General features: G+C 62.2%; 53 protein-coding genes and 1 tRNA gene (2 of these 54 cut by a window edge). 24 read left to right on the top strand and 30 right to left on the bottom strand.

Annotated elements, in window-relative coordinates; all coding sequences use genetic code 11:
• From rpoD to AB688_RS04270, 3 genes are all read left to right on the top strand, one after another.
• Positions 1-1,611: the 3' portion of an RNA polymerase sigma factor RpoD gene (gene rpoD, locus AB688_RS04280; protein WP_063542404.1), read on the top strand. 243 nt of this gene lie to the left of the window's left edge; the window shows 1,611 of its 1,854 coding nt (coding positions 244-1,854); its start codon lies off the left edge, out of view; it ends in the stop codon at positions 1,609-1,611.
• Positions 1,612-1,742: 131 nt separating this feature from the next.
• Complete coding sequence (locus tag AB688_RS04275; RefSeq protein ID WP_063542402.1) at positions 1,743-5,486, top strand: bifunctional diguanylate cyclase/phosphodiesterase; 3,744 nt, start codon at positions 1,743-1,745, stop codon at positions 5,484-5,486.
• Positions 5,487-5,501: 15 nt separating this feature from the next.
• Positions 5,502-5,578: transfer RNA gene (locus AB688_RS04270), tRNA-Ile, on the top strand.
• 186 nt (positions 5,579-5,764) lie between these two features.
• Here AB688_RS04270 and AB688_RS04265 read toward each other — a convergent pair.
• Positions 5,765-5,983: a hypothetical protein gene (locus tag AB688_RS04265; protein WP_063542400.1), complete on the bottom strand. Its 219-nt coding sequence runs from the start codon at positions 5,981-5,983 to the stop codon at positions 5,765-5,767.
• Positions 5,984-6,209: 226 nt separating this feature from the next.
• Between AB688_RS04265 and AB688_RS26065 the strand changes: the two genes are divergently transcribed.
• Positions 6,210-6,881, top strand: coding sequence for a hypothetical protein (locus AB688_RS26065; protein WP_081255190.1), 672 nt, complete (start codon positions 6,210-6,212; stop codon positions 6,879-6,881).
• 44 nt (positions 6,882-6,925) lie between these two features.
• Positions 6,926-7,729, top strand: a complete 804-nt coding sequence (locus AB688_RS04260) for a hypothetical protein (protein ID WP_155738185.1) — start codon at positions 6,926-6,928, stop codon at positions 7,727-7,729.
• Positions 7,730-7,817: 88 nt separating this feature from the next.
• On the opposite strand, the gene AB688_RS04255 is transcribed toward AB688_RS04260, so the two are convergent.
• The 13 genes from AB688_RS04255 to AB688_RS04200 all read right to left on the bottom strand — a co-directional run bounded on the left by AB688_RS04255 (position 7,818) and on the right by AB688_RS04200 (position 18,864).
• Positions 7,818-8,417, bottom strand: a complete 600-nt coding sequence (locus AB688_RS04255; protein WP_063542396.1) for a tail assembly protein — start codon at positions 8,415-8,417, stop codon at positions 7,818-7,820.
• Positions 8,417-8,779, bottom strand: coding sequence for a hypothetical protein (locus AB688_RS04250; protein ID WP_063542394.1), 363 nt, complete (start codon positions 8,777-8,779; stop codon positions 8,417-8,419). The genes AB688_RS04255 and AB688_RS04250 overlap by 1 nt, the downstream gene beginning before the upstream one ends.
• Before the next feature lie 254 nt (positions 8,780-9,033).
• Positions 9,034-9,231, bottom strand: coding sequence for a hypothetical protein (locus AB688_RS04245; RefSeq protein ID WP_063542392.1), 198 nt, complete (start codon positions 9,229-9,231; stop codon positions 9,034-9,036).
• A gap of 131 nt (positions 9,232-9,362) precedes the next feature.
• Positions 9,363-10,550, bottom strand: coding sequence for a phage major capsid protein (locus AB688_RS04240; protein WP_063542390.1), 1,188 nt, complete (start codon positions 10,548-10,550; stop codon positions 9,363-9,365).
• An 81-nt stretch (positions 10,551-10,631) separates the two neighbouring features.
• Positions 10,632-10,862, bottom strand: coding sequence for a DNA-binding protein (locus tag AB688_RS26060; protein WP_081255189.1), 231 nt, complete (start codon positions 10,860-10,862; stop codon positions 10,632-10,634).
• Between the two features lie 3 nt (positions 10,863-10,865).
• Positions 10,866-12,161: a tyrosine-type recombinase/integrase gene (locus tag AB688_RS04235; RefSeq protein ID WP_063542388.1), complete on the bottom strand. Its 1,296-nt coding sequence runs from the start codon at positions 12,159-12,161 to the stop codon at positions 10,866-10,868.
• Positions 12,162-12,411: 250 nt separating this feature from the next.
• On the bottom strand, positions 12,412-12,705 hold the full coding sequence (locus tag AB688_RS04230) for a hypothetical protein (protein ID WP_063542386.1): 294 nt from the start codon (positions 12,703-12,705) through the stop codon (positions 12,412-12,414).
• On the bottom strand, positions 12,705-14,240 hold the full coding sequence (locus AB688_RS04225; RefSeq protein ID WP_063542384.1) for a DUF3631 domain-containing protein: 1,536 nt from the start codon (positions 14,238-14,240) through the stop codon (positions 12,705-12,707). The genes AB688_RS04230 and AB688_RS04225 overlap by 1 nt, the downstream gene beginning before the upstream one ends.
• Positions 14,233-15,063 (bottom strand): toprim domain-containing protein, encoded by an 831-nt coding sequence (locus tag AB688_RS04220; protein ID WP_231100291.1) that lies wholly within the window; start codon positions 15,061-15,063, stop codon positions 14,233-14,235. Before AB688_RS04220 ends, AB688_RS04225 begins: the two co-directional genes overlap by 8 nt.
• 204 nt (positions 15,064-15,267) lie before the next feature.
• Complete coding sequence (locus AB688_RS04215) at positions 15,268-15,558, bottom strand: hypothetical protein (RefSeq protein ID WP_063542380.1); 291 nt, start codon at positions 15,556-15,558, stop codon at positions 15,268-15,270.
• Entirely contained in the window at positions 15,555-15,734 is a 180-nt protein-coding gene (locus AB688_RS04210; RefSeq protein ID WP_063542378.1) for a hypothetical protein, read from the bottom strand. The genes AB688_RS04215 and AB688_RS04210 overlap by 4 nt, the downstream gene beginning before the upstream one ends.
• 337 nt (positions 15,735-16,071) lie before the next feature.
• A complete protein-coding gene (locus AB688_RS04205; RefSeq protein WP_063542376.1) occupies positions 16,072-16,290 on the bottom strand; it encodes a helix-turn-helix transcriptional regulator in 219 nt (72 codons plus the stop codon).
• Positions 16,291-17,442: 1,152 nt separating this feature from the next.
• Positions 17,443-18,864, bottom strand: coding sequence for a tyrosine-type recombinase/integrase (locus AB688_RS04200; protein ID WP_063542374.1), 1,422 nt, complete (start codon positions 18,862-18,864; stop codon positions 17,443-17,445).
• 700 nt (positions 18,865-19,564) lie between these two features.
• On the opposite strand from AB688_RS04200, the gene AB688_RS04195 reads away from it, so the two are divergent.
• Entirely contained in the window at positions 19,565-19,825 is a 261-nt protein-coding gene (locus tag AB688_RS04195) for a helix-turn-helix transcriptional regulator (RefSeq protein WP_063542372.1), read from the top strand.
• A 273-nt stretch (positions 19,826-20,098) separates the two neighbouring features.
• On the opposite strand, the gene AB688_RS04190 is transcribed toward AB688_RS04195, so the two are convergent.
• Positions 20,099-20,659, bottom strand: coding sequence for a TetR/AcrR family transcriptional regulator (locus AB688_RS04190; protein WP_063542370.1), 561 nt, complete (start codon positions 20,657-20,659; stop codon positions 20,099-20,101).
• An 87-nt stretch (positions 20,660-20,746) separates the two neighbouring features.
• Here AB688_RS04190 and AB688_RS04185 point away from each other — a divergent pair, with 87 nt between their 5' ends.
• Positions 20,747-21,967 carry an MFS transporter gene (locus AB688_RS04185; RefSeq protein ID WP_231100289.1) on the top strand — a complete coding sequence of 407 codons (1,221 nt, stop codon included), beginning with the start codon at positions 20,747-20,749 and terminating at the stop codon, positions 21,965-21,967.
• Positions 21,968-21,982: 15 nt separating this feature from the next.
• On the opposite strand, the gene AB688_RS04180 is transcribed toward AB688_RS04185, so the two are convergent.
• Positions 21,983-22,531, bottom strand: a complete 549-nt coding sequence (locus AB688_RS04180; RefSeq protein WP_063542366.1) for a serine acetyltransferase — start codon at positions 22,529-22,531, stop codon at positions 21,983-21,985.
• Positions 22,532-22,551: 20 nt separating this feature from the next.
• The gene (locus tag AB688_RS04175) at positions 22,552-23,202 is read right to left on the bottom strand and encodes a hypothetical protein (protein ID WP_231100287.1); all 651 of its coding nucleotides are present in this window, start codon (positions 23,200-23,202) and stop codon (positions 22,552-22,554) included.
• Between the two features lie 210 nt (positions 23,203-23,412).
• On the opposite strand from AB688_RS04175, the gene AB688_RS04170 reads away from it, so the two are divergent.
• From AB688_RS04170 to AB688_RS04130, 10 genes are all read left to right on the top strand, one after another.
• Positions 23,413-23,874 (top strand): Lrp/AsnC family transcriptional regulator, encoded by a 462-nt coding sequence (locus tag AB688_RS04170; protein ID WP_063542364.1) that lies wholly within the window; start codon positions 23,413-23,415, stop codon positions 23,872-23,874.
• A gap of 165 nt (positions 23,875-24,039) precedes the next feature.
• The gene (locus AB688_RS04165; RefSeq protein WP_054892203.1) at positions 24,040-25,722 is read left to right on the top strand and encodes a flavin monoamine oxidase family protein; all 1,683 of its coding nucleotides are present in this window, start codon (positions 24,040-24,042) and stop codon (positions 25,720-25,722) included.
• Between the two features lie 15 nt (positions 25,723-25,737).
• Positions 25,738-26,532, top strand: a complete 795-nt coding sequence (locus tag AB688_RS04160; protein ID WP_054892202.1) for a carbon-nitrogen hydrolase family protein — start codon at positions 25,738-25,740, stop codon at positions 26,530-26,532.
• A gap of 91 nt (positions 26,533-26,623) precedes the next feature.
• On the top strand, positions 26,624-28,957 hold the full coding sequence (gene pqqF / locus AB688_RS04155) for a pyrroloquinoline quinone biosynthesis protein PqqF (protein WP_063542362.1): 2,334 nt from the start codon (positions 26,624-26,626) through the stop codon (positions 28,955-28,957).
• A gap of 167 nt (positions 28,958-29,124) precedes the next feature.
• A complete protein-coding gene (gene pqqA / locus AB688_RS26055; protein ID WP_081255326.1) occupies positions 29,125-29,202 on the top strand; it encodes a pyrroloquinoline quinone precursor peptide PqqA in 78 nt (25 codons plus the stop codon).
• Positions 29,203-29,274: 72 nt separating this feature from the next.
• The gene (pqqB, locus tag AB688_RS04150) at positions 29,275-30,186 is read left to right on the top strand and encodes a pyrroloquinoline quinone biosynthesis protein PqqB (protein WP_063542360.1); all 912 of its coding nucleotides are present in this window, start codon (positions 29,275-29,277) and stop codon (positions 30,184-30,186) included.
• 9 nt (positions 30,187-30,195) lie between these two features.
• Positions 30,196-30,951, top strand: a complete 756-nt coding sequence (pqqC, locus tag AB688_RS04145) for a pyrroloquinoline-quinone synthase PqqC (RefSeq protein ID WP_054892199.1) — start codon at positions 30,196-30,198, stop codon at positions 30,949-30,951.
• A complete protein-coding gene (gene pqqD, locus AB688_RS04140) occupies positions 30,948-31,223 on the top strand; it encodes a pyrroloquinoline quinone biosynthesis peptide chaperone PqqD (protein WP_063542358.1) in 276 nt (91 codons plus the stop codon). The genes pqqC and pqqD overlap by 4 nt, the downstream gene beginning before the upstream one ends.
• Positions 31,195-32,343, top strand: a complete 1,149-nt coding sequence (gene pqqE, locus AB688_RS04135) for a pyrroloquinoline quinone biosynthesis protein PqqE (protein WP_054892197.1) — start codon at positions 31,195-31,197, stop codon at positions 32,341-32,343. Before pqqD ends, pqqE begins: the two co-directional genes overlap by 29 nt.
• Entirely contained in the window at positions 32,309-34,132 is a 1,824-nt protein-coding gene (locus AB688_RS04130; protein ID WP_063542356.1) for an alpha/beta hydrolase family protein, read from the top strand. The genes pqqE and AB688_RS04130 overlap by 35 nt, the downstream gene beginning before the upstream one ends.
• A 27-nt stretch (positions 34,133-34,159) precedes the next feature.
• Here the strand turns inward: AB688_RS04130 and AB688_RS26050 are convergent, their stop codons facing one another.
• Positions 34,160-34,318: a YqaE/Pmp3 family membrane protein gene (locus AB688_RS26050; RefSeq protein WP_003177654.1), complete on the bottom strand. Its 159-nt coding sequence runs from the start codon at positions 34,316-34,318 to the stop codon at positions 34,160-34,162.
• 154 nt (positions 34,319-34,472) lie between these two features.
• Positions 34,473-35,750 (bottom strand): aminotransferase class III-fold pyridoxal phosphate-dependent enzyme, encoded by a 1,278-nt coding sequence (locus AB688_RS04125; protein ID WP_063542354.1) that lies wholly within the window; start codon positions 35,748-35,750, stop codon positions 34,473-34,475.
• Positions 35,751-35,959: 209 nt separating this feature from the next.
• Here AB688_RS04125 and AB688_RS04120 point away from each other — a divergent pair, with 209 nt between their 5' ends.
• On the top strand, positions 35,960-36,886 hold the full coding sequence (locus tag AB688_RS04120) for a LysR family transcriptional regulator (RefSeq protein ID WP_054892194.1): 927 nt from the start codon (positions 35,960-35,962) through the stop codon (positions 36,884-36,886).
• 265 nt (positions 36,887-37,151) lie between these two features.
• Here AB688_RS04120 and AB688_RS04115 read toward each other — a convergent pair whose 3' ends face one another.
• The 9 genes from AB688_RS04115 to bioB all read right to left on the bottom strand — a co-directional run bounded on the left by AB688_RS04115 (position 37,152) and on the right by bioB (position 47,519).
• Positions 37,152-38,921 (bottom strand): acyl-CoA dehydrogenase C-terminal domain-containing protein, encoded by a 1,770-nt coding sequence (locus tag AB688_RS04115; RefSeq protein WP_063542352.1) that lies wholly within the window; start codon positions 38,919-38,921, stop codon positions 37,152-37,154.
• Positions 38,922-39,044: 123 nt separating this feature from the next.
• Entirely contained in the window at positions 39,045-40,328 is a 1,284-nt protein-coding gene (locus AB688_RS04110; RefSeq protein WP_063542350.1) for a sensor domain-containing diguanylate cyclase, read from the bottom strand.
• 203 nt (positions 40,329-40,531) lie between these two features.
• The gene (locus AB688_RS04105; RefSeq protein ID WP_054892191.1) at positions 40,532-42,337 is read right to left on the bottom strand and encodes a phenylacyl-CoA dehydrogenase; all 1,806 of its coding nucleotides are present in this window, start codon (positions 42,335-42,337) and stop codon (positions 40,532-40,534) included.
• 292 nt (positions 42,338-42,629) lie between these two features.
• Complete coding sequence (locus AB688_RS04100) at positions 42,630-42,926, bottom strand: hypothetical protein (protein WP_063542348.1); 297 nt, start codon at positions 42,924-42,926, stop codon at positions 42,630-42,632.
• A 142-nt stretch (positions 42,927-43,068) separates the two neighbouring features.
• Positions 43,069-43,749 carry a dethiobiotin synthase gene (gene bioD, locus AB688_RS04095; RefSeq protein WP_063542346.1) on the bottom strand — a complete coding sequence of 227 codons (681 nt, stop codon included), beginning with the start codon at positions 43,747-43,749 and terminating at the stop codon, positions 43,069-43,071.
• A gap of 1 nt (position 43,750) precedes the next feature.
• On the bottom strand, positions 43,751-44,569 hold the full coding sequence (gene bioC / locus AB688_RS04090) for a malonyl-ACP O-methyltransferase BioC (RefSeq protein ID WP_063542344.1): 819 nt from the start codon (positions 44,567-44,569) through the stop codon (positions 43,751-43,753).
• Positions 44,562-45,293: an alpha/beta fold hydrolase gene (locus AB688_RS04085; RefSeq protein WP_054892187.1), complete on the bottom strand. Its 732-nt coding sequence runs from the start codon at positions 45,291-45,293 to the stop codon at positions 44,562-44,564. Before AB688_RS04085 ends, bioC begins: the two co-directional genes overlap by 8 nt.
• Entirely contained in the window at positions 45,286-46,458 is a 1,173-nt protein-coding gene (gene bioF / locus AB688_RS04080) for an 8-amino-7-oxononanoate synthase (protein ID WP_063542342.1), read from the bottom strand. Before bioF ends, AB688_RS04085 begins: the two co-directional genes overlap by 8 nt.
• A gap of 2 nt (positions 46,459-46,460) precedes the next feature.
• Positions 46,461-47,519, bottom strand: a complete 1,059-nt coding sequence (gene bioB, locus AB688_RS04075; protein WP_063542340.1) for a biotin synthase BioB — start codon at positions 47,517-47,519, stop codon at positions 46,461-46,463.
• Positions 47,520-47,607: 88 nt separating this feature from the next.
• Here bioB and AB688_RS04070 point away from each other — a divergent pair, with 88 nt between their 5' ends.
• From AB688_RS04070 to rarD, 4 genes are all read left to right on the top strand, one after another.
• Positions 47,608-48,345, top strand: coding sequence for a ComF family protein (locus AB688_RS04070; RefSeq protein WP_063542338.1), 738 nt, complete (start codon positions 47,608-47,610; stop codon positions 48,343-48,345).
• 55 nt (positions 48,346-48,400) lie between these two features.
• Positions 48,401-49,165, top strand: coding sequence for a TOBE domain-containing protein (locus AB688_RS04065; RefSeq protein ID WP_063542336.1), 765 nt, complete (start codon positions 48,401-48,403; stop codon positions 49,163-49,165).
• A 219-nt stretch (positions 49,166-49,384) separates the two neighbouring features.
• The gene (locus AB688_RS04060) at positions 49,385-50,359 is read left to right on the top strand and encodes a serine/threonine protein kinase (RefSeq protein ID WP_063542334.1); all 975 of its coding nucleotides are present in this window, start codon (positions 49,385-49,387) and stop codon (positions 50,357-50,359) included.
• A gap of 63 nt (positions 50,360-50,422) precedes the next feature.
• Positions 50,423-51,310, top strand: coding sequence for an EamA family transporter RarD (gene rarD / locus AB688_RS04055; RefSeq protein ID WP_054892181.1), 888 nt, complete (start codon positions 50,423-50,425; stop codon positions 51,308-51,310).
• 215 nt (positions 51,311-51,525) lie between these two features.
• On the opposite strand, the gene AB688_RS04050 is transcribed toward rarD, so the two are convergent.
• The gene (locus tag AB688_RS04050; RefSeq protein WP_063542332.1) at positions 51,526-52,044 is read right to left on the bottom strand and encodes a glycine cleavage system protein R; all 519 of its coding nucleotides are present in this window, start codon (positions 52,042-52,044) and stop codon (positions 51,526-51,528) included.
• A 435-nt stretch (positions 52,045-52,479) separates the two neighbouring features.
• Here AB688_RS04050 and AB688_RS04045 point away from each other — a divergent pair, with 435 nt between their 5' ends.
• On the top strand, positions 52,480-54,657 hold the full coding sequence (locus tag AB688_RS04045) for a malate synthase G (RefSeq protein ID WP_063542330.1): 2,178 nt from the start codon (positions 52,480-52,482) through the stop codon (positions 54,655-54,657).
• A 146-nt stretch (positions 54,658-54,803) separates the two neighbouring features.
• On the opposite strand, the gene AB688_RS04040 is transcribed toward AB688_RS04045, so the two are convergent.
• Positions 54,804-55,247 carry a response regulator gene (locus tag AB688_RS04040; RefSeq protein ID WP_063546616.1) on the bottom strand — a complete coding sequence of 148 codons (444 nt, stop codon included), beginning with the start codon at positions 55,245-55,247 and terminating at the stop codon, positions 54,804-54,806.
• Positions 55,248-55,463: 216 nt separating this feature from the next.
• Here AB688_RS04040 and AB688_RS04035 point away from each other — a divergent pair, with 216 nt between their 5' ends.
• Positions 55,464-56,866 carry the 5' portion of a putative nucleotidyltransferase substrate binding domain-containing protein gene (locus tag AB688_RS04035; RefSeq protein WP_063542328.1) on the top strand. Its footprint extends 535 nt past the window's final position, so 1,403 of the gene's 1,938 nt are visible here — the first part of the coding sequence; the start codon lies at positions 55,464-55,466; its stop codon lies beyond the right edge, outside the window.

The raw sequence follows: 56,866 nt of genomic DNA, 5'->3' as shown, positions 1-56,866 counted from the left end.
GCCGCCGCAGCGTTGGCGGCCGTTGAAACCGATATCGGCCGCACGACCGACCCGGTACGCATGTACATGCGTGAAATGGGTACCGTCGAGCTCCTGACCCGCGAAGGCGAGATCGAAATCGCCAAGCGTATCGAGGAAGGTATCCGCGAAGTCATGGGCGCCATCGCTCACTTCCCGGGCACCGTCGATCACATTCTCGGCGAGTACGACCGTGTAACGACCGAAGGCGGCCGCCTGTCGGATGTTCTCAGCGGTTACATCGACCCTGACGACAACATCGCCGCGCCTACCGAGGAAGTACCGATCCCAGGCGCCAAGGCTGCAGCGGCGAAGGAAGAGTCGGAAGACGAAGAAGAAGGTGACGAAAACAGCGACGACAGCGAGGAAGAGGGCGAAAGCGGCCCCGATCCAGAAGTTGCGCGTCAGCGTTTCGGTGCCGTCTCCGACCAGCTCCAGGCCACCAACAAGGTCCTGAAGAAACATGGTCGCAGTGGCAAGGAAAGCGTTGCGGCGCTCCAGGCCCTGGCCGATCTGTTCATGCCGATCAAGCTGGTGCCCAAGCAGTTCGACGTACTCGTCGAGCGTGTGCGCGGTGCCCTTGACCGCCTGCGTCAGCAGGAGCGTGCGATCATGCAACTGTGCGTACGTGATGCCCGCATGCCGCGTGCCGACTTCCTGCGCCTGTTCCCGAGCAACGAGACCGACCAGACCTGGAGCGGTGACCTCGCCAAGCGCAGCACCAAGTGGGCCGCTGCCCTGGGTGAGAAGGACGCCGCGATCGTCGCCTGCCAGCAGAAGCTGATCGACCTCGAGACCGAGACCGGCCTGACCGTCGCAGAAATCAAAGAGATCAACCGTCGCATGTCGATCGGCGAGGCGAAAGCCCGTCGCGCCAAGAAGGAAATGGTCGAGGCGAACTTGCGTCTGGTGATCTCCATCGCCAAGAAGTACACCAACCGCGGCCTGCAGTTCCTCGACCTGATCCAGGAAGGCAACATCGGCCTGATGAAGGCGGTGGACAAGTTCGAATACCGTCGTGGCTACAAGTTCTCGACCTACGCCACCTGGTGGATTCGCCAGGCGATCACCCGTTCGATCGCCGACCAGGCGCGCACCATCCGGATTCCGGTGCACATGATCGAGACGATCAACAAGCTCAACCGTATTTCCCGGCAGATGCTGCAGGAAATGGGTCGTGAACCGACCCCGGAAGAGCTGGGTGAGCGCATGGAAATGCCTGAGGACAAGATCCGCAAGGTATTGAAGATCGCCAAAGAGCCGATCTCCATGGAAACCCCGATCGGTGACGACGAGGATTCGCATCTGGGCGACTTCATCGAGGACTCCACCATGCAGTCCCCGATCGACGTGGCCACGGTCGAAAGCCTCAAGGAAGCCACTCGCGACGTGCTCTCGGGCCTGACCGCACGCGAAGCCAAGGTGCTGCGCATGCGTTTCGGTATCGACATGAACACCGACCACACACTTGAAGAAGTCGGCAAGCAGTTCGACGTGACCCGCGAGCGGATCCGTCAGATCGAAGCCAAGGCGTTGCGCAAGCTGCGCCACCCGACGCGAAGCGAGCATCTGCGCTCCTTCCTCGACGAGTGATGACGAACCCCGGCCCAGGCCGGGGTTTTTCATGGGCGACAAAAAGCTGCAGGCAATCTGCCGCATTCACCGGCACTCTTCATCCGCGTCCGTCTACACTCGAATCAGCCCCCTGATAGAGAGAGGTCGCCATGCCCTTGATGCCGGCACTTCTGCTGCTGCTCTTGATGATCTGGAACACAGCGGCCGGCGCCCTGACCCTGACGGACGAAGAACAAGCCTGGCTCAACGCCCATCCGCAACTGCGCCTGGGCGTGGATGCGTCTTGGCCGCCATTCGAATTTCGCGACCAGGAAGGTCGCTATCAGGGATTGGCCGCCGACTACATTGCCCTGATCCAGCAACGCCTGGGCGTTTCGCTGCAGCCGATCGAGCCCAGCAATTGGTCGCAGGTACTCGAGCAGGCACGACAGAACCGCATCGACCTGCTTCCAGGCATCATGTCGACGCCCGAACGCCAGTCCTACCTGGCCTTCACCCGCCCCTACCTCGACTTCCCCATCGTCATCCTTGCCCACGAAGGCGGCCCTCAGCCACGCACCCTCAAAGACCTGTACGGCCTGAAAATCGCGGTCGTGGAAAACTACGCTCCCCATGAGTTACTGCGCACCCACCACCCGGATCTCAATCTGGTGGCCTTGCCCAATGTGAGTTCAGCCCTGCAGGCGTTGGCTACCGACGAAGTGGATGCGGTGGTTGGCGACCTTGCATCGAGCATCTGGAGCCTGCGCCAGCTCAAGCTCGATGGCCTGTACGTCAGTGGCGAGACGCCCTACCGCTATCAGTTGGCCATGGCCGCCCCACGGGAACAGAAAATCCTCATCGGCATTCTCGACAAAGTCATGGCCGACCTGAGCAGCGTCGAAATCAGTGACATTCAGCAGCGCTGGGTCGGCAACGTCGTCGATCAACGGAGCCTATGGCGCGATCTGCTGGTCTATGGCCTGCCGACACTGGCCATGGTGTTGCTGATCCTCGCCGCCATGCTGCGCATCAACCGCCGTCTCAGCTCGGAGATTTCGCGGCGGATCGCCCTGGAGCAAGAGCTGCGCAGCAGCGAATACCACTACCGCAGCCTGATCGAAAGCCTTTCGGCCATCGCCTGGGAAGCCGACGCCAACGATTTCACCTACAGCTACGTCTCCCCGCACGCCGAGGGCCTGCTTGGCTATCCGCTGAGGGAATGGCTCAGACCTGGTTTCTGGCGCGGTATCCTGCACCCCGAGGACGCCCTCTGGGCCCAGGCCTACTGCGACGCCGAAACCGCTGCCGGGCGCGACCACAGCCTCGACTATCGCGTGATACGTGCCGACGGGCACATCCTCTGGGTGCGCAATATCGTCAGCATGATCGAGCACGGCCACAAGCCGCTGATGCGCGGCCTGATGATCGACATCAGCGAAACCAAACGCACCGAGGATGCCCTTCGCCTATCCGAACAGAAGTTCGCCTCGGTGTTTGAGCAATGCCCCGACATCCTGCTCATCGCCCGTCACAGCGACGGATGCCTGCTGGAAGTCAACAAAGCATTCGAGGAGCAGATCGGCCTGAGCCCGGCCCAGGTCATAGGCCGCACCGCCACAGAACTGGACCTGTGGGGCGTTGCGGGCTCCGGCCCGACGATCCTTGAGCGCATGCAACTGGGCGGCATCCGCAACCTGGAAATGAGCTTCCGGCGCAGCAACGGCGAGTTATTCACAGGCCTCACCTCCGCTGAAAGCTTCGACCTGGATGGCACACCGGCGCTGGTGGTTGCCGTGCGCGACATCAGCCAGCTCAAGGAAACCCAGCAACAGTTGCAGACTTCCGAAGAGAAGTTCGCCAAGGCCTTCCACGCATCGCCCGACGGCTTGCTGCTGTCGCGCCAGAGCGATGGCCTGCTGCTGGAAGCCAACGAAGGTTTCTGCCGCCTGACCGGCTACGACATCAACCCAAGCCTTGGCCACAACAGCCTTGATCTGGGCATCTGGGCCGACCTCAACGAACGTGATCGGCTGATCGAACTGCTCAAGCGCGATGGTTTTGCGCGCGATTTCAGTTGCCATATCCGCCGTAGCGACGGCCAGATCCGCCTGTGCGAAATGTCCGCTCGGCCGCTGCCAATCGGCGGCATCGACTGCATGCTGACCATCACCCGCGACATCACCGAGCGCCACATGATGCAGGAAAAACTGCAACTGGCCGCCACGGTCTTCGAGAACACCGCCGAGGGCGTGCTGATCACCGACACCGAGCAGCGCATCAGTGCGGTCAATCGCGCCTTCAGCGAGATCACCGGCTACAGCGAGCTCGAAGCCCTCGGCCAGACCCCGCGTCTGCTCGCCTCCGGCCAACACGACAGCGCCTTCTACGTCGCCATGTGGCATCAGCTCACCGCCGAAGGCCATTGGCAGGGCGAGATCTGCAACCGGCGCAAGAACGGCGAGTTCTACCCCAGTTGGCTGACCATCAGCGCCGTACGCAACAGCGAACACGAGACCACCCATTTCGTCGCCGTGTTCGCCGACATCTCCAGCCTCAAGCACGCCCAGGCCAAGCTCGACTACCAGGCCCACCACGACCCGCTCACCGGCCTGCCCAACCGCACCCTGTTCGAGAGCCGCCTGCAGGCTGCCCTCACCTGCGTCCAGGCTTCCAGCCGCCAGGGCGCCGTGCTGTTCCTCGACCTCGACCGCTTCAAGCACATCAACGACAGCCTCGGCCACCCGGTCGGCGACCTCTTGCTTAAAGGCATCGCTCAACGCCTGAAAGAGCAGGTGCGCGATGTCGACACCGTCGCCCGCCTGGGCGGCGACGAATTCATCATCCTCTTGCCCGGCCTGCATCGCCCAAGCGACGCCAGCGCCATCGCCAACAAGCTGCTGGCGTGTTTCCACGCCCCGGTTCAGGCCGGCGAGCACGAGTTCTTCACCAGTGCCAGCATCGGTATCAGCCTGTACCCGCAAGACGGCACCGACGTCGCCACATTGATCCGCAACGCCGACGCCGCCATGTACCGCTCCAAGGCCAAGGGCCGCAACCGCGTCGAAAGCTACACCCTCGACCTCACTGCCCAGGCCAGCGAACGTATTTTTCTCGAACATGAGCTGCGCCGCGCCATCGAACGCAACGAACTGAGCCTGTACTACCAACCCAAGTTCAGCCTCAAGACCCAGGGATTGGTCGGTGCCGAGGCGCTGATCCGCTGGAACCACCCGACCTTCGGGGAAGTACCACCGGAGCAGTTCATTCACCTGGCCGAAGAGAACGGCAGCATCCTCCAGCTCGGCGACTGGGTGCTGGAGCAGGCCTGCCGGCAGATGCACACCTGGAAGCGCACCTATCAAGCATTCGGCCCACTGTCGATCAACCTCGCGGGCGCTCAATTACGCCAGCCCAGCCTGACCCGACGTATCGAACACCTGCTCAAGACCTTCCACCTCAAGGCCGGCGACCTGCAGCTCGAAATCACCGAGAACTTCATCATGAGCCAGGCCGAGGAAGCCCTGGCCATCCTGCATCAGCTCAAGCACCTGGGTGTGCAACTGGCGATCGACGATTTCGGCACCGGCTACTCCTCGCTGAGCTACCTGAAGCGCCTGCCGCTGGACATCCTCAAGATCGACCAGTCGTTCATCCGCGGCCTGCCCGACGATCCCCACGACGCCGCCATCGCCCGCGCCATCATTGCCCTGGGCCGCAGCATGCAGTTGACCATCATCGCCGAAGGCGTGGAGAACCAGGCCCAACAACGCTTCCTGGCCGCTGAGGGGTGCGAACAGATCCAGGGCTACATCGTCAGCCTGCCCCTACCCGCCGACGAGTTCGCCGCCACCTTTCTTCGTATAGCACTATCGGATCTTTCAGATGGCACCCTTAGCAAACCCTCGTTATAATCCGGCCGACCTCTGGGGCCTATAGCTCAGTTGGTTAGAGCAGAGGACTCATAATCCTTTGGTCCACGGTTCGAGTCCGTGTGGGCCCACCAAATAAATCAAAGGCTTACGACCATAGTTCGCAAGCCTTTGTCGTCTGTACCAGGATATTTTCCCCGTTCGTTCCCCGTATCCTAAATTGGGGGGACGCTCATGACTCAAGGCGACTTTCACCACCACAAAGGCACAGGGCTGTGCTGGGACGTTGAGTGAATAGTCCGGTTGGGAGGGATTAGGTCTCAGCGACGCTTATCCTTACCGTGTTCCTCCATGAGCTCCGCGAAATCAGCCCAGGTCATCTTCTTACGGTTCACGTGGTTTCCGCTTGGTACCCACTCGATGCTTCCCTTACTCAAGTGAATCTCCCCTAGCTTCCCATCATCCCCAGTGACCTTTACGACCACGTCCTTGTGCATAACTTCCCACTCTGGCTGCTTGAGAAGGATTTTGTGGGCCATTTGTACTTCGCTCCGTCCATTAGTGTTGAAGCTCATCGTGCATCCACGCTGAGGCTACGGGAATCGTATGTTAGATAGAATCAAAATCCCACTAGCTAAGATGGCGTTGCGCCATTAAATTGCTCTTATAGAAAATCGGACCTGATCTAGGCCATGGACGCGACAGGACCGGCTTGAGCGGATCACCCTTGATGCAGATGCTTTTGCAAAACAACGGAGGTTAGGAATGCCAGATCTAGAGCCTTGGCAGAGCTTGTTGCTGGGTGTAGGTGGGCTGCTGGGAACAATTGCCACAGCGGTAGCTACATTTTTTCTCTGGCGCGTCACCCTAGTACTGGCACGGGAAACTACTCGTATGGCTGAGGCGTCCGCCCAACCTCACGTAGTCGTAACGCTGAGCCCCAATCGTTGGTCATCGCGGCATTTTGATGTTCTCATCGACAATACTGGTAATGCTACTGCGTACGACATTAGGGTGAACATTGATCCACCATTGCAAAACGGAGAAGCAAGGAGACCCGACACAACAATCCCTTTTCAGTCGGTGAGTGTCTTAAAAGCTGGCGCAGGGCTTCGTAGCTATCTTTCCGACTACGCGCCACTTAAGGGAAAGGTTTTCAATATTTCTGTGTCTTGGCTTAGAAGCCATTCCAACCCAGCGCGGGAGGAAAATACTTACACCTTAAGCATGGCGGACTACGAAGGCGTTAGCACATTGGGAAGCGATCCCCATATCGATATGGTTCGACATGTTAAAGGTATAGAACAAAACCTTTCCGATATCACACGCAAGCAATTGAAAGTTGATATATACAGCGCGCTGGACAGAGCACATCAAAAGCGAATTGATGCAAGAGAACGGCGCCGCTGGAAGCGTTCTCAGACGCCAGACGTTTAGTCATATTGCGGAACTCATATCTATTAGGTGGCAATATGCGAATAATGGTGATAGACACCAACTACCTCGACAACCCTCTCCTGGCCGATTACCTATCAAAGCAATCTGATAACTTTATCGCCATTACAGACTACACGGCTATGGAGATGTACAAATCCTCAAATATAGAGGGCCTTCACAAAAGACTAAAGATTGTCGAGAATTATCTTCCGCAAGTTTTGGTGATGAAGAACACCTACCACGTTTGCGCCGACAATGGACGCTGTTCGGGTCTGAAACGCAGATTGATAGATATGAAGCAGACAAAAGCCTTTCCGGGCTTTGTCGACGCGGTTCAAGAGGGAGTGCGCGGAGATCTTCGCAAGCGCCTGAGTTACTCTGAGCATGTCAGTGCGGCAGAAGTTGAGATGCGAAAGATGCTAGCCGGATCAGAGAATGTTATTTCTGGCATGGTGGAGCTTTATAGAACGATGTCTAGATCTGAGTTGGGTCAACTTCGATCCGAGGCTCCTCTGAGCCTCGCTTTTTCAGAAAAAATCCTGAACCACATCATTAATCTAACTTTGGATTTTTATGCGTCACACCCGAATGTGCGAAAGTTACCGAAACCTGAAAACCTACCTCATACATTTCTGTTTAGAGTTGCGCTAACAGTCCATTGCTACATGCTCGACCGCTTTAAACATGGGGTGTCGCAAAGCATTTCGGCTGAAAATGTAAGAAACGATATGATTGACATCTATGTTGTGGCTTACAGCACTTTATTTGATGGGGTTCTAACGACAGACAAACGAGCGAAACGCGTTTCATCGTTAACGAGGCAATGGCTTGCACGCTACAATGCCTAGGATTTTCTAAGTCACTAGGGGCTCCTCAAATTTGAGGAGCCCCTAAACACTAGGATTCCAGGTATTTGAAAAGTGATCCAGGCTCACTTTAAGCCTTGTCCTCGGCGTAGATCGATGCCGAAATGATCGCCCCGCCCCAGCGGCGCTTGCCAATGCAGATCGGTACTGGATTGCCGCTGGCCGTGGTGTTCTTGGCTGAGCCAAAAGCGTAGGACGGCAGGTTCTCAGGCGCTCCGCTCATGGCTAGCCCTTTGGCTTGTGGACTCAGCATCTGGATAACGCCACCTGCCACGTTCGCGAGCCCTCCCACTAGAAGGGCTGGCTGTGTGCCAGGCGCCACGAAGAACGAGGCGACGATCAGAGCGGCGCCAAGGATCGTTTGAAACAGGCCACCCCGCTTGCTACCGGTGACGATCGGCATGAACGTCAGTTCACGCGCTCCGCCCAGGTCGAGATCACGCTCACCGATATTCTTTCCGTTCTTGAACACGGCGAACCGTAGTCCACGGCTCTCCGCTTCAGCCAGGTCTCTTGCGAACCCGGGGAAATTCACGTCGAGCGCTCTCGTGGCTTCTCTGGCGTCCCCTCGATCGAGCACCAGGTAATGCACCTTGCCATAGCGCTTGCCTAGAAAGCTGCCCAGTCGGACCTTGGTGCGCGGGGTGTAGCTGATCGCGGACGTAGCCATTACACGGCCTCCTGGGGCATCGGCAGGTGCACTCCAAGCCGACGGGCCAGCATCTCACGACACTGCAGCGCTTCCAGGCGAATGCTGGCCTCCCGGCGCGGGTCAGGGTTCCAGTTCGGGGCATAAACGCTCATATAGGCTCGGGTTCCGCCAAGCGTGCCTTTGAGCAAGTCGGCAGAGATGCGAGCCTCTTCCTCAGTGAAGAACACACCGTCCACTTTCATGTGCTGGCCCTGCTTGACGTGTTGCACGTCCCATAGGCAGTAGCAGGGCCCGTCTTGATGCAAGGTGAATTCAGTCACCTGGCAGGCGACGCGGAATCGATCCTGAAAGGAGGTTTGGGTGGGGGCTTTGCTGGTCATCCGTTGGCTCTCCAGATGTTAACGCTGATGTTAAAGCTTTAACTTTTTGGGCGCGGAGCTTTAACTTTTTTAACACCCCATATCCCTGCCGTTTCGGCCTGTAGACCACGGCTGGCTTGGCCTTCGTGGTCATGCAAGAGCGGCATGGGTGTTAAAGCAGCTTTAACATTTTCTGTAAAAGGGGAAAAAATCTGTACGTGGGGTCCCAGGCGGTCTAGGTCTGCGGACCTTCCAGACTTTCGACCCGCCCCCCCTCAGTAGTCCGGCGCTTTGTACGGCGGCGCCGACCGAATCTGCTCCAGCGCTTCTGCTGCGCTCATGCCGCTGGCCAACAGCCGATCGATTTGTTTGCTCAACCGCTCGCGCTCCTCCATCTGGCGCAGCAAGGCGCGACTGTGGGCGATCTGATTCAGTGCTCGTTGCACTGGCTTGGGTAGATGGGTATGGCTCATGGCGTTCTCCAGATTGAAAGAAAAGGCCCGCGTGAGCGGGCCAATGCCGGATCACCCTCGAAAGGATAAGTAGGGCTCCGACAGCTGCGGTTACTGGGTTCGTGGCACTCACAGCTGACCCACGCCAAGTGCTACTTGGATGCCTTGCCCGCGGTGCTGGCAGCGGTGCCCAGCGTGACCAGGCGCGTGGCGGTAGGCGCGAAGACGGCCAGGCCGGCGCGCAGCTCCGCCAAGATGGTCACCAGGTTGCGACGGAAGTTGTCGCCATCGTGACGACTGGCCTCCACCGTCACTTCCTGACGATCGAGCAGCGCGGCCACGGTAGTGTCGAGGATCAGCGTTTCACCTTGCGGCATGCCGTTGGTGACCACTACCGGCGTGCCCCACAGACTGGGCGGAGCCGGGTCGCGTGGAGTGCCGATGACGTACTGACCATCGCCGCCCTCGGCGCCGTCGGCGCGCTCGCTCTCGATGGCGAACCAGTCACGCGGGTTCATCACGATGACGTTTGGGTTCCAGCCCTCGGCCTTCAGGTCGGTCAGGGCGGCGCCGATGCGATCGGCTGGCTTGCCGCTGGTGATGCCTGCGGCGGTGGCCTGTTTCCTGAAACCGAGGATCTCGCCCGCCCCACCTTCGCCGTTGATCAGCTCAGCCTCCAGCTTCTGGCGAACACCCACGCTCATCAGGGTGTTGATCTGCCCCTCGAGCTGGTCGTTGTCTTGCAGGACTTGGAGGCTCGCCGGAATCCAGGTGGCGATGGTGGCAATCTCTGCGCGCTCCATCTTGGTCGGCATTGATCCCTCGGCCTTCTCGTCACCCTCTTCCTTCTGGTACGCCGCGCCGTTGATGTAGCCGTCCAGGCGCACGAACTCATAAGTGGCGCTGGTGACAGGCACGATGGGTAGCACGTCCAGTAGGCTCAGGCGCGGCTGAGCAATGCCGCGAATACCGTTGCCATCACGTTGGGGGGCGGTGGGGTAGCTGGTGGAGCCAGTAACGCCTTGGTTGGGGTTGGTGATCGCGGCACGTACACCGACCTTGCAGTTGATCTGGCCCGTGGACTTCATCGAGCCAGCCCTGAAACCGGTGATGCCGTCAGCAGCCACCACCTGGGCCGTCACGGCATTGGCGTCGGCGGAGTCGTCATTGGCGCCGCGGCGAACACCGACGTTCACCATTTTCTGTTCCATTTCGAGGAGGCGAGCACCGAACTCGGTCTGCTTCTGTTCCGAGGATGATTTGAAGTCGGTGATCTGAGTGCCGATGGCTGTGAGCGTTGCGCTCATTTGCTGAATGTCTTGCTGATACGGGTCTGGCATGGGTGTCTCCGGGGTGTCTAGGTGATGCCGTCTACCCTATGCGCGCACGCACACCCCGGTCAGCGGTTAACTTCGACGCCCTCAGTCGGTATCCGTCGCAAAGCGCACTATGTCGGCTATTTTGTAGAACCGCCGATTGCCCCGGCGTACGAATGGCAGCGGTGAACGACCCTCGGCAGCCAGGCGGCGCAGGTAACTGGGGGCATATCCCAGCAGGTCAGCTGTCGCTGGCTCAGGCACCAGGCCTCCAATCAATGGCGTGATGCCGGCCTGGGCTAGCCGCTCGGCAACATCTTTTTCAACGTCCACCATGATTTACATGCTCCCCTGTGATGCATCCGTGATTTGGCTACGTGCCTTGTCATCCGTGGCCTGTAGCGAATTTCGCGAAATTTCGTGTCTCGTCCCTGTCTCGCCTGTCAGCACGTTCAACCCGAGTCGGTCTAACTGGTCGTGCCAGCGTTCCAGTGCTTCGCGCTTCAGGGCCTCTGCAGTGGTGTGGATGTAGGTGGCGTCCATGTTGCGCAGGGCGTGGTTCACCAGCATCTCGCCCACCAGGTAATCCACGCCCAGGTCCATCCAAGCAGTGCGCACGACCTTGCGGATATCGTGGCTGGTCCACTGACGTCCGCTCAGCTCCGCAAATACCTGACTCGCTGCCGTGGCGCTCAGTGGTCCGCGCCGATTGGACGGGAACAGGTAGGCACCGTGATAACCCAGCGCGGCCAACTGGGCCTGATAGCGGCTCAGCAGCGCGCAGGCCTGGCGGGTCAGCGGCAAGGTGTGATCCTGCTTGGTCTTGGTGTCGTCAGCGGGGATGAACCACTGGCCGGCCTGTAGATCGACATTGCGCCACAGCGCGCTGCGCGTCTCCCCGAGGCGTGTACCGTGACACAGCATCATCAGCGCCAGCATGGCGTCACCGGGGCGCGTCTCGTTCCAGTCCCAAGTGGCCAGCTTGGCCAGCAGATCGGGCAAGTCCTTCTCGCGCAGCCGTGACGACTTGGGCTTAATCCGCGTAGACACAAAGTCACCAAAGCGCAGCGACGCCATGGGGTTCTGCTCGAGCAGGCCCAGCCGGTGTGCCTTGCGCATGGCCACAGCCAGCACGTTGTAGACCAGGCGCACGAAGGACAGCGCATAGCGCTCCTGTAGCGGCCACATCAGGTGCTGGTCAAGCGTGGCCTTATTCACGTCTGCCAGTGGCAGGTTGGCCAGACGCGGCACGAGGTGGCACTTGAGGGCCGACTTTGCCCCGGCCTTGCGCTTGTCCGACAGGTTGCGATCGCGCAGCATCCGGTCCATGTACCAGTCCAGTAGCTCACCAGTGCGGCGCCAGGTACTGGTCAGTGAATGCGCTTCGGGATCGACGGCACGACGTGCCAGGATGCCCGGCAGCGCCGCCAGCATCGCCTTGGCGCTCAAGCTGGGGAAATTGCCCGCCTTGCCCCACTTGCCAGCGATGACGACATGCCAAGCGCCCCGGCTACGGTCGGTGGTGGAGTAGCGAAAGCGCAGCTCGGGATAGCGCGGGTCACGCAACTGGCGCACCGGCTGACCGGCCTGCCTGCGGATCTCGGCGTCAGTGAATGTGATGTGTTTGGTGGTCATGCTATGTCCTCAAACTGAGGGTGTCGTTTCACCGAACGAGACCAGGTGATCCGAGTCGGCTCATTTGGTCCGATTCGGATCAGGGCGCCACTGTGTGGAAAGCAACACACTGTGGCGTTCCCTACACCTTGGCGAACGTGGTCGGGGCATCCGATACGGAAGGAAAATCCCGTGTTTTGCCAAAGCGGGAATTCCCGCCCACCTCGTCGAGCGCTCGACGATTGGTCGTCTAGGCGTCTGATAGAACTCGTCACGGCCCCACCTCCGCACCTGGCCAGCGCACACGAACGTCTGCTAACGCTTCGTCGCGTGTGATTGGCTCGCTGATCATCGTGAACGGCCGGCATCCAGGCACCAGCACTGTCCAGTTGCAGCGGCGCTCAATGCCATCGTTGGCGGCAAGCTCTGCCAGCAGCGAAAGGCGATGGGCTTTCACGTACCTGCGAATGTCGTCGGTGATCAGCGCTTTGGGACCGATGATCACGCGCATCCCACGCTTGCGGACGGATAGCCCCTGATCCCGGAGGTAGTCGATGGCAGCCATCACACCTCCTCCTCTTCCGGCCCAGCGGCATATTCGTCCTCCACACCCAGCGGGGGGGGTGTTTCATCCGCGACAACGCGACACCCTGCATGGTCCGTGGCTTGCAGCGTTTTTTCATCCGCGACGCGGGGACGACCTGTCGCGGGCGATAAATCGCTGAAAGCCGCATGGCCATTGGGTTGTAGCGCTGTCGCGGATGCGACTAGGGTTTCGGCGGAAAGGTATCTGGTGAACGCTTCCGAAAAATCGGCTCGGTCGTATCCTTTTTTGTTAATGGTGCCGATCCGAATGTCCTTCGACTTAATGCCAAACTCGCCCAATTTCGTTGAGAGCTGACGCGCCGTCATCGGCTTGCCACGGTTCCAGGTAGGCCACGGCGCCTCATCGTCGGCCATAAGATGTTCAAGCAGAGTGGCGCTGAACATCTTGTTCGCCTGCTTGGTGTCGAAGATGGTTTTGATATCGTTAAGCAACTCCACACCGACGCTCGGGCTATCGTCTTCGATCTCATGAAGTGATCGTGCCGCCTGGCGAGCGATGCCAGGCCATTCACCGCCCGCTGCTTCCGCGATCGCCAGAAGGGGCTCCCAGCAGTCATTGGCGCGATCGTTCAGCCCATTGATTGTGGCCGGCCTGGCCTTCCCGATCTGGTCGGCGTTGTCCTGGGCGAAGCGCATCATCCTGGAGCGAAGGTTGGCCCACAGATCCGGGTCGGAGTGACGCAATACCTCCGTGGATTCACCAGGAAGTTTCCGCCGGAGTCGAAGAGGGATGCTCCTGTCTGCCAAGGTGTCGGCAATCTTGCCGATACCACAGAGCGCCTTAGCGCCCCACACCCTGAAAGGCGTGGGCATGTGATCATCACCCACACAGCGAATCACCACGGCGCTGTCACGGGTGAATCCGGCGTTGAGGATGCCTCGCGCCTCCTCATTGTCGCGTAGGAAGGCGTCCACCTCGTCGATCAGCAGGGTGGGCGACCACAGCTCGATGGAACGAAACAACGCTGCCGGCGCGATGTTCGACACCTGCAGCTTGCGGTTAACCAGGTTCCCCAATGCCGTGAGCATTATCGACTTGCCACACCGCTTCTCGGGGGCTGTGATGTTGGCGATCGGGGCGACCTGTACCGAGTCGATCAACCAGGTGAAAGTAGCCCACAACGCCGCCGCCTGGATCGTGGCTGCGTCGGAAATCACGTAACGCTTGATGGCACTTGCGATGTCGTCCAGCAGTTCCGCGCCAGCGACAGGGACTGACCAGGGTTCGACCTCGGGGAAGATGCCGCCGCCAGTGGCAGCCTTCTCCTCGTCGTCCTGAGCCGTGAGACGGTCGAAGTCGACCATGGACAGAACCTTGGTGTCCTTCACCTGCTGCCGGATTCTCGCCCATGCTGACGGCTCTTTGGCTCGGACGCGCTTGAGTTCCATGAGGATGATTGGCTCGTACAGCGCGCCAGCATCGGTGCCGAGGCGCTTGATGGCTTCTTGAACAGGGCTCTTGCTCATCAGCGTGATGACCTTTCCGTCACTCATGGCCGGCACTCCAAACATGCAGGTCGTTGAAGTCGCTCAGCGCCAGCGGGGCGCTGTCCGGCCACTCGGGGAAGCTGACTTCGGCACCCGCCGCCAATGCAGCAGCCATTGCCGCTGTACGACCCGGGTTACCTTCGGTCTCGCGGTCGTCGTCGCCGGCGATTACCAAGAGCGCATCGGGGTACTTCGCCTTCATGGCGAGCGCCACAGGTTTGAGGTTTCCAGCGTTCATCGCAGCCGCCACAGCGCACCCGGTCAGGTCGTGAATGGTGCACGCCGTTGCCCAGCCCTCGGCCACATAGAGACGAGCGCCGCGCACTGGCCTGCCGATGGGGCAATACGCGCCTTTGACCTGGCCGCCAGGAAGGAAACGCTTCTCTCCGTTTGCAGTGATGCGCTGAAGGTTGACCATCAGGCCCTCGGCATAGAGAGGGATCAGCAGATCCTGTCCATGCTGACGGATACCCCGCGGTGCAATTTGCTTGCGCATCAGGTAGGGGTGGCGAACGTCAGCAGCGAATGCCTTGCTCCACATCGTGATTGCTCGCTCGGCAGCCACACCCTGGCGGGCCTGGGCTTGTAGTGCGATGTGCTCTGCCTTCGCAACCGCTTCCTGCGCAGCCCTCTCCAGCCGCTGTTGAAGCTGCGCTGATGGCAGTCCTGGGCGCCCTTCGAGAATCGGAATGTCGAGGCCGAGGCGTCGAGCGATCCATGCGGCGGCATCGCTCTGGGTCATGTGCAGCGCCAGCGCGGCCAAGCTCACCAGGTCGCCGCCCCGATCGCCGCTCGCGAAGTCACTCCAGCAGCCTTCAGTGAGGCTCACTGAGAAACTGCCCGCTTTGCGATCCGCTCGAGCGGGGTTCTTTGCCCACCATTCAGTCCCGCGCTGCCTGCCCCCTGGCAGTAGGTCGGGCACCAGGATGTGGGCGCGACTCTGAGCGAATGCCGCGACTTGGCGGATAGCGTCAACTTTCTTTGGGCAAGCCGATCCCGTCGGCGCCAGTGCACCGTTTTTTGCGGACATGGTTTAGGCCCTCGGCGTGATGGAGGTCAGAGGATCAGTGTCATCTGCTGTGGCTAGACTCGATTCGAGCTGATCCGCATAGCGGTCCAATTTGCTTGACCACTCGGTGAGGTCGGCTATCCCAAGCGTCGCAAGGTCTTTGGCAATGTGAACACCGGACGTTTTGTCGATGATCATCGTGAAGACGGCGTGCGCGTTATCGAACGCTTGCTGCACCTCGCGCAGGTCGTCCAGTGCAGTCCATGCCGCCAGCTCAAGCCGCGTTGCTTTGATGCAGTCTTGTGCGCAGTTCATTGCACACCGCCTTGTGCTTCGAGCACACCGCCTTGTGCTTCGAGCACACGCGCCTGGGCTACGTGGTGGTTGTAGCGCTTCAAACGGACGGACACGGACGAGTTTGCGCGGAGGGCGCTGAGGGCCATCTTGCGATGGGCAAGGGCGCGGATTTTGGGCGGAATGAGGGCGGTCATGGTTGTAGCTCCTTGATTTGAGGAGCTGCCACGGATCGTCGCCAAACGATTTAGGGTGGCAGCTGTACGCAGGTTGGCGAACCGGGAATCAAGGAACCCGGCAGACCCGAAGGTCTCCCGCGCACAGCCGCCATAAAGCCGAATGCTGGGCACAAAAAAAGCGCCAGATTCAGTTAGGGCGCTTATGCGCCTTGATTTGTACGGGTCGCCAAACCCGATCGCTGAATTTGCAGCGATATGCCGACGATACATTCCGAGTACGGATGAAACAAGCGCTTTTTTCAGGCCAGGCGATCCCATGCCCGCGCCAGCGCAGGTGTGATTGGTCATCATGGTGTTACGCCTCCTGGCTGCGCAGGAAGCTTTCGACAGACTCAGGTTCCCAGCGGACGGAGCGACCGAAGCGGATAGGCTCAGGGAAACCAGGGGTCTTGGACCAGCGCCACCAGGTGGAGCGGCTGACTTGATACTTGGCGCAGAGCTGAGCGGCGGTAGCACGAGCGCCTGGGATCGGCAGGCTGGTTACATTGGTGTTACTGATGGCGGTTTGGGCCATGTTCGATTTCTCCTTGCGAGGAAAAACCGAGGGGATCGTTCTGTAGAGCTACCAGCGCCTGCGAACAGGTCGCTGGATGGTAAGTCATCGGAAACATCGCAACTGTATAGGACGCCAGTGTTGCGCATTATTCCCGTAGGTACTACAGTCCGCCCGAGCTTTACCTTTTACGGTAAAACGTAAAAACGTAAGCTCTGAAGCCGTCTCAAGTGCTTCTCCCCTCGGGGTTTGTGTGCTGGCCTGGCTGGTATGCAGAAGACGTTGGTAGCGTCTTTCCCGATCAAGCCTCAGCGTTGGTAGCGCTGGGGCTTTTCTTTTTTCTGCTAACTAGCGATCACCATCCTGGTATCCAGATCATAACTTTCATAGGACCGCAGGATGTTGCAGGCGTGGCCGCATAGTAACGGCTACTTTTGTGATGGCGCAACACCCGTGGAAGGAAATTCCGCAGCTCTTCTGGCTATGTACATGCTCCCAAGCACGCATAACTAGCGAGGTCGAAATGTATTATGGGGGTTCTAGGGTTTTCAAGGGGGCTCCAGCGTACTCATGTATAGTCATAGCGAAGCGAAAAATCATGACCACCGACCTCCACGACCGTTCGTCAGATAAGCTCAAAGCCCCGTAAAACGCGGACTACATGGGCCCCAATGAGGCCCTCATTCGGCCCGCGCTCAAAAAGCATACCGACCAACCATTCACTGATCTGACGCGTCAGTTTTTAGCGGCTAAAAAAGCTGACGCGTCAGTCTTCGCATGTTTCGTCGCCACGACCTGGCAAGACATGGGGCTTCAAACATCACAGTTCGTGAACTCTTCCACTTTAAGTGTAAAAAACAGGAAAACTGTTCAAATGAACAAATCAGCTATTTCGCACATGATTAACAAGTGTTTTAACGAGAGTTTTGGAAGCGAATAAAGCCGCAGCCCTTATAGATGTGGGATTGTTAGACGGTCTGGCCGGCTCTCCAACTAACGCAACTATCCGCGACAGCGTGACACACAAGGGAATTCGCGGCCTCCAGCAATTTTTTCCCGCGACAAGCCTATCCCATGTCACGGATCAAAAAACTCTACAGGCCACGAGATACGCGGGTTGTCGCTTTGTCGCGGATGAAACAGCCCATCTGGGGTGCGGGGTGAGCGGGCGGCTCAGTCAACGGATTTCTTTTTTCGTCGCGACAGCAGCACGACGTTGTCTGCTTCGCCTTCGCCGCTTGCTAGCTTGTCCAGGTAGCGGCCCCATTGCTCCAGCGCAGCACGTTTCTCGGGTAGGTAGCTGTACCGGTCGTAGTGCTTGGCCTGCACACCGCTACGCCCGTGAGAGAGCAGCCAGGCCCGCACCTCTGCGGATACACCCTGATGCGCCAGCAGCGTCTCAGCCGTGACGCGCACGTTCTTCCAACTGAATAGCTGGGTCTTGCCCGATACCGACAACATGCGGCCTGCCTCTACGAACACTCCGCTGAAGGTGTCGGGGCTGGCGGTGCTGCCAGGTGTCAGTGAGAAAGGGCCAGGGCCGACCCGGTCGTCCAGCAGCGGCTGAATGACTTCCCTGATTCGATCAGTGATCGGTAGCAGGTGGTCCCATGCCTGGGCCTTGCGCCCCTTGGCATCGATCAGGCTTATGGTGCTGTCGGTTACAGCCTCCCAGGGCACCGCGCAGAACTGGGTGAGCCGCTGGCCACCAAAGTAGATCAACGCCTTTGCAATGGCCGAGTACCGAATCGGGAGCGTGTCCAAGTAGCGCAGAAGCTCGCCAAGCTCATCAGGCGTTAGCGACTCGGTGTGGCCACCACCGGTGCCTTGGGTGACGGGAATGTCGCGCACCGGGTTGCTGCTGATGGCAAACACCTTGCCGTCCTGCGCCAGCCGCTCGGGCGCCAGGTGGGCCTTGGCCGCGTAGCTGAACGCAGCTCGCAAGTATCGCCGAAGCTTATCGCAGGTGGTCCGCATCCCATTGAATGAGCTGCCTGGCGCCTTGTTGCCGATCCCGCGTCCCTTTGGCTTGCGCCCCAGCACACCAGCAAGAATCAACTGTATGTCTTCTGGCTGAATCTCCGCCGCTGGCCTGGTCACAAGGTCAGGGTGGTAACCCTTCACATGGAGCTGGAACATACGGCCAATCTCCTTTGCGCTCACTCGGCCAGCCTCGATCATGCTGGCGGTGTAGCTGTCCATCAGGTCGGCAAAGGAGCCGCGTCGAGCAGCAACCTCGGCCGCACGCTGCGCACGCTGGTCCGCTTCGGCCTGGGCGGCTTTCTGGCGCTCCGCCTGGGCCAGGTAGCCCGCAATACCGCCAGCGGCCTCGACTTCAATCGACAAGCTCATGGCCCGGTGCCGTAAGTCGCTAAGGGAAAACTCATCCGCCTCCGGTCTAGGGCGCTTAGCCAGGGCACCCAGGGGGAGACGCTGGTCAGTGGTGGGAGTGCGCTCGCGGTAGTAGGCCATCACGACTCCAGACGCCTTTCGCTCAAGCAGCAGCGTGCCCTTTCCACGGGACCCAACCGGCTCAGACCTTCGGGTCTTGACCGCGTGTGCTTCCAGGTCGGTCAGCCGCGTGCGCTTCGCCATGATTTTCCCCGTTCGTTCCCCGTTTCGAGTGCGAACTCAGGGTATCTAGTGAAACGTAGAAAAACAAACAAACCCAACAACCTACTGATATAGCTGGATTTTATGGCAGTTTATGGATACTCATGAAACGTACCGAAAACCCTCGAATCGTCACTCATAATCCTTTGGTCCACGGTTCGAGTCCGTGTGGGCCCACCAGATACGACAAAGCCGCGCATCAGCGCGGCTTTCGTGTTTTTTGGCGGCACCACCTCAGATACCGTCCTATCGCGTTGATAACCTTCTAATTCGATGAAGACTCCGAAATGTCAGAGGCCTGAATCGCCCCCTGGTTTCCTGGATACCGCCAAGCCTAATAATGAGGCCCTAAGAGGTATGGCGCAAAGTGAAACAAGGGCTGCGCCACGTGATGGCCCTCACCATCGAACGCGCCGCCAGGAAAGCCTTTGGCCCAGCGTGCTGACTATGACCCAAGTACCAGGGCCTTAGCGCGCGAAGCTAACAGCACTTCCAGCCGGAAACCGATGCAGATGCTGACTAAAATTTGGAGCTTTGCAGCCTCCGGGCTACAAAATCCTAGCTTCACACGCACTATGTAGCCTATGAGCCACAAAAACAGCACTGGCGATACTTGTTAGAATGTAGCTCAGGGGCTACATTTTTTGGCATTACACCTATTTTTGATGCCCAAGAGATACAAATGACTACTCTCTACGATGTTTCCGAGATGCTGAAACAGGCGCGTGGCGACGCGAAGCTGAGTCAGGAAGCGCTGGCCAGCCGTGCCGGCGTCTCGCGCACGACTGTGGCGCGCATGGAAACACTGGCCAAGGGCGATATGAGTGTTTCAGTGCTGGTTCGGTTGCTGGAAGCGGCCGGCTACGACCTGAAGCTGGTCAAAGCCGGACACCAGCGCAGAGTTGAAGACATCCTCAAAGAGCAACGGTCAGGGGGCGTTTAAGCATGATCCTCAACGTACACGTCAGCTCAAGACGGGTGGCCAAGCTGTATCTTCACGCACCTTCGCTTAAATACGCTCAACACCAGTTACTACGCTGCTTTCAGCTAACTGTACCTGCGCTAAGCCAAGCCCAGTTTCTGGGCTTGACGCGTTGCTAAGCACCTCATGGCCTTTGACCCAGGGTTCGAGTCCGTGTGGGCCCACCAGATACGACAAAGCCGCGCATCAGCGCGGCTTTTTTGCATCTGGCGGCCATGTCCGGCGATTAAACCCTCAGCCGCCAATCCCCTCCAGCGTCACCTCCACCAGAGCCTCCACATACGCCGCTTCCAGCGGCTCACCGGAAAACAGAATCCGGTACACCAGCGGGGCCATCAGTCTATCGACCACGCGATCATTGCTCGGAACCGGCTCACCGCGTGACACTGCGCGTTCGAGAATCGCGCCAAACTGTGCCGTGGCAATCTCCAGGCAGCGTCCGGAGCAGCCGCCGCCAGCCGCCAGCAAGTCGAGCACCGCGGCGCGGCCGGGTACCGATGACGTCTCTTCCATGTACTGGATGCCCCAGGCGAGCAAATCTCCAGCCAGGCTGCCGGTGTCGGTCGGGCCGCTGTCCGGGCGGATGCGCTGCAGCGCAACGTCACCCAGCAGTTCGTTTAGGTCGCCCCAGCGTCGATAGATGGTCGAAGGCGTTACTCCAGCGCGGGCAGCGATCAGCGGCACGGTCAGTTCGCCACGCTCGCGCTCCTCCAGCAGCTGATTGACCGCATTGTGGACCGAGGCCTGGACCCTCGCACTACGCCCGCCTGGACGCACGCCCTGATTGATCGCCATAAGCACCTTAACGCAAAGAGTTTGCTTTTATCTCGAAACAGGTTCATCGTCTGCAAAAGCTAACTCTTAGCCTTTGCGAGAGCAACCATGAGCGATACCTTACCCAAAAGCATGCGCGAACGCCGCAACGGTCTGTCTCGCGCTGCCTCCCTGTGGTTATTGGAGGCGATACTGATCGCCTTCTCGGCTGCGGCCAGCGCGCCGACACCCCTCTACGCCCTCTACCGCGAAACCTGGGGCTTCTCGCCGGCCTTGCTGAGTGTGGTCTTCAGCATCTACGCGGGCGGCTTGCTGCTGACGTTGCTGGTGTGCGGCTCGCTGTCCGATCACATCGGCAGGCGCCCAGTGATAGCAGCCGCCTTGGCACTGGAGGTGTTGGCCATGGCGGTATTCCTGCGTGCAGAATCGGTCGAGGCGTTGATCGTCGCCCGCTTGCTGCAGGGCTGCGCCACAGGGCTTGCTACCAGTGTGCTGGGTGCGGCGTTGCTGGATTTCGACCGTGAGCGCGGGCCGCTGCTCAACAGCGTGACACCGATGCTGGGCCTGGCCCTTGGCGCCTTGGGCAGTAGTGCGTTGATGCAGTTTTCCGGCGAACCGCTGCACCGGGTGTTCCTGGTTCTGTTGGGGATCTTTGCGTTGTTCGCGTTGGTGCTGGCGCGCCTGCCGGAAAGCATCAGCCGTCAGCCCGGTGCATGGGCCTCGCTGCGGCCACGGGTGCGGATTCCGCCGCAGGCCCGGCGGGCCTTCTGGCGGATCGCACCGCTGAATGCGAGTCTCTGGGCATTAGGAGGCTTCTACCTGTCGCTGGGGCCGACGCTCGCGCGCCAGGTCACAGGGCTGCAGGCACCGCTGGTCGGCGGCACCCTGGTCTTTCTCCTCACCAGTTGCGGCGCGCTGGGCATCTTCGTCCTGCGCAACAGCGAGGCCCAGGTGATCCTGCGCCGCGGCAGCCTGGCACTGGTCACCGGCCTGCTGCTGACCCTGATCGGCGTGGACTGCGGCCTGGCCTGGCTGTTCTTCCTCGGTACCGCAGTCGCCGGCCTGGGCTTTGGTGGCGGATTTCTCGGCGCCTTGCGCTCGGTCGTGCCGCTGGCCCACGCTCACGAACGCGGCGGGCTGATGGCCGGGTTCTATGTGCTGAGTTACCTGGCCTTCAGCCTGCCGGCAGTTGCCGCCGGCATCGCCACCCAGCATGTCGGGCTGGTCGTTACCACCAATGCCTATGCTTGTGTGTTGCTGCTGGCGGCAGTCATGGTGCTTTTGTCGGGCAGTCGCGGCAATCGTTCGCCTGCCGCGTCGGTCGGCTGAACCTCACGGCAACCGTCAGCGCTGCAGCAGCGTCGCCTGCCGTGGGTTGTAGAACGTCGTGTCGGCGGGAATGTCGCGGGTGACCAGTGACATCGCACCGATCACCACGTTGTCACCGATGCGCAGGCGGTCGGCGATGATGCAACTGTTGGCGCCCAGGCTGACGTTGTCGCCGATCTCCAGCGCGTAGTGCTCCAGCCCCAAGGTCTTGATACCGATCGTGCAGTTCTGGCGAATGAAGAAATTGCGCCCGATCCGTACATGCCGAGTGATGACAACGCCCGGCAGATGGGCGATGCGCAACCCAGGCGCAATCTGCGCGCCGATGTCGATGTCCAGCGCATACTTCAGATTGAGTCGCTGCTGCATGCCGCGGGCATACCGGCGGGCCAGCCCCCCTTTGCCGTCCAGGTACTGAGCCAGACGGTAGGAAAACAGGAAGCGCAGCTTGTTATCCCTGCGTGACCGACGCAGGACGTTACTCAGCAAACTGACCAATCGCCCCGGCTTCTTTTTGTTGGAGACTTCCAGTCGCCAGCACTCCAGCAGATGTTCGAAGGTCAATGCCGGTTTCCCCTGCGCTATCAAAAGCCCCAGCGTAACAAGGTTTTCCAGAAATACTTCAGCGGCGAGCGCAGGTGGCGCCCCCAGTTCTGCTGCCACTGCGCCTCCTCATGCTGGGCGACACGCGCATCCTGGGAGGCGGCAGTGCTGATGCGGCGGAACAGCATCGGGTAGGCGCAGTGCTGCTTGATCCGTCGCTTGAACAGGCTGTCCAGCGTTCTACCGTCGTAAGGCGCGGCAACCAGCACTCGACAGCCTTCCTGGGAAAGGATGTAGGCATGCGGTGCACTGACCCGCCCACGGGCGATGAATGGAAACCAGGTCAGCCAGGTGCGGCCCATGGTATAGCCCAGGTGCAGGCTCTCGAACGGCCGGGTGGCGATGAAGCGGTTGATCCAGTTGATCGACGTGGCACGCCAGTCGTAGGGCTTGGCATCGTCCTCGAAAATCAGGATGCGCTGCCAGCCGTGCTCCAGGGCCATCAGCGCCAAGGCGCGATGGGACTCGTAGTGGCCCCGAATCGGGTTGATGTCCTTGTCCCTGAGGTGGAAGACCAGTGGATTGCCAATCCTGCTGCCCACTTCCCGCATGAAGCGCTCGCGGCTGTCCTGCCGATCGCGCAAGGAAACACAGAACGCCGCATCGACGTCGAACTTGAACAGGCTGGACACGTGGCACCTACAGCTAGGCAGAGGGGATTTCTGGCGTCAATTCTTTAGCGAGAATGATTATCAAATACCAAGTGCCGCATCATAATACGCACCCGCTCAAGGACAGAAGTGAAATCGATTTAATCATTTTGCCATCATCGTGCGAACGGCTCATCTTGCCGCCCGAGCCCAGGTCTGGCTAGGCTAGCGCACCCATTGCAGAGATTTGTCATGCCGGACTCCCGCGCCATCGCCCTCGACGAAATCGATCGTCAGCTCATTGCCCTGCTGCAGATCAACGCCCGCGAAAACGTCGCTACCCTCGCACGCCAACTGGGCATCGCCCGCACCACCGTCACGTCGCGCCTGGCGCGCCTGGAAAAGCACAAGGTGATCACCGGCTACGGCGTGCGCCTGGGCCAGCGCCTGGTCGGGGGTGGTCTGCAGGCCTATGTCGGCATCACGGTGCAACCACGATCAGGGCGCGAAGTGGTGCGCCGCCTGTCGGCGATGGGGCAGGTACAGCAGCTGTGCGCGGTGAGTGGCGAGTTCGACTACGTTGCCTGGCTGCTCAGTGACTCACCGGAACAGCTGGACCAGTTGCTCGACCAGATTGGCAGCCTGGAAGGGGTGGAAAAGACCACCACCTCGATCATCCTGAGCAGCAAGGTGGATCGCGGGCAGCCTGGATAGGCGTTTGTCATAATGCAAACCCTGATCGTCATATCGACATATCAGCCTGCATATCGACGCCACTATTGCTCTTAATTACGAACGCCACGCTTCATAAAATGACCGCCACGCATTTCCTATACTCAGGCTCCGCTCTCAGCGCAGCCGCTCTGGCAAGGTCATCAGATGAACAAGAAAAACCGCCACCCCGTCGACGGCAAGCCGCCGGTCACCATCTTCGGCCCTGATTTTCCCTTCGCCTTCGATGACTGGCTCGAGCATCCCGCAGGCCTTGGCAGCATTCCCGCGCAAAGGCATGGCGAAGAAGTGGCGATCGTCGGTGCCGGCATCGCTGGGCTGGTGGCGGCCTACGAGCTGATGAAGCTGGGCCTCAAGCCGGTCGTCTACGAAGCCTCGAAGCTCGGCGGGCGCCTGCGCTCGCAAGCCTTCAACGGCACCGACGGTATCGTCGCCGAACTGGGCGGCATGCGCTTCCCGGTATCGTCCACCGCGTTCTACCACTATGTCGACAAGCTCGGCCTGGAAACGAAACCCTTCCCCAACCCGCTGACCCCGGCGTCGGGCAGCACGGTGATCGATCTCGAAGGCCAGACCTACTACGCCGAGAAAGCCGCCGACCTGCCGGCCCTGTTCCACGAGGTGGCCGAAGCCTGGGCCGATGCACTGGAGGACGGCGCACGCTTCGGCGAGATTCAGCAGGCCATCCGCGAGCGCGACGTGCCGCGCCTGAAGGCCCTGTGGGATACCCTGGTGCCGTTGTGGGACGACCGCACCTTCTACGATTTCGTCGCCACCTCCAAAGCCTTCGCCAAGCTGAGCTTCCAACACCGGGAAGTGTTCGGCCAGGTCGGTTTCGGCACCGGCGGCTGGGATTCGGACTTCCCCAACTCGATGCTGGAAATCTTCCGCGTGGTCATGACCAACTGCGACGATCACCAGCACCTGGTGGTCGGAGGTGTGGAGCAAGTGCCGCAGGGCATCTGGCGGCATGTGCCGGACAGCACTGCGCACTGGCCGGCCGGCACCAGTCTTCGCTCGCTGCACGGCGGCGCGCCGCGGGCCGGGGTCAAGCGCATCGCCCGCGCCAGCGATGGCCGCCTGGCGGTTACCGACAACTATGGCGACACCCGCCACTACGCCGCCGTGCTCACCACCTGCCAGAGCTGGCTGCTGACCACCCAGATCGACTGCGAAGAGTCGCTGTTCTCGCAGAAGATGTGGATGGCCCTGGACCGCACCCGCTACATGCAGTCGTCGAAGACCTTCGTCATGGTCGATCGCCCGTTCTGGAAGGACAAGGATCCGCAGACCGGCCGCGACCTGCTGAGCATGACGCTCACCGATCGCCTGACCCGCGGCACCTACCTGTTCGACAACGGCGACGACAAGCCGGGAGTGATCTGCCTGTCGTACGCATGGATGAGCGATGCGCTGAAGATGCTGCCGCATCCGACCGAGAAACGCGTGCAGCTTGCCCTGGATGCGCTGAAGAAGATCTACCCGAAAACCGACATCGCGGGGCACATCATCGGCGACCCGATCACCATCTCCTGGGAGGCCGACCCCTACTTCCTCGGCGCCTTCAAAGGTGCGCTGCCAGGTCACTACCGCTACAACCAGCGCATGTACGCGCACTTCATGCAACAGGACCTGCCCCCCGAGCAGCGCGGCATCTTCATTGCTGGCGACGACGTGTCCTGGACCCCGGCCTGGGTCGAAGGCGCGGTGCAAACGTCGCTGAATGCGGTGTGGGGTATCATGAACCACTTCGGCGGCAAGACCCATGCGGACAATCCCGGGCCGGGCGACGTGTTCCACGAGATCGGCCCTATCGCCCTGCCTGACTGAGACGAGGAGGCGCTCATGCGCATCGCCCTGTTCCAGGGAGCGCCCAGGCCACTGGACGTGCCCGGCAATCTAGAACGCCTGCAGCACCAGGCACAACTGGCGGCAGCGCGGGGCGCGCAACTGCTGGTGTGCCCGGAGATGTACCTCAGCGGCTACAACATCGGCGCCGAAGCGGTGCAGCGCCTGGCCGAACCCGAAGACGGACCGTCGGCCATGGCGGTGGTGGAGATTGCCCAGGCGCAGCGCATCGCCATCGTCTATGGCTACCCGGAGCGGGCCGAGGACGGCTCGATTCACAACAGCGTGCAACTGATAGACGCCCACGGCCGCAGCCTGTGCAACTACCGCAAGACCCACCTGTACGGCGAGCTGGACCGCTCGATGTTCAGCCCGGGCGCCAACCATTTTCCGGTGGTCGAGCTCGATGGCTGGAAGCTGGGTCTGCTGATCTGCTACGACATCGAATTCCCCGAGAACGCCCGGCGCCTGGCGCTTGAAGGCGCCGAGCTGATCCTGGTGCCGACCGCGAACATGACGCCCTACGACTTCGTCTGCCAGGTGACGGTGCGCTCGCGGGCGCAGGAGAACCAGTGCTATCTGGTATACGCCAACTACTGCGGGGCTGAGGGTGAGATCCAGTATTGCGGGCAGAGCAGCATCATCGGCCCGGACGGCAGCCTGCTGGCCATGGCCGGACGCGAGGAATGCCAATTGCTGGCCGACCTTGAGCACGAACGGGTGGTGAAGGGGCGTGAGGCGTTTCCATATCTTGCGGACCTGCGGCGGGATCTTCATCGCGGTCAGGATTAAAGCCGACGGGAAAGGAGCGGGTTCACCGGTGAAATCGGCACCTTGGCAGATGGCACCGGCCCGGCCGCCGTAAATGCGCTAGCATCGCTCCATGACCGACGCTTTCAACACACTCACCCTGCCCAACGGCCTGCGCCTGACCCTGCGCCACGCCCCGCGCCTCAAGCGCGCCGCCGCCGCCTTGAGGGTCCATGCCGGCAGTCATGACGCTCCGGCGAGGTGGCCGGGCATAGCGCACTTTCTCGAGCACCTGCTGTTCCTCGGCACCGCGCGCTTCCCACTGGAAGACGGCCTGATGCGGCATGTCCAGGCGTTCGGCGGCCAGGTCAATGCCAGTACCCGCGAACGCACCACCGATTTTTTCTTCGAAGTGCCCGTCTCGGCCCTGGGCTCAGCGCTGGAGCGCCTGTGCCAGATGCTCGCCGAACCGGACCTGAGCCTGGCACGCCAGCACCGCGAGCGTGAAGTGATCCATGCGGAGTTCATCGCCTGGTCACGCAATGCCGAGGCGCAACGCCAGTTCAGGCTGTTGCAATGCGTATCGCCACATCATCCCTTGAGCGGGTTCCACGCAGGCAACCGGTACAGCCTGGCGTTGCAGGACCCGGCTTTCCAGCGCGCGCTGGGCGACTTCCATGCTCGCTTCTATCGCGGTGGGCAGATCCATCTGAGCCTGTGCGGGCCGCAATCGCTGATGCAGCTCGAAGCACTGGGCCGGCAGTTCGGCAGCCTGTTCAGGGCGGGCGAAATGCAAGCACAAACACCTCCCGCCCCCTTGCTCGATACCCCCTTGATCGAGCTCGAAGCCTCCAGAGGCGGCCTTGACTTGCTGTTCGCCCACGAGCACCTTCCGCCAGGTGCCGAGCAGGCCCTGGACCTGCTGCAGGCCTGCCTGAACGACAGCCGCCCAGGCGGCTGGCTCGATGCCCTGCGCCAACGCGGCTGGCTCCAGGAGGTTCACAGCGATTCGCTGTATGCCTTTGCCGGCCAGTTGCTCTGGCACATCCGCCTGCAACTGCAGCCGGACGCCCCGCCAGCCGAGGTTCGCGCACTGCTGCACGGCTGGTTCGGCGCGTTGCGGCGCCTGGACGCCGCAGCGCTCAACAACGAGTTCGAGCGCCTTCAACACAGTCGCAAGCAAGCAGCCAGCGCACTTGAACTCGCCCGTCGGGACAGTGCCCAGCGGCCGTTCGAAGCGCTGGATGCCCAGGCACTGAAAGCCTTCAAGGCACTGCTCGATGATCTGCCGAGCGGTGAGCAGGGCCAATGGCAGCAACCGCACGATGAGCCCCTGCTGATCGCCGACCTCCCGGTTGGATGCGCAGCGCTGCCGGATGATCTGACCGTCAGCGACATCCTGCCGGTCGAGCGAGGCCTCGCAACGCTGTATCTACGCTGGCGTATCGCCTCACCCCTGCGCGAGCGCTTTCACGCAGTGTTGTCACAAGCGCTGCAACCACTGCGCGAACGCGCCCGCCGCGCCTCGCTGCAACTGGACTTCTCTCTCATTGGCGAACACTGGCAACTGCGCTGTGCGGGCACGTCTGGCGCGGTAATCCGCACCCTCGACCTGGCCTTGGAACACCTGCGCCACCCTGCACCCCACTTGCTGAACACACCTGCGCCCGCCGAGCCAGCGCACATCCCGATCAGGGCACTGCTCAAGGCGCTGCCCGATCACCTGCGCGAGGCAACCATACAGCCACAGCCAGCCTGCCTGCTGGACCTGACAATGCTTGGGCAGATCTGGGCCAGCGCGCCTCGACACGGCCTCGCCATCGGCTTCGATGGCGCAGCGCAAGCGGCCCTCGGCGCGGTATTGGCACATGCACCGGGGTTGCCGGAGACGCCACCGCCGGCCTCCCGGTCGTTGCCGGCCCGACGCTGGCTGCATCACCCCACGGGCGGCAGCGAGCATGCGCTGCTGCTGTTCTGCCCGGTTCCCGCACACGATGAAGGCGCAGGTCGGGTACTGGCGCAAGCGCTGCAAGGGCCGGTTTACCAGCGCCTGCGGGTCGAACTGCAACTGGGCTATGCCGTGTTCAGCGCCTTTCGTCAGATAGAAGGCCAAGGCGGCCTGCTGTTCGGTGTGCAATCGCCACAGGCAACGCCCGGCCAGATTCTCGAACACCTGCTCAGCCTGTTGGCCGACGGCGTCACGTTCGACCCCGCCGCCGTAAGGGCCCTGGCCGCGCAGTTCGAGGAGCCGGCGATGGCCAATGCGGAAGTCGCCGAATGGGCCTGGCAGACATATCTGGCTACAGAGCCGACAGACCTTTCCCATCTGCGCAGGTCTATTCTCAGGACAGACCAGCCAATACTGGACGATCTGGTGAAACGCCTTCTGGACGCCGAGCACGGCTGGCTATGCCTGGCCACCAGCGAAGCACCGGATGCGCGCATTGAGCAAATTCTCTCTGTCTGAGGCGAGGATTGTTACCTGTACTGCAAGGGCGCTTTTCGAAGAATTAACCTTTCGGTACAAATTTTTCTTGTAAGATAGCGCAATCTCAGCCAATGGAACCTCCTGACTCAGGCGGCACCAAAGTAGATAGCTGACATCCACCCACACCATCCGGAAGGAGTTCGACCATGACCACCTGGACCAAACCCGCTTACACCGACCTGCGCATCGGCTTCGAAGTCACCATGTACTTCGCCAGCCGCTAAGCAGCGCTGCAGTGCAACGCCTCGGCCCGCCGGGGCGTTTTCGTTTCATGGACCAGGGGCAAGACAGTAGCCATGTACATCCAGATTCTCGGTTCCGCCGCCGGTGGCGGTTTCCCCCAGTGGAACTGCAACTGCGTCAACTGCAAGGGCTTTCGCGATGGCAGCCTGCGCGCAACGGCACGCACCCAGTCGTCCATTGCCCTGTCCGACGACGGTGAGCACTGGATCCTGTGCAACGCTTCGCCCGACATCCGCGCCCAGCTCCAGGCCTTTGCACCGATGCAGCCGGCACGTGCCCTGCGCGACACCGGTATCGACGCGATCGTCCTGCTCGACAGCCAGATCGACCACACCACCGGCCTGCTCAGCCTGCGCGAAGGCTGCCCGCACCAGGTCTGGTGCACCGACATGGTCCACCAGGACCTGAGCACCGGCTTCCCGCTGTTCACCATGCTCAGCCACTGGAACGGTGGCCTGCAGTGGAATCGCATCGAGCTGCAAGGCAGCTTCGTCATCCCCGCCTGCCCTGATCTGCAATTCACGCCCTTCCCATTGCGCAGCGCGGCGCCACCCTACTCGCCGCACCGTTTCGACCCGCACCCAGGCGACAACCTTGGCTTGCTGGTCGAGGACCTGCGCACTGGTGGCAAGCTGTTCTACGCGCCGGGGCTGGGTCAGGTCGACGACAAGCTGCTGCAGATGATGCACGGCGCCGATTGTCTGCTGGTCGACGGCACCCTGTGGGAAGACGATGAAATGCAACGCCGCGGCGTCGGCACCCGCACCGGCCGCGAAATGGGCCACCTGGCCCAGAACGGCCCCGGTGGCATGCTGGAGGTGCTCGATGCCTTCGGGCGCCAGCGCAAGGTGCTTATCCACATCAACAACACCAACCCGATTCTCGACGAGGACTCCCCAGAGCGCGCCGAAGTCCAGCGCCGTGGCGTGGAAGTCGCCTACGATGGCATGAGCATCGAGTTGTAAGGAGGCCTGATGAGCGACGCACTGCCGATGTCCCCTGCCGAGTTCGAGCAGGCCCTGCGCGCCAAGGGCGCCTACTACCACATCCATCACCCCTACCACGTGGCGATGTACCAGGGCCGCGCCACGCGCGAGCAGATCCAGGGCTGGGTGGCCAACCGCTTCTACTACCAGGTGAACATCCCCATGAAGGATGCCGCGATCCTGGCCAATTGCCCGGACCGCGAAGTACGCCGCGAGTGGATCCAGCGCCTGCTCGACCACGACGGCGCCCCCGGCGAGGACGGCGGCATCGAAGCCTGGCTGCGCCTCGGCCAGGCGGTGGGCCTGGACCCGGAGCAACTGCGTTCGCAGGAGCTGGTGCTGCCCGGCGTGCGCTTCGCCGTCGACGCCTATGTCAACTTCGCCCGCCGTGCATCCTGGCAAGAAGCGGCCAGCAGCTCGCTGACCGAGCTGTTCGCCCCGCAGATCCACCAGTCGCGCCTGGACAGCTGGCCGCAGCACTATCCCTGGATCGATCCGGCCGGCTACGAGTACTTCCGCACCCGCCTGGGCCAGGCCCGACGCGATGTAGAGCATGGCCTGGCGATTACCCTGCAGCACTACACCACGCGCGAAGGGCAGGAGCGTATGCTGGAAATCCTGCAGTTCAAGCTGGATATCCTCTGGAGCATGCTCGATGCCATGAGCATGGCCTATGAACTGAACCGCCCGCCCTATCACAGCGTCACAAGCGAACGGGTCTGGCACAAGGGGATCGCACTATGAGTCTCGACCGCACACTGGTGCCGAACTGGCGCACCGGCTACCGCTTCCAGTACGAACCCGCGCAGAAGGGCCACGTGCTGCTGTACCCCGAAGGCATGATCAAGCTCAACGACAGTGCCGGCCTGATCGGTGGGCTGGTCAATGGCCAACGCGATGTCGCGGCGATCATCGCTGAGCTCGAACAGCAATTCCCCGGTATCCCGGAAGTGGCCGAGGACATCGAGCAGTTCATGGAGGTGGCCCGTGCCGAACACTGGATCACCCTCGCCTGAGGTGCCGGTCGGCCTGCCGTTGTGGCTGCTGGCGGAGCTGACCTATCGCTGCCCGCTGCAGTGCCCGTACTGCTCCAACCCGTTGGACTTCGCCGCCCAGGGCAAGGAGCTGAGTACCGAACAGTGGTTCGAGGTGATGGCACAGGCCCGTGAAATGGGCGCGGCGCAGATCGGTTTTTCCGGCGGCGAGCCGCTGGTGCGCCAGGACCTCGCCGAGCTGATCGGCGAGGCCCGGCGCCTGGGCTACTACACCAACCTGATCACCTCCGGCATCGGCCTCACCGAGCAGAAGATCGCCGCGTTCAAGCAGGCCGGTCTGGACCATATCCAGATCAGCTTCCAGGCCAGCGACGAACAGGTGAACAACCTGCTGGCCGGCTCGAAGAAGGCCTTTGCGCAGAAGCTGGAAATGGCGCGCGCGGTGAAGGCCCACGGTTATCCGATGGTACTGAACTTCGTCACCCACCGGCACAACATCGACCGGATCGACCGCATCATCGAGCTGTGCATCGCCCTCGAAGCCGACTTCGTCGAACTTGCCACCTGTCAGTTCTACGGCTGGGCGCACCTCAATCGCCTGGGCTTGCTGCCGACCAAAGAGCAGCTCGAACGCGCCGAGCGCATCACCAACCAGTACCGTGAACGGCTGAAAGCCGACGGCAATCCGTGCAAACTGATCTTCGTCACCCCCGACTACTATGAAGAACGCCCCAAGGCCTGCATGAACGGCTGGGGCAGCCTGTTCCTGACCATCACCCCCGACGGCACCGCCCTGCCCTGTCATGGCGCGCGTCAGTTGCCGGTGCAGTTTCCCAACGTGCGCGACCACGACCTGCGGCATATCTGGTACGACTCGTTCGGCTTCAACCGCTTTCGCGGTTACGACTGGATGCCCGAACCCTGCCGTTCGTGCGACGAAAAGGAAAAGGACTTTGGCGGTTGCCGCTGCCAGGCCTTCATGCTCACTGGCGATGCCAGCAAGGCCGACCCGGTGTGCGCCAAGTCGCCGGATCACGGCATCATTCTCAAGGCCCGCGAGGAGGCGCAGACCGCTCAGATGAACATCGAACAGATGACCTTCCGCAATGAGCGCAACTCCCGTGTCATCGCCCGCGGCTGAGTTCAGTGCCACCCAGGCGGTGGCCGCCGGCACCGACTTCGCCGAACTCAAGGTCGGCGAGCAGGGGCTGTTCTGGAACGAATTCCGCCCCGCCGATGGCGCCTGCCGCATCTGGCACTGGCGCCAGCAGCAGGCCCACTGCCTGACACCGGACGGTTTCAGCGCGCGCAGCCGAGTGTATGAATACGGCGGCGGCAGTTTCTGCCTGGCCCCGCATGCGGTGGTCTTCGTCAACGAGAAGGACCAGCAGGTCTACAGCCAGGCGCTGGACGGCTCGCCCCCCCTAGCACTGACAGCAGCCTCAGAATGCCGCTATGGCGACCTGCAATGGCATGACGGCCAGGTGCTGGCGGTCGAGGAGCGGCATGGCGAATGCGTCGAGCACCGCTTGGTGACGCTGGCCGCAGGCATGCGCCAGGTACTGGCCGAAGGTGCCGACTTCTACGCCTCCCCTGTTCTGAGTCCCGACGGTCAGCGCCTGGCGTGGATCGAATGGGATCGCCCGGCGCAGCCCTGGACCCTTACCCGCCTGATGAGCCGTGCGCGGCAAGCCGACGGACACTGGGGGCCGCCGCACTGCGTGGCCGGCCAGGACGAGTCCCTGCAACAGCCTCGCTTCGACACTGACGGCAGGCTGTATTGCCTGTCCGACCGCAACGGTTTCTGGCAGCCCTGGGGCGAGTTCGACGGCGGCTGGCAGGCTATCCCTGCCGAAGCTGCCGACCACGCTGCTGCGCCGTGGCAACTGGGCGCCTGCACCTGGCTGCCCCTGGGCCCGCAAGGCTATCTCGCGACCTGGTTCGACAACGGCTTCGGCAAGCTGGCGATTCGCAGCGAAGACCAAGACCTGCAAGTGTTCGCCGAGGAGTACACGCGGTTTCGCAGCCTGGCGATGGACGCACAGCACCTCTATGCTATCGCCGCCTCACCCACGCGCCCACCGGCAATCCTCGCCATCGCACGCGACGGCCAGCGCAGCCGGGTCCTGGCAGGTGGCGGCGAGGTACTGCCAGCCGAGCGCATCAGTTATCCACAGCCCATCAGCTACCCGAGTGGCGACGCCCTGGCCCATGGATTCTTCTACCCAGCCATGGACAGCCAGCACACCCCCCCGCTGGTGGTATTCATCCACGGAGGCCCGACCTCGGCCTGCTACCCGGTACTCGACGCACGCATCCAGTACTGGACCCAGCGTGGTTTCGCCGTCGCCGACCTCAACTATCGCGGCAGCAGCGGCTATGGCCGCGCCTATCGCCAGGCATTGCACCTGCGCTGGGGCGAAATCGACGTGCAGGACGCCTGCGCCGCCGTTGCCTTCCTCGCCGGGCAAGGCTTGATAGACCCGGACAAGGCGTTCATTCGCGGCGGCAGTGCCGGCGGCTACACCACCCTGTGCGCCCTGGCCTTCCACGACGTATTCCGCGCGGGCGCCAGCCTCTATGGCGTCAGCGACCCCATCGCGTTGGGCAAGGCGACTCACAAGTTCGAAGGCGATTACCTGGACTGGCTGATCGGCGACCCGCAGCAAGATGCCGAGCGCTACCGGCAACGCACGCCGCTACTGCATGCTGAGCGGATCAAGGCGCCAGTGATCTTCTTCCAGGGTGAGCTGGATGCGGTGGTAGTGCCGGAACAGACCCGCAGCATGCTGGAGGCGCTGAGAGCCAATGGCATCGAAGCGGTTGGGCACTTCTACCCTGAGGAGCGTCATGGTTTTCGCAAGGCACAGAACCTTGCCCATGCGCTGGAGGAGGAATGGCGGTTTTATTGCCGGGTGTTGGCGGGTTGAGGGGGCCGCGCCCGGCCCCCTCATGCGCTAGCGCTTGGCGATGATGTACACCGCGTGCACGATCCCCGGAATGTAGCCCAACAGGGTCAGCAGGATGTTCAACCAGAACGCGCCGCCGAAGCCAACCTGCAGGAACACGCCCAAAGGCGGCAGAAGAATAGCGATGATGATACGAATGAAGTCCATGTGAAGCTCTCCTGGGATGGTTCTCAACACAGACTAGTGCGCTTCGCTGGAGGTTCCACACTGATATCACGCCTGAAAAAAAACGCCCCGGGCCAAATACAGCTGGCCAAGGGCGATGCGCAGGAACGCGAGACGGTTCGTTGAAATTCGGTGGTCAGGCCGTCGCTTCGCGGCGAACCTGTGGGTGGGAATGCAAGCGGGCGAAGGCACGGGATAACCGCTGCAGCATTTCGTCGATATTGCCCCGGCTAACGGTCAGCGCCGGCGAGAAGCGCACCACATCCGCTTGCGGAGCATTGAGCAGCAGGCCTTCGTGCAGTGCTGCCTCGACCAGTTCCTGGGCCAGCGCTTCACGCAACTGCAACGCCCATAACAACCCCTGGCCCCGCACCTCGCCCTGCCCGTAGCGCCCCGCCAGACGGCTAAGACCCTCGCGCAGGTGCCGGCCGCTGTCCTGCACCTTCTCGAGAAAACCCGGGGCCAGCACGGTGTCCAGCACCGCCAGGCCCGCCGCGCTCATCAGGGCGTTGCCGTGGTGGCTGCCCTCGAGCTCGCCCGGCGCGGCGCAGCAGGCCGTACCGCGGGCCAGCAGGGCCGCCAGCGGCACTCCGCCACCCAGGCCCTTGCCCAAGGTGAGGATGTCGGCACGCACGCCGTAGGTCTGTTCGGCCAGCAGCGCGCCACAACGGCCGATACCGGTCTGCACTTCGTCGAGAATCAACAGGATGCCCAGCTCGCGGCAGAGCTTTTCGACTCCCTGCAGGTATTCACGTGTCGCCGGAATCACGCCGGCTTCGCCCTGGATCGGCTCGAGCATGATCGCCACGGTGCGCGAGTCGACCTCGGCATGCAGCGCAGCCAGGTCGTTGAACGGCACCTTGCTGAAGCCTGGCAATCCCGGTTCGCAGCGGTTGCACGGCAGCGGGTCGGACGCCGACAGCGCGCCAAGGCTGCGGCCATGGCAGGCCTGGCTGGCCGTGATGATGTGATAGGCGCCGCCGCGATGCAGCTGGCCCCATTTGCGCGCAAGCTTGATTGCGCCCTCGCAAGCCTCGGCGCCACTGTTGAGCAGGTACGCCTGGTCGCTGCCGGTGCTTTGGCACAAGCGCCCGGCCAACGCCAGCAGCGCCGAGCTGTGAAAGCCCGCGCCCGGATTGATCAGGGCCTGGGCCTGGCTGCCGAGGGCCCTGGCCAGCACTTCAGGGCTGTGCCCGAGGCTGTTGACCGCGCAGCCCTGGGTGAAGTCCAGGTACGCATGCCCCTGGTCGTCCCACAACCACGAACCCTGACCCCGCACGAACACCTGAGGTGCGCGCTCGCGGCCAGGCATCAGCCACTCGCGGGACAACGGCGAGGGCTGCGCCTCATGCGTCGGACTCTGCACGGGCCCGGCAACGGCCGCAGCCGAACGACGCAGCTTGAACAGGTTCATGATGACTCCAAGGCAATCACGGGGACGGCAAGGCGCCCCGGTCTTCGCCTGAGGTCGGATATTTTGCCTTGCCTATCAAAAGTGTTTCTCATCCGGGGCAACAATGAACCGGGCGGATCGCTTCAGCCCTCCGGAATACGGCGATAGACTAGGCGTACCGGCGCTTCGCGGCCATTTCGATTTTTCAGCTTTTTCGATAAGTACTTCTTATGGATTTTCGCCAACTGCGTTATTTCGTCGCGGTCTATGAAGAAGGTCATGTGGGGCGGGCTGCAGAGCGTCTGTCACTGTCGCAACCGGCACTGTCGCAACAGATCCGCCAGCTTGAGCACAGCCTTGACCTGAACCTGTTCGAGCGCAGCAACAAACGCCTGCTGCCAACCCTAGCGGCGCACACCCTCTACAACCATGCATTGCCCCTGCTCGACGGGCTGCAGCGCGCCCAGGAAGCCATGCAGGGGTTCAAGGGCCAGTCCTTGCGCACCTTGGCCATCGGTGTGCTGCAGACCGTACGCCCGAGCCTGGTGCCGCGGCTGCTGGAGAAACTGCGCAAGGCCCAGCCACACCTGGTCGTACAGATCTACGAACTGTCGGGGCTGGAAATCGAGCGGCGGCTACTCAACGGCAGCCTCGATATCGGCATCAGCTACCTGCCGCCACGTCAGCCTGGGCTGCACGGGCTGTTGTTGTACGAAGATGAACTGCAGCTTGTCATCCCCAATACGCATCCACTGAAAGACTTCAAGAAGGTCTCGATCAGACAAGCCGCCGAACTGCCGCTGCTGATGCTGGGGGAGGAATTTCAGATCCGACAGATCTGGAAGGCACAACTGGCCAACCTCGGGCGCAGGCCGCAGGTGCAGGCAGAGATGAACAACATGGGGGGGATTCTCGACAGCCTGGCCAATACCGCCCTGGCGACCATCCTTCCGGGGCGGGCCAAGGAAGCGGCCGAAGACGATCAGGCACTGCTGTGGAAACCCCTGAGCGAGCCGCGGGTGCCGCTCAAGGTGGGCCTGGTGTTTCGCGATGCCCAGCGCCAGCAGGCATCGGTGGAGTTGCTGCGCACCCTGCTTGAGGAGGAGAGCGATGCCCGCCAGGCTGGCGTGCAGACACTGGATGGGCGCGGCGCATAAAAACGCCAGACAAAGAAAACCCCGCCGAGGCGGGGTTCTCCAGACTGTTTCCCTGACATCCTTATCGTCCCACCATCCTGGCGGGAAATCCTACGTGTCCCTGTTCTGTCCTTTGCGCTTCCTGCGCTCCGTCCATGTAAGAAAGATTAACCGTGGATCCAATCTTAGGAAAGAGGAGAAAAGTCACCACGTAATGTAGGAAAAAGCTTACAAGGCCGAGGTTTTCAGAACGTCCCGTTTGCACTCGAAAACCCCGGCTCCTCGATCAGAATTGCGCGGCGTCCAGCAGGTACAACGACTCGCTGCCCGCCTTCACCGAAGCCACCAACGAATCCAGCCTTGGCAGCAGGCGGGCGAAGTAGAAGCGCGCCGTCCCAAGCTTCGCACCATAGAAGGCCTCGTCGCCCTCGCCTACCTGCGCAGCACGGGCCATCAATGCCCACATGTAGCCATAGGCCACGTAGCCGAACGCATGCAGGTACTCGACCGAGGCGGCACCAATTTCGTTGGGGTTGCCTTTCGCCTGCTCCAGCACCCACTCGGTCAAGCCGTCGAGCTGATCCAGCGCAGCGCCCAGCGGCCGCGTGAACTCGTCGTCGGCAGCGCCGAGGAACTGACGGATCTCGTCAGCGAACAGACGGTAGTACGCGCCGCCGCTGGCCACCACCTTGCGCCCCATCAGGTCCAGGGCCTGGATGCCGTTGGTACCCTCGTAGATCTGCGTGATGCGCACATCGCGCACCAACTGCTCCTGGCCCCATTCGCGAATGTAGCCGTGTCCACCGAACACCTGCTGGCCATGTACGGTGCACTCCAGGCCGAGGTCGGTGAGGAAGGCCTTGGCCACCGGCGTCAGCAAGGCCACCAGTTCCTCGCTGCGTTTGCGGGTAGCGGCGTCTTCGCTGAACTTGGCGCTGTCCAGTTGCATGGCAACATAGGTGGAAAACGCCCGACCGCCTTCGATCAACGCTTTCATGGTGAGCAGCATGCGGCGCACATCGGGGTGGACGATGATCGGGTCGGCGACCTTGTCCTTGGCTTGCGGGCCCGTCGGTGCGCGGCTCTGCAAGCGGTCGCGGGCGTATTCGACGGCATTCTGGTAAGAGCGCTCGGCCGACGCCAGGCCTTGGATACCGACACCCAGGCGCTCGTAGTTCATCATGGTGAACATCGCCGCCAGGCCTTTGTTCGGCTCACCGACGATATAGCCGATTGCCTCGTCGAAGTTCATCACGCAGGTGGCCGAAGCCTGGATGCCCATCTTGTGTTCGATCGAGCCACAGGTGGCCGGGTTGCGCGCACCCAGGCTGCCATCGTCGTTGACCAGGAACTTGGGCACCAGGAACAGCGAGATGCCTTTCGGACCAGCCGGCGCGTCCGGCAGCTTGGCCAGCACGAGGTGGATGATGTTTTCGGTCAGGTCGTGCTCGCCACCGGTGATGAAGATCTTGGTGCCGCTGACCTTGTAGCTGCCGTCGGCCTGCGGCTCGGCCTTGGTGCGGATGATGCCCAGGTCGGTGCCGGCATGGGGCTCGGTCAGGCACATGGAGCCGGCCCAGACGCCGGCGTACATGTTCGGCAGATACTTTTCCTTCAACGCTTCGCTGGCGTGGGCGTTGATCGACAGGCAGGCACCTGCGGTGAGCATCGGATACAGCCCGAACGACAGGCTCGAGGCGTTGACCATTTCCTCGACCTGGGCCGAGATGGCCTTGGGCATGCCCATGCCACCAAACAGCGGATCCCCGCCAACACCGACCCAGCCGCCTTCGGCGTAGGTCTGGTAAGCCTCGATGAACCCGGCCGGGGTGCGGACCGCGCCATTGTCCCAGTGGCAGCCTTCTTCATCAGCGGCGCGGCTCAGGGGCGCAATGCTCTTGCTGGTGACCTTGCCTGCCTCTTCCAGCACGGCCAGGGCAGTTTCGGCGTCGACAACCTCAGCCAGCCCCGGCAACTGGGACCAGAGATCGGCAACCTTGAAGACTTCATTGAGTACGAAGCGCATATCGCGCAGGGGCGCTTTATAGTCGGCCATGACAACCTCTCGCTAGCAGAGTCGGGGGCGGCCGCCATGGGCCGCACACTGGGTTGGAAGCAGTGTAACCGAACAACTTTTACGAGACATAGGGTCATCACGCGACCATATAGTCAACTATAGTCACGCCATGCGAACTGCCCCGCGCCGTGCAGTTTGCCCCTGCTGCATAACGCAGTTACGACCCGCAGCCTTGGCGCTGTAGAGCGCCTGGTCAGCGGATTTGAGCACTTCTTCCGGGTTGCGGTGCTCCGGTAGGCGCTCGGCGACGCCGATACTGATGGTCACCGACACCGTGTTGCCCGCCGAACCTGCACGCCGCTGACGCCCGGTGGAATCATCCTGCGGGCGGCTGTTCTGATCGCGCAGCTGGATGGCATAGTTAGCGATCATCTCGCGCACCGCTTCCAGGTGCGGCAGGCATTCTTCGGCGGTCTGCCCGGCGAACACCAGGGCGAACTCCTCACCACCATAGCGATAGGCGCGCCCGCCCCCGGTCACCTTCGACAGGCGGCTGGCGACCAGACGCAACACTTGGTCGCCGACATCGTGGCCATGGGTGTCATTGAATTTCTTGAAGTGATCCACGTCGGTCATGGCGATCACATAACTGCGGCCCAGGCGCTGCATGCGTTCGTTCAGCGCGCGGCGGCCAGGAAGGCCGGTCAGTTCGTCGCGAAACGCCATCTGGTAGGCCTCGTGGGAGACGGCTGCGGCGATCATCAGCATCACCTGGCTGCACATGATGTTCAGGGTGAAGGGCAGGATGAACGTCTGCGGCAGCATCCAGAAGATCCCCACCAGGCCGGTGACCTGCGCGGCGTGCAACGGCCGGGGCTCGCGCAGGTATTGCACCACCAGCAGAATGAATACGCCCAGGAACAACGGGTAGGCCAACTGGATCAGGCTCATCCACTGCCCATGCAGCGACGGCCAGCGGATCTCTGCCAGCCACGTCAGCAACGTCTGTGGGTAACTCTGCTCCAGCGCCAGGGTCACGCTGCCAACCGCGAACAGCACGGCGAAGCGCGCGAGCATGTCCTGGGCCAGGTGGGTGCGTTCCTGCCAGGCGCCGAACAGGCCGAACAGTGCTGGCAGCAGCAGGCACACGAGGTGGAACACCACTGCAGCGTCTTCGCGGACCTTGCCATGATCGCGGTAGTAATCGGTCTGGGTATCGAGCAAGAAGTAGGCGATGTACACCGTGACCATCAGGAACAGTTCACGCTGGCGGCGGTACACCGCGCAGTAGGCACCGCCGAGCAGCAGCACCAGGGTAGGTAATACGTTGAACAGGGACGTGAAGAACACGCTCAGGTCCCTGACATACGCCGCCGCAAGCCCCGACACCAGCAGCAGGATCGAAGGCAGAAAGTGGCTGGCGCGAACAGCGGATAGACGAAACAAGGGTAATCTCCGACCCGGCAGATCAATAATAGCATTGTGCCCTTACTTCATCGGCAGCGCACATGAATAGATGAATACAACGAAGGGTTTAACGGCACGCGGGGGGCGAGTCTTGAGGTTTTCTCGTTACCGGATGCAACGAGAGCAGGCAAAAAAAAACGCCTGCCGATAATGGCAGGCGTTTTTCCGTACAGCGTCGGGCGTCAGATCGACAGACCGAAGTCTTCTTCTTTCATCGCCATCAGGTTGTTGGCACCCGACAGGATGGCCGCCACGTGCGTGCGAGTACGCGGCAGGATGCGCTGGAAGTAGAAGCGCGCGGTCTGCAGCTTGGCAGTGTAGAACGCCTCTTCAGCGGTGCCGGCCGCCAGCTTCTCGGCAGCCAGGCGGGCGATGTCGGCCCAGAAGTAGGCCAGGCACGCGTAGCCGGAGTACATCAGGTAGTCCACGGACGCGGCACCGACTTCCTCACGGTCTTTCATGGCGGCCATGCCGATCTTCATGGTCAGCTCGCCCCACTCCTTGTTCAGCGCAGCCAGCGGCTCGACGAATTCCTTGGTGGCTTCGTTGCCTTCCTGACCTTGGCAGAACTTGTGGACGATCTTGGTGAAGCCCTTGAGCGCCTCGCCCTGGGTCATCAGCACCTTGCGGCCCAACAGGTCGAGAGCCTGGATGCCGGTGGTGCCTTCGTACAGCATCGAGATGCGGCTGTCGCGCACGTTCTGCTCCATGCCCCACTCGGCAATGAAACCGTGGCCACCGTAGATCTGCACGCCATGGTTGGCGGCCTCGAAACCGACTTCGGTCATGAATGCCTTGGCGATCGGGGTCAGGAAGGCCAGCAGTGCATCGGCCTTCTTGCGCTCTTCCTCGTCCTGGCTGTACTTGACGATGTCCACCTGCTTGGCGGTGAAGTAGACCATTGCGCGGTTGCCTTCGGCGAAGGCTTTCATGGTCAGCAGCATGCGGCGCACGTCCGGGTGGACGATGATCGGGTCAGCGGCCTTGTCCGGTGCTTTCGGGCCGGTCAGGGAGCGCATCTGCAGACGATCGCGGGCATATTTCAGGCCACCCTGGAAGGCCACTTCGGCGTGAGCCAGGCCTTGCAGTGCTGTCCCCAGGCGCGCGGTGTTCATGAAGGTGAACATGCAGTTCAGGCCCTTGTTGGCCGGGCCGATCAGGTAGCCGGTGGCCGCGTCGAAGTTCATCACGCAGGTGGCGTTACCGTGGATGCCCATCTTGTGCTCGAGGGAGCCGCAGCTCACGCCGTTGCGCTCGCCTACACCGCCTTCGGCGTTCGGCAGGAACTTGGGCACGATGAACAGCGAGATGCCCTTGGTGCCGGCCGGGGCATCGGGCAGGCGCGCCAGCACGATGTGGACGATGTTATCGGCCATGTCGTGCTCACCGGCCGAGATGAAGATCTTGGTGCCGGATACCTTGTAGCTGCCGTCGGCCTGCGGCTCGGCCTTGGTGCGCAGCATGCCCAGGTCGGTGCCGCAGTGCGGCTCGGTCAGGCACATGGTGCCGGTCCATTCGCCGGACACCAGCTTGGTCAGGTAGGTTTCCTGTTGCTCGGGGGTCCCGTGCTCGGAGATGGTGTTCATCGCGCCGTGGGACAGGCCTGGGTACATGCCCCAGGACCAGTTCGACTCGCCGACCATCTCGCTCAGGGTCAGGCCCAGCGACTCTGGCAGGCCTTGGCCGCCGTGCTCTACGTCATGGGCCAGGCTCGGCCAGCCGCCTTCGACGAACTGCTTGTAGGCTTCCTTGAAGCCGGTCGGGGTCTTCACGCCCGACTCGCTCCAGGTGCAGCCTTCCAGGTCGCCGACACGGTTCAGCGGGGCCAGCACCTGCTCACAGAACTTGGCACCTTCCTCGAGGATCGCATCGACCATGTCCGGTGTAGCATCCTGGCAACCCGGCAGGCTCTGATAGTGCGCTTCATAGCCGAGCAGCTCGTCACGGACGAAGCGAATATCACGCAAGGGGGCTTTGTATTCAGGCATGGCGATGAACCTCTGGGCTGAGTTCGTTGGGGAGACCACGGGTACCGACCAGCTCTTGGCGGCTTTCGGTCAAACAGTTGTTTGAAACTTACGTTTAGCTCAGGGCAATGTCAAGAAGGGACGATAGTGCCAATTCGGTCGCGAACAATGGCGTTTCTGCCAGCGCTTGATTCATCGGCCCAATGCGACTGTGGGAGCGGGTTTACCCGCGAAAAAACCAGGCACACTTGCGTGGCTTGGTTGATTCGCGGGTAAACCCGCTCCCACAGGTACTTGGCCGACGGTTATGCAGTCAGGCGTAGGTATCGATGAACCGACCGAGCATTTCGTCGGAGGCCTTGGCGACTTTCACGCCCAGTTCGACTTCGTGCTTGCCCAGGGCGAGCTGCACGGTACTGGTGGCCAAGTCTTGCTGTTGGCTGCGGTCTACACCACGCAGGCGCTCGGCCTGATAGCTGGTGGACTGGCTGGCGCCTGCGCGCTCGACGCCATTGCTGGCGATCTGGCTGGCGGCCTGGTCGACGCGGTTCTGCCCGTTCTGGATGGCGCCGAGGCCTGCGTAGAAAGCAGAGCTGCCGGTGATTTCCATATCAGGACTCCACAAGACTGGATGAGGAAAGAGGCCTCAATTAAAACAGCCCGCAAGGAAAATTACCCGTTTAAATCCTTAATAGCCCAGTGCCAGCTAATAGAATCAGGGCATTTTTCGTAACCGGATGTTCACCAATCGGTCAATCAAGCAAGTCCAGGTCCAGATAACCGGCAACCGCCTCGGCTCCGGCAGACTTCAGCCACGGCACCCGCCCCAGGCATGGTGCCGGCAGGCGCTCGGCGAGGCTTGCCAGGTTTTCTTCAAGCCGCGCAGTGCGTGGATCGACGATATTGGCCACCCAGCCCGCCAGTTGCAGCCCATCGCGGGCGATGGCCTCGGCACTGAGCAGCGCATGGTTGATGCAACCCAGGCGCACCCCCACCACCAGGATCACCGGAAGCTTCAAGGCAACCGCCAGGTCGGACAGGTTGGCATGATCGGACAACGGCACCCGCCAGCCACCCGCCCCCTCGATCAGGGTGAAGTCGGCGCCGTGCGCCAGTATTTGCTGCATGGCGTCACGCAGTGTCGGCACGCTCAGTGCCACGCCGGCTTCGCGCGCGGCCACATGCGGGGCGATGGCCGGTTCGAAGGCGAAGGGATTGACCTGCTCATAGGGCAGCTTGATCGAGCTTTCGTCGATCAGCGCCAGCGCATCACTGTTGCGCAGCCCCTTGGAGCTGACCGTGCATCCGGACGCCACAGGCTTGGCAGCCAGCGTGCTGCGCCCAAGGTTATGTCCTGCACGCAACAGCCCGGTGGCGATGGTGGTCTTGCCGACATCGGTGTCGGTACCGGCGATGAAATAGGCCTGGCTCATGTCACTCCTCTTCGCCTCTACGCAACACCCCATAGACCACCTGATAGGTGGCAGGCAGACCTTGGTCGTCACGGAACTGCTCATAGGCCTGCAGCAGCCCCTGCATGCGTGCACGCCCGGTCAGGCCCGACGGGCGCCCGGGATTCAGGTTATGCGCACCCAGCGCCTTGAGTTCGTGGGTCAGGCTGCGCACATCCGGGTAGTGCAGTACGTGGGGCAGGCGCTCCAGCCCGAGCAGGGTCAGGCCGCTGTCGGCGCACAGGCGCTGGTAATCCTCGAAGTGCCGGAAACGATTGACATGCACCAGCCCATCCACTGCCTGCCAGCTGGCACGCAACTCCTCCAGCGTGCCGACACACAGGCTGCTGAACGCCAGCACTCCGCCCGGTCGCAACACGCGCCGGGCTTCGGCCAGCACGCTGGAGAACTGGTCGCACCACTGCACTGCCAGGCTGGAGAACACCAGGTCGAAGGCACCATCGCGCAGCGGCAGGCGCTCGGCATCACCAGCCACATGATGATGCGCCCCACCCTGCTCGCGGGCATGGCTCAACATGCCTTCGGCGATATCCACTGCCACGCCATGGGCAGCCTCGAAGCGCGCAGCCAGGGCGCGACTGAAATGGCCTGTGCCGCTGCCCAGGTCGAGCCAGCGGGTCGGCGCCATCGACGCCGGCAAGCGCGCGAGCAAAGCGTCACCCACCGCGCGCTGCAGGGCTGCGACGCTGTCATAGCTGGCCGCCGCGCGAGAGAACGAGGCCGCCACCTGGCGCTTGTCCGGCAGGGCGCCGGGCAGGATCGGGCGGGAAAGATCAGTCATCACCACTCTCATGCAAGAAACTCTTGATACCCGCTGCAAGCTCCTGTGGGTACTCCAGCAGGAACGCGTGGGAACTGTCTTCGACCAGGCCGACTTCAACATCCGGCAGCAGCTCGCTGAGCGCCTTGGCCGCATCCGCCGGCACCAGTGCATCGCTACCTGCGAACAGGTGCAACTGTGGGCCGCCGTACTGCTCGAGCGCCTGGCGGGTATCCAGCTTGGCCAACACTTGCAGGCCGGTGGCCAGGTACAAGGGATCGGTGTCCGGCACACCCACGCCGAGCTGGCGCAGCAAGGTGCGGGGTTGCTGCGCCCCCTCGCTGCACAGCGTGCGAAATCGCTTGAGGGTGACCTGCGTGTGGCTGCGACAACCATCGAGGAAGGTGCCGAAAGTGTCTTCGGCCATGCCGTGGGGCCAGTCGTGGCGGGCCACGAAACTCGGATTGCTGGCCAGCGTCAGCAGGCCACAGCAATGGTCGCCACGCTTGTGCGCCAAGGCGCTGGCAAGCATGCCGCCCAACGACCAGCCACCCAGCCAGACATCCGTCGGCAGCTTGCGGTCGAGGTGATCGACCCAGGCCTGGATGTCAGCATCAGGCAGCTCCGGCAACGCTGCCAGGTCGACCTGCAGGCGTGGATCCTGCGCCCGCAGGCTGGCAGCCAGGGGTTCCAGTGAAGCGGTGCCCAGCCCCCAGCCGGGCAAGAGGATCAGTCGGTTACGCATCGGCGGACTCCAGCTGTGCATGACACTCGGCCAATGCATTCAACAATAGCTGGACCTGCGCCTCGCTGTGCGCGGCGCTCAAGGTTACGCGCAGGCGCGCACTGCCGACAGGTACGGTTGGCGGGCGGATCGCGGTCACCAGCAGACCGCGCTCGCGCAGCATCTTCGACAGCGTCAATGCCCGCGCCGCATCGCCGACCAGGATCGGCTGGATCGCGGTCGGGCTGTCCATCAACGCCAGGCCGATCTGCTGCGCGCCCTGGCGGAACTGGCGGATCAACGCGCCAAGGTGCTCGCGCCGCCAGCGTTCATCACGCAGCAGTTGCAGGCTTTTCAGCGTTGCACAGGCCAGTGCCGGCGGCTGACTGGTGGTGTAGATATAAGGACGGGCGAACTGCACCAGCGCCTCGATCAGGTCATCACTGCCCGCGACGAAGGCGCCGGCAGTACCGCAGGCCTTGCCGAGCGTGCCGATCAGCACCGGCACCTGATCGATGCCCAACCCGAAGTGCTCGACGATACCGCCACCATTGGCGCCCAGCGTGCCGAAACCATGGGCATCGTCGACCATCAGCCAGGCGCCATGTGGACGCGCCACCGTCGCCAGGGCGGGCAGGTCGGCAAGATCACCGTCCATGCTGAACACACCATCGGTGACCACCAGCGTGTCACCGACCGCTTTATCCAGGCGACTCGCCAGGCTCGCCGGATCGTTGTGCAGGTAGCGGCTGAAGCGGGCGCCGCTGAGCAGCCCACCGTCGAGCAACGAGGCATGGTTGAGACGATCCTGCAACACCGTATCGCCCTGCCCCACCAGCGCGGTGATGGCGCCGAGGTTGGCCATGTAGCCGGTGGTGAACAGCAGCGCACGCGGGCGTCCGGTCAACTCGGCGATGGCCTCTTCGACCTCGTGGTGCGCAGTACTGTGGCCGACCACCAGGTGCGAGGCACCGCCACCGACACCCCAGCGCTCGGCACCGGCACGCCAGGCGGCGATCACTTCCGGGTGATTGGCCAACCCGAGATAGTCGTTGCTGCAGAACGCCAGCAGACGCTGCCCGTCGACCACCACCTCCGGGCCTTGCGGGCTCTGCAACAGGGGTCGGCGCCGATACAGGTCCGCAGCGCGCCGTTCGGCCAGGCGCGCCGCCAGATCGAAGGCCATGATCAGGCCGAAGCGGCGTCGTAGAACATCTCGCTGCTGCGCTGCTCGACCAGCGCCTGCTCGATGGCCGCCTGGTGCACTTCGTCGGCGTGCTCCTCACGCTCTTCGGGCTTGATGCCCAGACGCGCGAACAGCTGCATGTCCTTGTCTGCCTGCGGGTTGGCGGTGGTCAGCAGTTTTTCGCCGTAGAAGATCGAGTTGGCGCCAGCCATGAAAGCCAGGGCCTGCATCTGCTCGTTCATCTGTTCACGACCAGCAGACAGGCGCACGTGCGACTTGGGCATGAGGATCCGCGCGACCGCGAGCATGCGGATGAAATCGAACGGATCGACGTCTTCTGCGTTGGCCAGCGGCGTACCGGCAACCTTCACCAGCATGTTGATCGGTACCGACTCCGGGTGCTCGGGCAGGTTGGCGAGCTGGATCAGCAGGCCTGCGCGGTCGTCCAGCGACTCGCCCATGCCGAGAATGCCGCCGGAGCAGATCTTCATCCCGGCATTGCGTACGTAGGCAAGGGTCTGCAGGCGCTCGCTGTAGGTGCGGGTGGTGATGATGCTGGTGTAGAAGTCCGGCGAGGTATCGAGGTTGTGGTTGTAGTAGTCCAGACCCGCCTGGGCGAGTGCCTGGGTCTGGTCCTGATCGAGCTTGCCGAGGGTCATGCAGGTTTCCAGGCCCATGGCCTTGACCCCTTTGACCATTTCCAGCACGTAGGGCATGTCCTTGGCGGAGGGGTGCTTCCAGGCGGCGCCCATGCAGAAGCGAGTCGAGCCGATGGCCTTGGCCCGGGCAGCCTCTTCCAGCACCTTCTGCACTTCCATCAACTTCTGTTTTTCCAGCCCGGTGTTGTAGTGGCCGGACTGCGGACAATATTTGCAATCTTCGGGGCAGGCACCGGTCTTGATCGACAGCAGCGTCGAGACCTGCACGCGGTTCGGGTCGAAGTGCGCGCGATGAACGGTCTGCGCCTGGAACAACAGGTCGTTGAACGGCTGCTCGAACAGCGCCCTGACCTCGGCCAGGGACCAGTCGTGACGTGTTGTTGCATTTGTGCTGGCGCTCATCGGCGTTTCCTTATCTAGGCTCTGACAGGCGCCGGGACAGGAAAGCCCGCAGCGCTTCACGGATAGCTCGCATAGTCAGGGAAGGCCCATGCACTGTCAACCAAACATAAAAACACTGGTTTACAACTGGCTAAATATTAAACAGATCTGTTTGCTTTGCGATGAGCCTGCGCAACAGGCATACCCCTTGTGTCCGGCCTGCGAGCATGAGTTGCCGTGGCTCGACGAACAGTGCACGCGCTGTGCGCTGCCCTTGGCGATGCGGGCATTGACCTGTGGCCAGTGCAGCCGCAGGCCACCGCCGTTCGAACGGGTCATTGCGCCGTGGCATTACGGGTATCCGCTGGACGCTGCGATCAGCCGCTTCAAGCACCGCAGCCAGTGGCCGCTGGGGCGGCTGCTGGCAGATCTGCTGGCTCAGGCCCTGCAGCATCGCTATGACGAGGGCCTGACAAAACCCGACCAGCTGTTGCCCGTGCCACTGGCTGCACGTCGACTGCGCCAACGCGGCTTCAACCAGGCCGCCATGCTCGCACGCTGGCTGTCGAGCCAGTTGCACATCCCCTGCGACGAGCGCGTGCTGCTGCGCCCACGGGACACCGCGGCGCAGCAGACTCTCGACGCCAAGGCGCGCTGGCGCAACTTGCGCCAGGCCTTCACCGTCGCACCGCACGCCACGCTCGACGGGCGCCATGTGGCCCTGGTCGACGACGTGCTGACCACCGGTGCCACTGCCCGAGCGCTGGCGAGCCTGCTGCGCAAGGCCGGGGCGCGCCGGGTCGATGTGTATTGCCTGGCACGCACGCCCAGGCCTGGGCAGGGTTGACTAGACTCGGTCTCGAAGGCACTTTCGCCGCATCACACCGCCGGTAACCTGCCCAATGTCCCTGCCCGCCCTGCTTGCCCAGCACATCTTCCGTCGCCCGCAGCGCATCGCCCTGCTGCAGCACATCGCTGAACAAGGCTCGATCACCCGCGCCGCCAAGGCGGCCGGGATCAGTTACAAGAGCGCCTGGGATGCCATCGACGAGCTCAACAACCTCGCCGCTCAGCCGTTGGTCGAGCGCAGTGCCGGCGGGCGTGGCGGTGGCGGTGCCAAGCTGTCGACGGAGGGCGCGCGAGTATTGCGCCTGTATCAGCGCATCCAGGCGTTGCAGAGCGAAATCCTCGAATCCACCGAAGAACACAGCGACCTCGACCTGCTCGGCCGCCTGATGCTGCGCACCAGCGCTCGCAATCAGTTGCGCGGGCAGATCAGCGGGCTGCGCCGCGAGGGGCGTTACGACAGGGTCAGCCTGGCACTTGGCAGCGGGCTGGAAATCGATGCGCTGATCACACCGGACAGTACCGAACGGCTGGAGCTGGCCCTGGGAAGCACGGTGGTGGCCCTGCTCAAGGCCGGATGGGTGAAAGTGCTGGCTGCCGCTGATCAGCCGGACGCCGAGAGCAATTGCCTGCGCGCCCAGGTAGAAGAAGTACTGGCCAATGAAGGCGGCAGCAGTGAAATGCGGCTGGCGCTGGAGAACGGACAGACGCTGTGCGCCTTTGCCGAACCGCAATGGCTGCAGCAGCAGGCAGTCGCGGCAGGCAGCAAGGTGCGAGCGCAGTTTCATCCTTCGTTCGTGCTGCTGGGGGTGCCGGTGTAGCGCGCAATGCGTTGGAGCGGGCTCGCACCGCGATCACCCGAAGCGGCTACCTGGCAGGCGACGTGATGGGCCTGGAGCATTGTAGTGGCTGGTTTACGGCCGCTTCGCGCCCGATCGCGGGACGAGCCCGCTTCCACAGGAATGCAGGGAGCTTTGGCACCTGAAGCTGCCATGGAATGCGTTACCATGCCGCGCATGCATTCCCCTGCCGGAGCTCCCATGTCCCATCCCTTCGATACCCTCACCCCCGACCTGGTCCTGGACGCCGTCGAAAGCCTGGGCTTTCTCAGCGATGCCCGGGTGCTGGCGCTCAACAGTTATGAGAACCGCGTCTATCAGGTGGGCATCGAAGGTGAACAACCGCTGATCGCCAAGTTCTACCGCCCCGGGCGCTGGAGCGATGCAGCCATCCTCGAGGAACACAGCTTCAGCTTCGAACTGGCCGAGCACGAGGTGCCGGTTGTCGCCCCGCTTCAGCATGAAGGTCGCAGCCTGTTCGAGCACCAGGGCTTTCGCTTCACCTTGTTCCCCCGCCGCGGCGGCCATGCGCCCGAACCTGGCAACCTCGATCAGCTGTATCGCCTCGGGCAATTGCTCGGACGCCTGCATGCCGTCGGCGCCACGCGCCCCTTCGAGCATCGCGAAACACTGGCTGTGGACAACTTTGGCCATGCCTCGCTCAAGACCCTGCTCGACGGCGATTTCGTCCCGCGCGAGTTGCTGCCGGCGTTCGAATCCGTGGCCCGCGACCTGCTCAAGCGGGTCGAGGATATCTACCAACGCACGCCCTTCGAGACGATCCGCCTGCATGGCGACTGTCACGCTGGCAACCTGATGCACCGCGACGACGTCTACCACGTCGTCGATCTCGACGACTGCCGCATGGGGCCGGCAGTGCAGGACCTGTGGATGATGCTGGCCGGCAGCCGCGAAGAGCGCCTGACGCAGTTGGCCGAACTGATCGACGGATACAACGAGTTCCACGATTTCGACCCGCGCCAACTGGCGCTGATCGAGCCGCTGCGCGCCCTGCGCCAGTTGCATCACAGCGCCTGGCTGGCAAGGCGCTGGGACGACCCCGCGTTCCCGCGCAGCTTCCCCTGGTTCGGCCAGCCGCGCTACTGGGGCGACCAGATCCTGGCCCTGCGCGAGCAGATGGCGGCGCTGGATGAAGCGCCACTCAAATTGTTCTAGTTGCAAGGCGCCAGCTGTCTACAATAGGCGCCGCGATATCAGCTGCCAAAGCAAGGAATCTGCATGCACGCCGCAAACCCGCAGCGCGGGTACATCCTGGGCCTCAGCGCCTACATCATCTGGGGGCTGTTCCCCCTCTACTTCAAAGCCATCCAGAGCGTCCCGGCGGTGGAGATCATCGTCCACCGGGTACTGTGGTCGGCACTGTTCGGTTCGCTCCTGCTGCTGGTATGGAAACACCCAGGCTGGTGGCGCGAGCTGCGCGACAACCCGCGGCGCCTGGCGATCCTGGCCCTGAGCGGCGCACTGATCGCAGGCAACTGGCTGACCTACGTGTGGGCCGTGAACAACGGGCGCATGCTCGAGGCCAGCCTGGGCTACTACATCAACCCACTGGTCAACGTGCTGCTGGGCATGCTCCTGCTGGGCGAACGCCTGCGCCGCCTGCAATGGCTGGCGGTCGGGTTGGCCGCAGCGGGGGTGGCGCAACAGGTGTGGCAGGTCGGTGGCCTGCCCTGGGTGTCGCTGGGGCTGGCGCTGTCGTTCGGTTTCTATGGCCTGATCCGCAAGCAGGCGCCGGTGGCGGCGCTGCCGGGGTTGGTGGTGGAGACCTGGATGCTGGTGCCGTTGGCACTGGGCTGGCTGCTGCTGCACCCGCAAGCCAACAGCGCCAACCTCGCGTTCTTCAGCAGCAGCGAAGCGTTGTGGTTGATGGCTGCGGGGCCGGTCACGCTGGTGCCGCTGGTGTGCTTCAACGCCGCCGCGCGCCACCTGCCCTACACCACCCTGGGCTTCCTGCAATACCTGGCGCCGACCCTGGTGCTGTTGCAGGCGGTGCTGCTGTTCGACGAGCACCTGTCCTCGAGTACCCTGATCGCCTTCATGTTCATCTGGGCTGGCCTGGCGATCTACAGCGTCGATGCCTGGCTGAGCCTGCGCAAACGCGCCTGATCAAAAAACAGTCAAACTTCTACAGGCCACGTATCACGTGGCCTGTAGCAAGGTCTCCAGAGGTTATCCACACCCTGATCCCCGCGCTTTGTGCACAAGCCCCTGAAATATGGACATTTTTTGCACAATCCGCTGCAGCCCGCGATCTATCGGGGCTGGCCTGGAGTACCCTCAGGTTATCCACAGGGGCTTCCCCGTTAAATCGGGATAACCCGCTATTCCTCCGGCCTGAGCTTCAACTCCACCATCAGGTCATCGGCGAGGCTTTCGAGCTTCTGCTGCAGGACATCCAGCGACAAGGTCAGCGGCAATGCCAGCAAGGCATCGGCGTGGAACAGTGGCTCGCTGCTCATCGGTGCCGGGCGCACTTCGGTGCTCAAGCGCTCGAGGTTGACCCCCTGCTCCGCCAGCAACCGGGTGATATCGCGAACGATCCCGGGGCGGTCATTGCCCACCAGCTCCATCGCGATCGGTTTCCAGGTGCAGGACGGTTCGATGCCGCTCTCGGCAATCAGCACGCGGATCCCATGGTCGCCCAGCTTCTGCAGTGACTCGACCAGCTCGTCATAGTTTTCCGCTGGCACCGCCACCCGCAGGATACCGGCGAACTGCCCGGCCATGCGCGACATGCGGCTTTCCAGCCAGTTACCGCTGTGATCGGAGATGCACTGGGCGATGCGTTCGACCTGTCCGGCCTTGTCAGGGGCGATCACGGTGAGTACAAGATGATCCACGGGCCACTCCTCTACCTGCTCTTACAAGGGCATCGAATCAGTATAGGCAAGGCGCGGCAACCTGCCGCAGGGCAGACCGAGCAACAAATCGTGTACCGTTTAGAGATTTATCTGGAACAATCCACACGTTTTTTGCGAACATACTGTCTCCCAGCGTGACCCCATGCGACCAACGGGTCGCACAACGACGCTTTTAGTCTGATGTTCACTCGCCTACTGCATCATGTAGTATGCGCCAGCGCGGACTACAAAACGTCGTTTGGATGTCTGCCAAGGCGCCTGTGAAAATACGCGAATCGCCCGCCAGCCTGTCTGGCAGGCCGCACCCAGCCGCGCTCGGGCTGCATGACGAGGGCATGTACTGGCCGCGTGTTTAGAGAAGCGCTACAGGCTTAATACAGAAGAGCGAAATAGCTGAGCAGAGTGAGGCAAGCAATGACTGGATACGTTCAAGTCGGTGGCCTTCAGGTCGCCAAGGTCCTGTACGACTTCGTCAACGACGAAGCCATTGCGGGGACCGGCATCGTCGCCGAGCAGTTCTGGGCCGGTGCAGAGAAGATCATCAACGACCTCGCTCCAAAGAACAAAGCCCTGCTCGCCAAGCGTGACGAGCTGCAAGCCAAGATCGATGCCTGGCACCAGGCACGCCAGGGTCAGGCCCACGACGCCGCGACCTACAAAGCATTCCTCCAGGAAATCGGCTACCTGCTGCCGCAAGCCGACGATTTCCAGGCCACCACGCAAAACGTCGACGAAGAAATCGCCCATATGGCCGGCCCGCAGCTGGTGGTGCCGGTGATGAACGCGCGCTTCGCCCTGAACGCCGCCAACGCCCGCTGGGGTTCGCTGTATGACGCACTGTATGGCACCGACGCCATCAGCGAAGAAGGCGGCGCCGAAAAAGGCCAGGGCTACAACAAGGTACGCGGCGACAAAGTCATCGCCTTCGCCCGCGCCTTCCTCGATGAGGCCGCGCCCCTGGCTGCCGGCTCCCACGTCGATTCCACCGGCTATCGCATCGACGCCGGCAAGCTGGTCGTCGCGCTCAAGGGCGGCAGCAACAGCGGCCTGCGCGACGACGCCCAACTGATTGGTTTCCGTGGCGACGCCGCAGCGCCGACGGCCGTGCTGCTCAAGCACAACGGCCTGCACTTCGAGATCCAGGTCGACGCCAGCACCCCGGTCGGCAGCACCGACGCCGCCGGCGTGAAAGACATCCTGATGGAATCGGCACTGACCACCATCATGGACTGCGAAGACTCTGTCGCCGCCGTCGATGCCGACGACAAGGTCGTCGTCTACCGCAACTGGCTGGGCCTGATGAAGGGCGACCTGTCCGAAAGCGTGACCAAGGGTGGCAAGACCTTCACTCGCACCATGAACCCCGACCGCGAGTACGCAGCGCCCAATGGCGGCAGCGTTACCCTGCACGGTCGTTCGTTGCTGTTCGTGCGCAACGTCGGTCACCTGATGACCAACCCGGCGATCCTCGATGCCCAGGGCAACGAAATTCCCGAAGGTATCCAGGACGCCCTGTTCACCAACCTCATCGCGCTGCACAACCTCAACGGCAACACCAGCCGCAAGAACACCCGTAGCGGCAGCGTGTACATCGTCAAGCCGAAGATGCACGGCCCTGAGGAAGTGGCGTTCGCCGCCGAGATCTTCAGCCGCGTCGAAGACCTGCTGGGCATGCCGCGCAACACCGTCAAAGTGGGCATCATGGACGAGGAGCGCCGCACCACGGTCAACCTCAAGGCCTGCATCAAGTCCGCGGCCGAGCGCGTGGTGTTCATCAACACCGGTTTCCTCGACCGCACTGGCGATGAGATCCACACCTCGATGGAAGCCGGCGCCATGGTGCGCAAGGGCGCCATGAAGAGCGAGAAATGGATCGGCGCGTACGAAAACAACAACGTCGACATCGGCCTGGCGACTGGCCTGCAAGGCCGTGCCCAGATCGGCAAGGGCATGTGGGCCATGCCTGACCTGATGGCGGCGATGCTCGAACAGAAGATCGCCCACCCGCTGTCCGGCGCCAACACCGCCTGGGTCCCTTCGCCGACCGCCGCGACCCTGCACGCACTGCACTACCACAAGGTCGACGTCCAGGCGCGCCAGCGCGAGCTGGCCTCGCGCACCCCGGCCTCGGTGGACGACATCCTGACCATTCCGCTGGCGGCCAACACCCACTGGTCTGCCGACGAGATCCGCAACGAGCTGGACAACAACGCCCAGGGCATCCTCGGCTACGTCGTACGCTGGATCGACCACGGTGTGGGCTGCTCGAAGGTGCCGGACATCAATAACGTCGGGCTGATGGAAGACCGCGCCACCCTGCGCATTTCCGCCCAGTTGCTGGCCAACTGGCTGCGTCATGGCATCGTCACCCAGGAGCAGGTGCTGGAAAGCCTCAAGCGCATGGCAGCGGTGGTCGACAAGCAGAACGCCGGCGACGCCCAGTACCGCCCGATGGCGCCGAACTTCGATGACAACATCGCGTTCCAGGCCGCGGTCGAGCTGGTCGTCGAAGGTGCGAAGCAGCCGAACGGCTATACCGAGCCGGTACTGCATCGCCGCCGTCGCGAGTTCAAGGCGCGTAACGGGCTGTAAGTTAGATCTACGACGGGGGTCGCTTTGCGGCCCAATCGCGGCACAAGGCCGCTCCCACAGGTACAGTGCACGGTTCGAAGCTTGCGCCGTACCTGTGGGAGCGGCCTTGTGCCGCGATTGGGCTGCGAAGCAGCCCTAGTCCTGCATTACTCGATCTTCAATTCTCTTTTCACCAGCCCCAGCAATTTCCCCAGATCCACCGGTTTAAGCAGAAAATCCACCACCCCCAGGTGCATCACGTCCACCGCCTCCTTCACATCGGTGTCACCCGACACCACGATGATCGACAAGGCCGCCCGCTCCGACTCGCGAATCTGCCGAATCAGTTCCAGGCCATCCTTGGGCTCCATGCGCAGATCGGTGATCATCAGCGCGATGCGCGGTTCGTAGTGCAGCTTGAACATCGCCTCCTGCGCACCATCGGCCACCATGCAGTCGATGCCACGGCTTTTCAGGTACAGGCTCAGGGCCTCGCTGTTCACCGGATTGTCGTCCACCACCAGCACCACCGGCCTGGGCGCCACTGGCGCGCTCACCACGGCCAACGCCTCGCGCTCGGCGTCACTCAGTATTTCGTCATGCTCAGCCATGGCCATCTCGTCAAAAAAATCTCGTGCTAGGTTTAGGACCGCGAAAACCGGCGTAGCCTACCCACCTTTCGTCGGATCCTTGACAGCGACGCTCACCGATAGACTTACGTCCAATGGGCATCCACGGGCAGCCAGCCGACCATGGAGGCCGAAAACAACAAAGCCGATACCTATAGATAGATATATATAGTTCGGCGTAGCGATACGGTCAGCTTCATGAGCAAAAAGGACGCCTACACCCAGGCCGGCAGGACAGCGGTGCTGCAGAACATCCAAGGTACGCTGCAGTTTCTGCAGCGCTTCCCGCCGTTCAATCAGATGGAACAGGGCCACCTCGCCTATCTGGTGGAGCAGTGCCAACTGCGCTTCTATGCCAGCGGCGAAAGCATCATCAAGCCCGCCGACGGGCCCGTGGAACACTTCTACATCGTCAAGCAGGGCCGGGTGGTGGGCGAACGCCAGCATGTCACCGGCCCCGGTGTTGAAACCACCTTCGAGATCGCCAGCGGCGAATGCTTCCCCCTGGCCGCACTGCTTGGCGAACGGGCCACGCGCACCGAACACCTGGCCGGCGAAGACACCTTCTGCCTGCAACTGAACAAGGCGGCGTTCATCCGCGTGTTCTCGTTGTCCGGCGTATTTCGCGACTTCGCCCTGCGCGGCGTCAGCAGCCTGCTCGATCAGGTCAACCAGCAGGTGCGCCAGCGCGCCGTGGAAACCCTGGGCACGCAGTATTCGCTCAATACACCGCTGGGCGAGCTGGCCATGCGTCATCCGGTGGTGTGCACGCCCGACACGCCACTGCGCGACGCGGTACGGTCGATGCACGAACAACAAGTGGGGAGCATTGCCATCGTCAATGAGCAGCGCTTCCCCATCGGTATCTTCACCCTGCGCGACCTCCGTCAGGTGGTCGCCGACGCCAGCGCCGAGCTCAGTGCACCGATCGACCGGCACATGACCGTCGCACCGTTCTACCTCAGCCCCCAGGCCAGCGCCTTCGATGCCGCCATGGCGATGACCGAACGGCATATCGCGCATGTCTGCCTGGTGGATAACGGTCGCCTGTGTGGGGTGGTGTCCGAGCGCGACCTGTTCTCCCTGCAGCGGGTCGACCTGGTGCATCTGGCGCGCACCATCCGTCACGCGCCGCGCCTGGAAGTGCTGGTGGCATTGCGCGGCGAGATCGGCCAACTTGTCGAGCGCATGCTCGCCCATGGTGCTTCCTCGACGCAGATCACCCAGATCATCACCCTGCTCAACGACCATACCGTCTGCCGGGTGATCGAGCTGGCGCTGGCCGAACGCGGCGACCCCGGCGTGGCCTTCAGTTGGCTGTGCTTCGGCAGCGAGGGACGCCGCGAGCAGACCCTGCACACCGACCAGGACAATGGCATTCTCTTCGAGGCCCGCGACAGCGCCGAAGCCGACGCCATTCGCGCGCGTCTGCTGCCACTGGCGCAATACATCAACCACAACCTCGCCCAGTGTGGCTTCACCCTGTGCAAGGGCAATGTCATGGCCGGCAACCCCGAGCTATGCCTGTCGCGTGCCGAATGGGCGCGGCGCTTTGCCGGTTTCATCCGCGAAGCCAGCCCGGAAAACCTGCTGGGTTCGAG

The sequence above is a fragment of the Pseudomonas putida genome (assembly GCF_001636055.1).
GTDB lineage: Bacteria > Pseudomonadota > Gammaproteobacteria > Pseudomonadales > Pseudomonadaceae > Aquipseudomonas > Aquipseudomonas machongensis.
The sequence above is the reverse complement of the archived record's forward strand: the minus strand, read 5'-3'. Positions and strand labels throughout refer to the sequence as shown.

Bases quoted from the DNA above. Each gene is read 5' to 3' on its own strand.
- AB688_RS04065 (WP_063542336.1), top strand. From the start codon at position 48,401: ATGTCCCTGCCCGCCCTGCTTGCCCAGCACATCTTCCGTCGCCCGCAG.
- bioB (WP_063542340.1), bottom strand. From the start codon at position 47,519: ATGAGCGCCAGCACAAATGCAACAACACGTCACGACTGGTCCCTGGCC.
- AB688_RS04210 (WP_063542378.1), bottom strand. From the start codon at position 15,734: ATGACCGCCCTCATTCCGCCCAAAATCCGCGCCCTTGCCCATCGCAAG.
- AB688_RS04040 (WP_063546616.1), bottom strand. From the start codon at position 55,247: ATGGCTGAGCATGACGAAATACTGAGTGACGCCGAGCGCGAGGCGTTG.
- AB688_RS04255 (WP_063542396.1), bottom strand. From the start codon at position 8,417: ATGGCTACGTCCGCGATCAGCTACACCCCGCGCACCAAGGTCCGACTG.
- pqqA (WP_081255326.1), top strand. From the start codon at position 29,125: ATGACCACCTGGACCAAACCCGCTTACACCGACCTGCGCATCGGCTTC.
- AB688_RS04120 (WP_054892194.1), top strand. From the start codon at position 35,960: ATGGATTTTCGCCAACTGCGTTATTTCGTCGCGGTCTATGAAGAAGGT.
- AB688_RS04240 (WP_063542390.1), bottom strand. From the start codon at position 10,550: ATGCCAGACCCGTATCAGCAAGACATTCAGCAAATGAGCGCAACGCTC.
- AB688_RS04115 (WP_063542352.1), bottom strand. From the start codon at position 38,921: ATGGCCGACTATAAAGCGCCCCTGCGCGATATGCGCTTCGTACTCAAT.
- AB688_RS04185 (WP_231100289.1), top strand. From the start codon at position 20,747: ATGAGCGATACCTTACCCAAAAGCATGCGCGAACGCCGCAACGGTCTG.
- AB688_RS04130 (WP_063542356.1), top strand. From the start codon at position 32,309: ATGAGCGCAACTCCCGTGTCATCGCCCGCGGCTGAGTTCAGTGCCACC.
- AB688_RS04235 (WP_063542388.1), bottom strand. From the start codon at position 12,161: ATGACCACCAAACACATCACATTCACTGACGCCGAGATCCGCAGGCAG.
- AB688_RS04045 (WP_063542330.1), top strand. From the start codon at position 52,480: ATGACTGGATACGTTCAAGTCGGTGGCCTTCAGGTCGCCAAGGTCCTG.
- AB688_RS04250 (WP_063542394.1), bottom strand. From the start codon at position 8,779: ATGACCAGCAAAGCCCCCACCCAAACCTCCTTTCAGGATCGATTCCGC.
- AB688_RS26060 (WP_081255189.1), bottom strand. From the start codon at position 10,862: ATGGTGGACGTTGAAAAAGATGTTGCCGAGCGGCTAGCCCAGGCCGGC.
- AB688_RS04170 (WP_063542364.1), top strand. From the start codon at position 23,413: ATGCCGGACTCCCGCGCCATCGCCCTCGACGAAATCGATCGTCAGCTC.
- AB688_RS04160 (WP_054892202.1), top strand. From the start codon at position 25,738: ATGCGCATCGCCCTGTTCCAGGGAGCGCCCAGGCCACTGGACGTGCCC.
- bioD (WP_063542346.1), bottom strand. From the start codon at position 43,749: ATGAGCCAGGCCTATTTCATCGCCGGTACCGACACCGATGTCGGCAAG.
- AB688_RS26065 (WP_081255190.1), top strand. From the start codon at position 6,210: ATGCCAGATCTAGAGCCTTGGCAGAGCTTGTTGCTGGGTGTAGGTGGG.
- AB688_RS04265 (WP_063542400.1), bottom strand. From the start codon at position 5,983: ATGGCCCACAAAATCCTTCTCAAGCAGCCAGAGTGGGAAGTTATGCAC.
- AB688_RS04085 (WP_054892187.1), bottom strand. From the start codon at position 45,293: ATGCGTAACCGACTGATCCTCTTGCCCGGCTGGGGGCTGGGCACCGCT.
- AB688_RS04230 (WP_063542386.1), bottom strand. From the start codon at position 12,705: ATGGCTGCCATCGACTACCTCCGGGATCAGGGGCTATCCGTCCGCAAG.
- AB688_RS04245 (WP_063542392.1), bottom strand. From the start codon at position 9,231: ATGAGCCATACCCATCTACCCAAGCCAGTGCAACGAGCACTGAATCAG.
- AB688_RS04060 (WP_063542334.1), top strand. From the start codon at position 49,385: ATGTCCCATCCCTTCGATACCCTCACCCCCGACCTGGTCCTGGACGCC.
- bioC (WP_063542344.1), bottom strand. From the start codon at position 44,569: ATGACTGATCTTTCCCGCCCGATCCTGCCCGGCGCCCTGCCGGACAAG.
- AB688_RS04225 (WP_063542384.1), bottom strand. From the start codon at position 14,240: ATGAGTGACGGAAAGGTCATCACGCTGATGAGCAAGAGCCCTGTTCAA.
- AB688_RS04275 (WP_063542402.1), top strand. From the start codon at position 1,743: ATGCCCTTGATGCCGGCACTTCTGCTGCTGCTCTTGATGATCTGGAAC.
- AB688_RS04100 (WP_063542348.1), bottom strand. From the start codon at position 42,926: ATGGAAATCACCGGCAGCTCTGCTTTCTACGCAGGCCTCGGCGCCATC.
- AB688_RS04105 (WP_054892191.1), bottom strand. From the start codon at position 42,337: ATGCCTGAATACAAAGCCCCCTTGCGTGATATTCGCTTCGTCCGTGAC.
- AB688_RS04190 (WP_063542370.1), bottom strand. From the start codon at position 20,659: ATGGCGATCAATCAGGGCGTGCGTCCAGGCGGGCGTAGTGCGAGGGTC.
- bioF (WP_063542342.1), bottom strand. From the start codon at position 46,458: ATGGCCTTCGATCTGGCGGCGCGCCTGGCCGAACGGCGCGCTGCGGAC.
- AB688_RS04195 (WP_063542372.1), top strand. From the start codon at position 19,565: ATGACTACTCTCTACGATGTTTCCGAGATGCTGAAACAGGCGCGTGGC.
- pqqD (WP_063542358.1), top strand. From the start codon at position 30,948: ATGAGTCTCGACCGCACACTGGTGCCGAACTGGCGCACCGGCTACCGC.
- AB688_RS04200 (WP_063542374.1), bottom strand. From the start codon at position 18,864: ATGGCGAAGCGCACGCGGCTGACCGACCTGGAAGCACACGCGGTCAAG.
- AB688_RS04125 (WP_063542354.1), bottom strand. From the start codon at position 35,750: ATGAACCTGTTCAAGCTGCGTCGTTCGGCTGCGGCCGTTGCCGGGCCC.
- pqqF (WP_063542362.1), top strand. From the start codon at position 26,624: ATGACCGACGCTTTCAACACACTCACCCTGCCCAACGGCCTGCGCCTG.
- pqqC (WP_054892199.1), top strand. From the start codon at position 30,196: ATGAGCGACGCACTGCCGATGTCCCCTGCCGAGTTCGAGCAGGCCCTG.
- AB688_RS04260 (WP_155738185.1), top strand. From the start codon at position 6,926: ATGGTGATAGACACCAACTACCTCGACAACCCTCTCCTGGCCGATTAC.
- AB688_RS04165 (WP_054892203.1), top strand. From the start codon at position 24,040: ATGAACAAGAAAAACCGCCACCCCGTCGACGGCAAGCCGCCGGTCACC.
- AB688_RS04205 (WP_063542376.1), bottom strand. From the start codon at position 16,290: ATGGCCCAAACCGCCATCAGTAACACCAATGTAACCAGCCTGCCGATC.
- AB688_RS04215 (WP_063542380.1), bottom strand. From the start codon at position 15,558: ATGAACTGCGCACAAGACTGCATCAAAGCAACGCGGCTTGAGCTGGCG.
- AB688_RS04070 (WP_063542338.1), top strand. From the start codon at position 47,608: ATGCACTGTCAACCAAACATAAAAACACTGGTTTACAACTGGCTAAAT.
- rarD (WP_054892181.1), top strand. From the start codon at position 50,423: ATGCACGCCGCAAACCCGCAGCGCGGGTACATCCTGGGCCTCAGCGCC.
- pqqB (WP_063542360.1), top strand. From the start codon at position 29,275: ATGTACATCCAGATTCTCGGTTCCGCCGCCGGTGGCGGTTTCCCCCAG.
- AB688_RS26050 (WP_003177654.1), bottom strand. From the start codon at position 34,318: ATGGACTTCATTCGTATCATCATCGCTATTCTTCTGCCGCCTTTGGGC.